The sequence below is a fragment of the Roseovarius sp. B-10 genome (assembly GCF_056859295.1).
In genome coordinates this window covers 1-57,671 of record NZ_JBSXOE010000027.1, presented here as the reverse complement: position 1 = coordinate 57,671, position 57,671 = coordinate 1, and the positions used below count along the sequence as shown (strand labels likewise).

General features: G+C 63.1%; 52 protein-coding genes, 1 tRNA gene and 4 pseudogenes (1 of these 57 running past the window's edge). 27 read left to right on the top strand and 30 right to left on the bottom strand.

Annotated elements, in window-relative coordinates; translation table 11 throughout:
- Both AC13D8_RS06725 and AC13D8_RS06720 read left to right on the top strand, forming a co-directional pair.
- Positions 1-22, top strand: the final stretch of a protein-coding gene (locus AC13D8_RS06725; protein ID WP_446248998.1) for an ABC transporter permease. It extends 1,163 nt beyond the left edge of the window; 22 of the gene's 1,185 nt are visible here — the last part of the coding sequence; its start codon lies off the left edge, out of view; it ends in the stop codon at positions 20-22.
- A gap of 29 nt (positions 23-51) precedes the next feature.
- A complete protein-coding gene (locus tag AC13D8_RS06720; protein ID WP_482968210.1) occupies positions 52-2,133 on the top strand; it encodes a dipeptide ABC transporter ATP-binding protein in 2,082 nt (693 codons plus the stop codon).
- Between the two features lie 31 nt (positions 2,134-2,164).
- On the opposite strand, the gene aroA is transcribed toward AC13D8_RS06720, so the two are convergent.
- From aroA to AC13D8_RS06705, 3 genes are all read right to left on the bottom strand, one after another.
- Positions 2,165-3,511, bottom strand: a complete 1,347-nt coding sequence (gene aroA, locus AC13D8_RS06715; protein WP_482968209.1) for a 3-phosphoshikimate 1-carboxyvinyltransferase — start codon at positions 3,509-3,511, stop codon at positions 2,165-2,167.
- A 78-nt stretch (positions 3,512-3,589) separates the two neighbouring features.
- Positions 3,590-5,185 carry a phosphoglycerate dehydrogenase gene (serA, locus tag AC13D8_RS06710; protein ID WP_482968208.1) on the bottom strand — a complete coding sequence of 532 codons (1,596 nt, stop codon included), beginning with the start codon at positions 5,183-5,185 and terminating at the stop codon, positions 3,590-3,592.
- A gap of 86 nt (positions 5,186-5,271) precedes the next feature.
- On the bottom strand, positions 5,272-6,426 hold the full coding sequence (locus AC13D8_RS06705; RefSeq protein ID WP_482968207.1) for a phosphoserine transaminase: 1,155 nt from the start codon (positions 6,424-6,426) through the stop codon (positions 5,272-5,274).
- A 159-nt stretch (positions 6,427-6,585) separates the two neighbouring features.
- On the opposite strand from AC13D8_RS06705, the gene serB reads away from it, so the two are divergent.
- Positions 6,586-7,473 carry a phosphoserine phosphatase SerB gene (gene serB / locus AC13D8_RS06700; protein ID WP_482968206.1) on the top strand — a complete coding sequence of 296 codons (888 nt, stop codon included), beginning with the start codon at positions 6,586-6,588 and terminating at the stop codon, positions 7,471-7,473.
- Positions 7,474-7,504: 31 nt separating this feature from the next.
- Here the strand turns inward: serB and AC13D8_RS06695 are convergent, their stop codons facing one another.
- Both AC13D8_RS06695 and AC13D8_RS06690 read right to left on the bottom strand, forming a co-directional pair.
- Positions 7,505-7,756 carry an EF-hand domain-containing protein gene (locus AC13D8_RS06695; RefSeq protein WP_482968205.1) on the bottom strand — a complete coding sequence of 84 codons (252 nt, stop codon included), beginning with the start codon at positions 7,754-7,756 and terminating at the stop codon, positions 7,505-7,507.
- Between the two features lie 421 nt (positions 7,757-8,177).
- Positions 8,178-8,254, bottom strand: a tRNA-Met gene (locus tag AC13D8_RS06690).
- 100 nt (positions 8,255-8,354) lie between these two features.
- On the opposite strand from AC13D8_RS06690, the gene AC13D8_RS06685 reads away from it, so the two are divergent.
- Positions 8,355-9,782 (top strand): FAD-binding oxidoreductase, encoded by a 1,428-nt coding sequence (locus AC13D8_RS06685; protein WP_482968204.1) that lies wholly within the window; start codon positions 8,355-8,357, stop codon positions 9,780-9,782.
- Between the two features lie 6 nt (positions 9,783-9,788).
- Here AC13D8_RS06685 and hemC read toward each other — a convergent pair whose 3' ends face one another.
- Positions 9,789-10,736, bottom strand: a complete 948-nt coding sequence (hemC, locus tag AC13D8_RS06680; protein WP_482968203.1) for a hydroxymethylbilane synthase — start codon at positions 10,734-10,736, stop codon at positions 9,789-9,791.
- 96 nt (positions 10,737-10,832) lie between these two features.
- Here hemC and hemE point away from each other — a divergent pair, with 96 nt between their 5' ends.
- Positions 10,833-11,879 (top strand): uroporphyrinogen decarboxylase, encoded by a 1,047-nt coding sequence (gene hemE / locus AC13D8_RS06675; protein ID WP_482968202.1) that lies wholly within the window; start codon positions 10,833-10,835, stop codon positions 11,877-11,879.
- Between the two features lie 136 nt (positions 11,880-12,015).
- Here the strand turns inward: hemE and AC13D8_RS06670 are convergent.
- The 11 genes and pseudogenes from AC13D8_RS06670 to AC13D8_RS06620 form a co-directional block, all read right to left on the bottom strand.
- Positions 12,016-12,189, bottom strand: a pseudogene (locus tag AC13D8_RS06670) (ATP-binding protein); the annotation flags it as partial.
- 77 nt (positions 12,190-12,266) lie between these two features.
- Entirely contained in the window at positions 12,267-12,542 is a 276-nt protein-coding gene (locus AC13D8_RS06665; RefSeq protein WP_482968201.1) for a hypothetical protein, read from the bottom strand.
- Between the two features lie 840 nt (positions 12,543-13,382).
- A complete protein-coding gene (locus tag AC13D8_RS06660; protein WP_482968200.1) occupies positions 13,383-14,318 on the bottom strand; it encodes an IS1595 family transposase in 936 nt (311 codons plus the stop codon).
- Between the two features lie 401 nt (positions 14,319-14,719).
- Entirely contained in the window at positions 14,720-14,977 is a 258-nt protein-coding gene (locus tag AC13D8_RS06655) for a hypothetical protein (protein WP_482968199.1), read from the bottom strand.
- Between the two features lie 199 nt (positions 14,978-15,176).
- Positions 15,177-16,565, bottom strand: a complete 1,389-nt coding sequence (locus tag AC13D8_RS06650) for a M20 family metallopeptidase (RefSeq protein WP_482968198.1) — start codon at positions 16,563-16,565, stop codon at positions 15,177-15,179.
- Complete coding sequence (locus tag AC13D8_RS06645; protein ID WP_482968197.1) at positions 16,562-18,145, bottom strand: gamma-glutamyltransferase; 1,584 nt, start codon at positions 18,143-18,145, stop codon at positions 16,562-16,564. Before AC13D8_RS06645 ends, AC13D8_RS06650 begins: the two co-directional genes overlap by 4 nt.
- Before the next feature lies 1 nt (position 18,146).
- Complete coding sequence (locus AC13D8_RS06640) at positions 18,147-19,142, bottom strand: ABC transporter ATP-binding protein (protein WP_482968196.1); 996 nt, start codon at positions 19,140-19,142, stop codon at positions 18,147-18,149.
- Positions 19,139-20,137: an ABC transporter ATP-binding protein gene (locus AC13D8_RS06635; RefSeq protein WP_482968195.1), complete on the bottom strand. Its 999-nt coding sequence runs from the start codon at positions 20,135-20,137 to the stop codon at positions 19,139-19,141. Before AC13D8_RS06635 ends, AC13D8_RS06640 begins: the two co-directional genes overlap by 4 nt.
- Positions 20,138-20,141: 4 nt before the next feature.
- Positions 20,142-21,044, bottom strand: coding sequence for an ABC transporter permease (locus tag AC13D8_RS06630; protein WP_482968194.1), 903 nt, complete (start codon positions 21,042-21,044; stop codon positions 20,142-20,144).
- Position 21,045: 1 nt separating this feature from the next.
- The gene (locus AC13D8_RS06625; protein WP_482968193.1) at positions 21,046-21,963 is read right to left on the bottom strand and encodes an ABC transporter permease; all 918 of its coding nucleotides are present in this window, start codon (positions 21,961-21,963) and stop codon (positions 21,046-21,048) included.
- Between the two features lie 87 nt (positions 21,964-22,050).
- Positions 22,051-23,568, bottom strand: a complete 1,518-nt coding sequence (locus tag AC13D8_RS06620; RefSeq protein ID WP_482968192.1) for an ABC transporter substrate-binding protein — start codon at positions 23,566-23,568, stop codon at positions 22,051-22,053.
- Positions 23,569-23,739: 171 nt separating this feature from the next.
- Between AC13D8_RS06620 and AC13D8_RS06615 the strand changes: the two genes are divergently transcribed.
- Positions 23,740-24,531: an IclR family transcriptional regulator gene (locus tag AC13D8_RS06615; protein ID WP_482968191.1), complete on the top strand. Its 792-nt coding sequence runs from the start codon at positions 23,740-23,742 to the stop codon at positions 24,529-24,531.
- Between the two features lie 198 nt (positions 24,532-24,729).
- Here the strand turns inward: AC13D8_RS06615 and AC13D8_RS06610 are convergent, their stop codons facing one another.
- The 5 genes from AC13D8_RS06610 to AC13D8_RS06590 all read right to left on the bottom strand — a co-directional run bounded on the left by AC13D8_RS06610 (position 24,730) and on the right by AC13D8_RS06590 (position 29,048).
- A complete protein-coding gene (locus tag AC13D8_RS06610) occupies positions 24,730-26,529 on the bottom strand; it encodes a CHASE2 domain-containing protein (RefSeq protein WP_482968190.1) in 1,800 nt (599 codons plus the stop codon).
- Positions 26,530-26,555: 26 nt separating this feature from the next.
- Positions 26,556-27,209: a FecR family protein gene (locus tag AC13D8_RS06605; RefSeq protein ID WP_482968189.1), complete on the bottom strand. Its 654-nt coding sequence runs from the start codon at positions 27,207-27,209 to the stop codon at positions 26,556-26,558.
- Between the two features lie 317 nt (positions 27,210-27,526).
- Entirely contained in the window at positions 27,527-27,664 is a 138-nt protein-coding gene (locus AC13D8_RS06600) for a hypothetical protein (protein ID WP_482968188.1), read from the bottom strand.
- 95 nt (positions 27,665-27,759) lie between these two features.
- The gene (locus AC13D8_RS06595; RefSeq protein WP_482968187.1) at positions 27,760-28,392 is read right to left on the bottom strand and encodes a cyclic nucleotide-binding domain-containing protein; all 633 of its coding nucleotides are present in this window, start codon (positions 28,390-28,392) and stop codon (positions 27,760-27,762) included.
- Positions 28,393-28,658: 266 nt separating this feature from the next.
- Positions 28,659-29,048: a TRAP transporter large permease subunit gene (locus tag AC13D8_RS06590; protein ID WP_482968186.1), complete on the bottom strand. Its 390-nt coding sequence runs from the start codon at positions 29,046-29,048 to the stop codon at positions 28,659-28,661.
- Positions 29,049-29,195: 147 nt separating this feature from the next.
- On the opposite strand from AC13D8_RS06590, the gene AC13D8_RS06585 reads away from it, so the two are divergent.
- Positions 29,196-29,741, top strand: a complete 546-nt coding sequence (locus AC13D8_RS06585; protein WP_482968185.1) for a transposase — start codon at positions 29,196-29,198, stop codon at positions 29,739-29,741.
- Between the two features lie 180 nt (positions 29,742-29,921).
- A complete protein-coding gene (locus AC13D8_RS06580; RefSeq protein WP_482968184.1) occupies positions 29,922-31,340 on the top strand; it encodes an MATE family efflux transporter in 1,419 nt (472 codons plus the stop codon).
- Positions 31,341-31,639: 299 nt separating this feature from the next.
- Here AC13D8_RS06580 and AC13D8_RS06575 read toward each other — a convergent pair.
- Positions 31,640-32,744 (bottom strand): annotated as a pseudogene (locus tag AC13D8_RS06575) (IS3 family transposase).
- A 196-nt stretch (positions 32,745-32,940) separates the two neighbouring features.
- Here AC13D8_RS06575 and AC13D8_RS06570 point away from each other — a divergent pair.
- The 12 genes from AC13D8_RS06570 to AC13D8_RS06515 all read left to right on the top strand — a co-directional run bounded on the left by AC13D8_RS06570 (position 32,941) and on the right by AC13D8_RS06515 (position 41,984).
- The gene (locus AC13D8_RS06570) at positions 32,941-33,594 is read left to right on the top strand and encodes a helix-turn-helix domain-containing protein (RefSeq protein ID WP_482968183.1); all 654 of its coding nucleotides are present in this window, start codon (positions 32,941-32,943) and stop codon (positions 33,592-33,594) included.
- 104 nt (positions 33,595-33,698) lie between these two features.
- On the top strand, positions 33,699-34,595 hold the full coding sequence (locus AC13D8_RS06565; protein WP_482968263.1) for a class II glutamine amidotransferase: 897 nt from the start codon (positions 33,699-33,701) through the stop codon (positions 34,593-34,595).
- 3 nt (positions 34,596-34,598) lie between these two features.
- A complete protein-coding gene (locus AC13D8_RS06560) occupies positions 34,599-35,282 on the top strand; it encodes a protein GlxC (RefSeq protein WP_482968182.1) in 684 nt (227 codons plus the stop codon).
- Positions 35,283-35,294: 12 nt separating this feature from the next.
- A complete protein-coding gene (locus tag AC13D8_RS06555; RefSeq protein WP_482968181.1) occupies positions 35,295-36,632 on the top strand; it encodes an FMN-binding glutamate synthase family protein in 1,338 nt (445 codons plus the stop codon).
- 41 nt (positions 36,633-36,673) lie between these two features.
- Positions 36,674-37,981 (top strand): type III glutamate--ammonia ligase, encoded by a 1,308-nt coding sequence (glnT, locus tag AC13D8_RS06550; protein WP_482968180.1) that lies wholly within the window; start codon positions 36,674-36,676, stop codon positions 37,979-37,981.
- Between the two features lie 240 nt (positions 37,982-38,221).
- Positions 38,222-38,563 carry a hypothetical protein gene (locus AC13D8_RS06545; protein ID WP_482968179.1) on the top strand — a complete coding sequence of 114 codons (342 nt, stop codon included), beginning with the start codon at positions 38,222-38,224 and terminating at the stop codon, positions 38,561-38,563.
- A gap of 3 nt (positions 38,564-38,566) precedes the next feature.
- On the top strand, positions 38,567-38,944 hold the full coding sequence (locus AC13D8_RS06540) for a hypothetical protein (RefSeq protein WP_482968178.1): 378 nt from the start codon (positions 38,567-38,569) through the stop codon (positions 38,942-38,944).
- 18 nt (positions 38,945-38,962) lie between these two features.
- Positions 38,963-39,145: a hypothetical protein gene (locus AC13D8_RS06535; RefSeq protein ID WP_482968177.1), complete on the top strand. Its 183-nt coding sequence runs from the start codon at positions 38,963-38,965 to the stop codon at positions 39,143-39,145.
- Positions 39,142-40,548 (top strand): APC family permease, encoded by a 1,407-nt coding sequence (locus tag AC13D8_RS06530; protein WP_104018368.1) that lies wholly within the window; start codon positions 39,142-39,144, stop codon positions 40,546-40,548. The genes AC13D8_RS06535 and AC13D8_RS06530 overlap by 4 nt, the downstream gene beginning before the upstream one ends.
- Positions 40,549-40,564: 16 nt before the next feature.
- Positions 40,565-40,993 (top strand): universal stress protein, encoded by a 429-nt coding sequence (locus AC13D8_RS06525; RefSeq protein ID WP_482968176.1) that lies wholly within the window; start codon positions 40,565-40,567, stop codon positions 40,991-40,993.
- Positions 40,990-41,661, top strand: coding sequence for a hypothetical protein (locus tag AC13D8_RS06520; RefSeq protein WP_482968175.1), 672 nt, complete (start codon positions 40,990-40,992; stop codon positions 41,659-41,661). Before AC13D8_RS06525 ends, AC13D8_RS06520 begins: the two co-directional genes overlap by 4 nt.
- Positions 41,658-41,984 carry a hypothetical protein gene (locus tag AC13D8_RS06515; RefSeq protein WP_482968174.1) on the top strand — a complete coding sequence of 109 codons (327 nt, stop codon included), beginning with the start codon at positions 41,658-41,660 and terminating at the stop codon, positions 41,982-41,984. Before AC13D8_RS06520 ends, AC13D8_RS06515 begins: the two co-directional genes overlap by 4 nt.
- Positions 41,985-42,101: 117 nt before the next feature.
- Here the strand turns inward: AC13D8_RS06515 and AC13D8_RS06510 are convergent, their stop codons facing one another.
- Positions 42,102-43,061, bottom strand: coding sequence for a GlxA family transcriptional regulator (locus tag AC13D8_RS06510; protein WP_482968173.1), 960 nt, complete (start codon positions 43,059-43,061; stop codon positions 42,102-42,104).
- Between the two features lie 87 nt (positions 43,062-43,148).
- Here AC13D8_RS06510 and AC13D8_RS06505 point away from each other — a divergent pair, with 87 nt between their 5' ends.
- The 6 genes and pseudogenes from AC13D8_RS06505 (at position 43,149) to AC13D8_RS06480 (ending at position 50,555) form a co-directional block, all read left to right on the top strand.
- The gene (locus AC13D8_RS06505) at positions 43,149-44,399 is read left to right on the top strand and encodes a sarcosine oxidase subunit beta family protein (protein ID WP_482968172.1); all 1,251 of its coding nucleotides are present in this window, start codon (positions 43,149-43,151) and stop codon (positions 44,397-44,399) included.
- Positions 44,400-44,466: 67 nt separating this feature from the next.
- Positions 44,467-44,754, top strand: coding sequence for a sarcosine oxidase subunit delta (locus tag AC13D8_RS06500; protein ID WP_104018374.1), 288 nt, complete (start codon positions 44,467-44,469; stop codon positions 44,752-44,754).
- The gene (locus AC13D8_RS06495; RefSeq protein WP_482968171.1) at positions 44,751-47,684 is read left to right on the top strand and encodes a sarcosine oxidase subunit alpha family protein; all 2,934 of its coding nucleotides are present in this window, start codon (positions 44,751-44,753) and stop codon (positions 47,682-47,684) included. Before AC13D8_RS06500 ends, AC13D8_RS06495 begins: the two co-directional genes overlap by 4 nt.
- Complete coding sequence (locus AC13D8_RS06490; RefSeq protein WP_482968170.1) at positions 47,677-48,249, top strand: sarcosine oxidase subunit gamma; 573 nt, start codon at positions 47,677-47,679, stop codon at positions 48,247-48,249. The genes AC13D8_RS06495 and AC13D8_RS06490 overlap by 8 nt, the downstream gene beginning before the upstream one ends.
- A gap of 53 nt (positions 48,250-48,302) precedes the next feature.
- Positions 48,303-49,298, top strand: a complete 996-nt coding sequence (locus tag AC13D8_RS06485) for a helix-turn-helix domain-containing protein (protein ID WP_482968169.1) — start codon at positions 48,303-48,305, stop codon at positions 49,296-49,298.
- 66 nt (positions 49,299-49,364) lie between these two features.
- Positions 49,365-50,555 (top strand): annotated as a pseudogene (locus AC13D8_RS06480) (IS5 family transposase).
- On the opposite strand, the pseudogene AC13D8_RS06475 reads toward AC13D8_RS06480, so the two are convergent.
- The 5 genes and pseudogenes from AC13D8_RS06475 to AC13D8_RS06455 all read right to left on the bottom strand — a co-directional run.
- Positions 50,551-50,658 (bottom strand): annotated as a pseudogene (locus tag AC13D8_RS06475) (IS481 family transposase); the annotation flags it as partial. The pseudogenes AC13D8_RS06480 and AC13D8_RS06475 sit on opposite strands and share 5 nt — an antisense overlap.
- Positions 50,659-50,887: 229 nt before the next feature.
- Positions 50,888-51,613 (bottom strand): aspartate/glutamate racemase family protein, encoded by a 726-nt coding sequence (locus AC13D8_RS06470; RefSeq protein WP_482968168.1) that lies wholly within the window; start codon positions 51,611-51,613, stop codon positions 50,888-50,890.
- Between the two features lie 13 nt (positions 51,614-51,626).
- On the bottom strand, positions 51,627-52,865 hold the full coding sequence (locus tag AC13D8_RS06465) for an NAD(P)/FAD-dependent oxidoreductase (RefSeq protein WP_482968167.1): 1,239 nt from the start codon (positions 52,863-52,865) through the stop codon (positions 51,627-51,629).
- Between the two features lie 3 nt (positions 52,866-52,868).
- Entirely contained in the window at positions 52,869-55,082 is a 2,214-nt protein-coding gene (locus tag AC13D8_RS06460; RefSeq protein WP_482968166.1) for a TRAP transporter permease, read from the bottom strand.
- Positions 55,083-55,178: 96 nt separating this feature from the next.
- Positions 55,179-56,189, bottom strand: a complete 1,011-nt coding sequence (locus AC13D8_RS06455; protein ID WP_104017573.1) for a TAXI family TRAP transporter solute-binding subunit — start codon at positions 56,187-56,189, stop codon at positions 55,179-55,181.
- Positions 56,190-56,336: 147 nt separating this feature from the next.
- On the opposite strand from AC13D8_RS06455, the gene AC13D8_RS06450 reads away from it, so the two are divergent.
- Positions 56,337-57,284, top strand: a complete 948-nt coding sequence (locus AC13D8_RS06450) for a LysR family transcriptional regulator (protein ID WP_482968165.1) — start codon at positions 56,337-56,339, stop codon at positions 57,282-57,284.
- Between the two features lie 131 nt (positions 57,285-57,415).
- On the opposite strand, the gene AC13D8_RS06445 is transcribed toward AC13D8_RS06450, so the two are convergent.
- On the bottom strand, positions 57,416-57,671 hold a 256-nt coding region (locus AC13D8_RS06445; RefSeq protein ID WP_482968164.1), incomplete at its 5' end, for a phage tail tube protein.

Genomic DNA, 57,671 nt, shown 5'->3' with positions numbered 1-57,671 from the left:
CGAGGAAAGCCTGCGAGATTGAGTATTTGAGGAAAGATGAAGGAGACGGACATGGCCGAGCATGACGGACCGATCCTCGAGATCGACAACCTGTCGATTTCCTTCTTCACCCGCCTGCGCGAGATCCCCGCGGTGATGGACTTCTCCGTCTCGGTGCAGCCGGGCGAGGCGGTGGGCCTCGTGGGCGAGTCGGGCTGCGGCAAGTCCACCGTGGCGCTGGGCGTGATGCAGGACCTGGGCGTCAACGGACGCGTCGTCGGCGGCACGATCCGCTTCAAGGGCCGCGATCTGGGACAGATGAGCGCCGCCGAGCTGCGCGACATCCGCGGCAACGAGATCGCGATGATCTACCAGGAACCGATGGCCTCGCTCAACCCGGCCATGAAGGTGGGTCGTCAACTGATCGAAGTGCCGATGATCCACGAGGGCATATCGGAAAAAGACGCCTGGGCGCGCGCGCTGGAGGTGGTGAACGATGTCAAGCTGCCCGACCCCGAGCGAATCCTCAAGAGCTACCCGCACCAACTCTCGGGCGGCCAGCAACAGCGCATCGTGATCGCCATGGCGCTCATGTCCAAGCCCTCGCTCCTGATCCTCGACGAGCCCACCACCGCGCTCGACGTCACGGTCGAGGCGGCGGTGGTGGAGCTGGTCAAGGATTTGGGGCGCAAATACGGCACCTCGATGCTGTTCATCAGCCACAATCTCGGGCTGGTGCTGGAAACCTGCGACCGCATTTGCGTGATGTATTCCGGCGAGGCGGTCGAGACAGGCAGCATCAAGGACGTGTTCGACAAGATGCAGCACCCCTACACGCAGGCGCTGTTCCGCTCGATCCCGCTTCCGGGCGCAAACAAGAACGAACGGCCGTTGAAGGCAATTCCCGGCAACTTCCCGCTGCCGCACGAGCGCCCGCCGGGCTGCAATTTCGGGCCACGCTGCGATTACTTCAAGGCCGGGCTGTGTGACGCGGGCGATATCCCGATGGCGATGATCGAGGGCGACGACCGCCATTTCACCCGCTGCCTGCGTTTTGCTGACATCGACTGGCACGCCCCGGTCGAGGCGATGGCGCAACACGAGGCCAGAGAACCGGGCCGTGTCGTGCTCAAGATGGACAAGCTCAAGAAATACTACGAGGTCGCGGCCAACGCGCTCTTCGGTGGCGGCGGTGCGACAAAGGTGGTCAAGGCCAACGAGACGCTCAGCTTCGAGGCGCGCGAGAGCGAGACGCTGGCCATCGTGGGCGAATCGGGCTGCGGCAAATCCACCTTTGCCAAGGTGCTCATGGGGCTGGAGACGGCGACCGACGGCGAGATCCTGCTCGACAACCGCAATATCGAGTCCACCCCCATCCAGAAGCGCGACACCCAGACCGTCGCCGATATCCAGATGGTGTTCCAGAACCCGTTCGACACGCTCAACCCGTCGATGACCGTTGGCCGCCAGATCATCCGCGCGCTCGAGGTGTTCGGCCACGGTGCCACCGATGCCGAGCGCCGCAACGAGATGCTGCACCTTCTGGACCTCGTCAAGCTGCCGCGTGAATTCGCCGACCGGATGCCGCGCCAGCTCTCGGGCGGGCAGAAACAGCGTGTCGGCATCGCCCGCGCCTTTGCCGGCGGCGCGCGCATCGTGGTGGCCGACGAGCCGGTATCGGCACTCGACGTCAGCGTGCAGGCGGCGGTCACCGACCTGCTCATGGAAATCCAGCGCGAGCACAAGACGACGCTGCTGTTCATCTCGCACGACCTTTCGATCGTGCGCTATCTCAGCGACCGCGTGATGGTGATGTATCTCGGCCATGTGGTCGAGCTCGGCACCACGGACCAGGTCTTCTCACCGCCCTATCACCCCTATACCGAGGCTCTGCTGTCGGCGGTGCCCATCGCGGATACCAGCGTGGAAAAGACCCACATCGTGCTAGAGGGCGACGTGCCCTCGGCGATGAACCCGCCGCCCGGCTGCCCGTTCCAGACGCGCTGCCGCTGGAAAGCGGAGGTTCCCGGCGACCTGTGCGAGCGCGAGGTGCCCCCGGTGCGCGAGCTCGCCCCCGGCCATCAGGTGAAGTGCCACCTCTCGGAGGAGGCGCTCGCGCGGATGGAGCCGGTGATCCGCATCGCCGCGGAATAGCGCGCCGCCCGTACCCCTGGCGGAACCGCGCTCAGCCTCGCCGGATATCCGCGCCAAGCGCCGCCATCAGCGGCTCGAAGACGGGGAAGGACGTGGCAATCGGGCTGGCGTCATCGACGCTGACGGGGCTTTGGGTGGCCATCCCCATCACCATGAACGACATGGCAATGCGGTGGTCGAGATGGCTGGCGCAGGTCTGTCCGCCCGGCACATTGCCATGCCCGCGCCCCTCGACGATCCACCAGTCGGGGCCATCCTCGACCGCGATGCCACCTGCGCGCAACCCTGCCGCCATCGCCGCGATCCGGTCGCTTTCCTTGACGCGGAGTTCCTTGACCCCGCGCATCACCGTCCTGCCAGTGGCAAAGGCCGCGACGACCGACAGCACGGGGTATTCGTCGATCATGCTGGCGGCGCGCGCCGGCGGCACCTCGACACCCGACAGGTCGGGCGAGAAGCGCGCGCGCAAATCGGCCACCGGCTCGCCGCCTTCTTCGCGCTCGTTCTCATACTCCAGATCGGCCCCCATCTCGCGCAGCGTGGTGAAAAGCCCCGCGCGCGTCGGGTTGAGCCCGATATTGGGCACCAGAACGTCCGAACCCGGCGTGATAATCGCCGCACAGACCGGGAACGCCGCCGATGAGGGGTCGCGCGGCACCACGATGCTCTGCGGACGCAGCTCCGGCTGCCCCGTCAGGGTGATGACGCGGCCCTCCTCCGTCTCCTCCGTCACGATCTGCGCGCCGAACCCCGCCAGCATCCGCTCGGTATGGTCGCGCGTGGCCTCGCGCTCGATTACCACCGTCTCGCCCGGCGCGTTGAGCCCCGCAAGCAGCACGGCCGATTTCACCTGCGCCGACGGTACCGGCACCTCGTAGCGCACCGGCACCGGGTCGGCTGCACCCACCACCGTCATCGGCAGCCGACCGCCCGCGCGCCCCACCGCCCGCGCGCCGAACTGCGCCAACGGATCGGTCACCCGCGCCATCGGGCGCTTGTTGAGGCTCGCGTCGCCGGTAAAGGTGGCGGCAATGGGCGATGTGGCCATCGCCCCCATGATGAGCCGCACGCCGGTGCCCGAATTGCCGCAGTCGATCACCTGATCCGGCTCGGCAAAACCGCCCACGCCCACGCCGTTCACGCGCCATGTGCCGTCCGCGTCGCGCGTCACCTCGGCCCCGAAGGCACGCATCGCCTTGGCCGTGTCGAGCACGTCGTCGCCTTCCAGAAGCCCGGTGATGACCGTTTCGCCCACCGACAGCGCCCCCAGGATGAGCGCGCGGTGCGAGATCGACTTGTCGCCCGGCACATCCGCCGTGCCGGAGAGCGGCCCACAGGGATGCGAGGTCATCGGGATAGGGATGCCGTGGCCGGACATGGGCGCGCTCCGCGAAAGGAAAATCGCCTGCCTGATAGCGCAGGCAGGCGACCGAAGTCCATCGCTCTCGGGCCGAGATCAGCCCACGTCGAATTGCAGCGGGCGGATCTGCTGGAACTTGCCGGTTTCGTGCAGTGCCGCGATCGCCGCATCGGGCACCGGCACGTCCACGTATAGCAGCGCGATCGCCTCGCCGCCCGCGTCCGACCGGCCAAGGGTGAAGTTGGCGATGTTGACGCCGTGCTCGCCCATCGTCTGGCCCAGCGTGCCGATGATGCCCGGCACGTCCTCGTTGGTGGTATAGACCATGTGCCGCCCGATCTCTGCGTCAATATTGATGCCCTTGATCTGGATAAAGCGCGGCTTGCCGTCGCTGAACACGGTCCCCCCGATCGAGCGCTCGCGCTTGTCGGTGACCACGGTGATCTTGACATAGCCCTCGAACGCGCCGGACTTGTCCTGCTTGGTGGTGCTGATCTTGACGCCCCGCTCCTTGGCCACCACGGGGGCCGAGACCATGTTCACCTCGGGGTTCACCGATTTCATGATGCCCGCCACGGCGGCACAGGTCAGCGCCTCGAGGTTCATCTCGGACGCGACGCCGTCATAGAGGATGTTTATCGCCTTGATCGGCTCGTCGGTCATCTGCCCGATGAAGTTGCCCAGGTGATCCGAGAGCTTGATCCACGGCCCCATGATCTTGGCCTCCTCGGCCGTGACCGAAGGCATGTTGAGCGCGTTGGTCACGGCCCCTGTCAGCAGGTAATCAGACATCTGCTCGGCCACCTGAAGCGCGACGTTCTCCTGCGCCTCGGTGGTGGCCGCGCCGAGATGCGGTGTGCAGACCACGTTAGGCAGCCCGAAGAGCGGGTTATCTACGGCGGGTTCCTCGGCGAAGACATCGAACCCCGCGCCCGCCACATGGCCCGATTTCAACAGGTCGGCGACCGCCTGCTCATCCACCAGCCCGCCGCGCGCGCAGTTGATGATGCGCACGCCCTTCTTGGTCTTCTCCAGGTTCTCGCGGCTCAGGATGTTGCGGGTCTGATCGGTCAGCGGCACATGCAGCGTGATGAAGTCGGCGCGCTTGAGCAACTCCTCAAGCTCGACCTTCTCCACCCCCATCTTGTCGGCCTTCTCCTGGCCCAGGAACGGGTCATAGGCCACCACTTTCATCTTCAATCCGCGCGCACGGTCGCAGACGATGCCGCCGATATTGCCCGCGCCGATCACGCCCAGCGTCTTGCCGGTCAGTTCCACCCCCATGAAGCGGGATTTCTCCCATTTGCCTGCATGGGTCGAGGCCGACGCCTCGGGGATTTGCCGCGCCACGGCGAACATCATCGCGATGGCGTGCTCGGCGGTGGTGATCATGTTGCCAAAGGGCGTGTTCATCACGATCACGCCCTTCTTCGAGGCCGCGACCTTGTCAATATTGTCGGTACCGATCCCGGCGCGTGCAATCACCTTGAGATTGGTCGCGTTGGCGAGGATCTTCTCGGTGACCTTGGTGGCCGAGCGGATGGCGAGGCCGTCATAGTCGGCGATCACCTCGGCCAACCTCTCCTTGTCCTTGCCCAGGTCGGGCTGGAAATCCACGTCGATGCCGCGGTCGCGAAAGATCTGCACGGCGGTTTCAGAAAGCTTGTCGGATACGAGAACCTTGGGAGCCATGTGTCTGGTCCTTTGATGAAACATTTGGGGGAAAGGCCCGAATTCCTCAAAGGAATTCGGACCGATTTCTTTTCAAGAAATCGGCGTCACGCCGTCTCGGACAACGCCGCGATCTCGGCCTCATAGGCCCATTCGATCCACGGCATCAGCGCGGCCACGTCCGTGGTCTCGACCGTGCCGCCGCACCAGATGCGCAGTCCCGGCGGCGCGTCGCGGTAGGCGCCGATGTCATGGGCCACGCCCTCGGCGTCCAGCCGCTTGACCACCGCCTTGGCGAAGGCGGCGCCGTCGGTGATGCGCTCATCGGTGAACTTGAGGCACACGGATGTATTGGACCGCACCGCCGGATCGGCGGCGAGAAAGGCCAGCCAGTCGTGGTTGGTGACAAAGGCCTGCACGGCGGCGAGATTGGCGTTGGCCCGGGCGCGCAGACCCTCGAGCCCCCCCACGGACCGTGCCCAGTCGAGCGCGGCGAGGTAGTCCTCCACCGCCAGCATCGAGGGTGTGTTGATCGTCTCGCCTTTGAAAATTCCCTCGTTGAGCTTGCCACCCTTCGTGAGCCGGAAAATCTTGGGCAGCGGCCAGGGCGGGGTGTAGCTTTCCAGCCGCTCCACCGCGCGGGGGCTGAGGATCAGCATGCCGTGCGCCGCCTCGCCACCCAGCACCTTCTGCCAAGAGAAGGTCGTCACATCCAGCTTGTCCCACGGCAGGCGCTGCGCAAAGGCGGCGGAGGTGGCATCGCAGATCGTCAGGCCCTGCCGGTCGCCCTTAATCCAGTCGCCATTGGGCACGCGCACCCCCGAGGTGGTGCCGTTCCATGTAAACACCACGTCGTTGTCGGTATCGACCGACGCAAGGTCCACGATCTCGCCATACTCGGCGGTTTTCACCTGCGCGTCGAGCTTGAGCTGCTTGACCGCATCGGTCACCCAGCCCGCACCAAAGCTCTCCCAGGCGAGCATTTCCACCGGCCGCGCGCCCAGCAGCGACCACATCGCCATCTCCACCGCGCCGGTATCCGACGCGGGCACGATGCCAATCCGATAGTCGTCCGGGACGCCGAGAATCTCGCGCGTGCCGTCGATGGCCGCCTTGAGCCGCGCCTTGCCCACGGCGGCGCGATGCGAGCGCCCGAGCGGCGCGTCGGCCAGCATATTTACATTGTATTCGGGGAACTTGGCGCAGGGGCCAGAGGAAAAACGCGGATTTTCCGGCCGCGCGACCGGTTGTTCAATAGCCATTTCTGCTATCCTTCCAGATAAGCGCCCCTCGTTGGGGAGGGGTGTCCCACCGACGGGATTACGGCCAAGCGAGGCCTTTCGCAAGTGCAGAAATGACGCTAGAACGCCGCTTGAGTGAAAAAATGCGACACTGCGCGTCTACGACCGGAAACTGCCCCCATGTTCACAGCCACCCTGATCGCCGCCGCCGGGGCGCTCGACCCCGCACTTGTCCATGCGCTCCGCGATGCCTGGGGCGGCGGCGACGCAATCTGGCTCGCCCCCGACGAAGCCGCGGAATTCGCGCTTCAGCACCTGCCCGGCAACCGCGCCGAGGTCTGGCTGAACCTGCAGGTTCAGGGCGTGGACCTTGTGGTTCAGCCCGCCGAGGGGCGACGCAAGAAGATGCTCCTCGCGGACATGGACAGCACCATGATCCGGCAGGAGTGCATCGACGAGCTGGCCGAGGTGGCGGGCGTCGGCGCGCAGGTCCGCGACATCACCGCCCGCGCGATGAATGGCGAACTGGATTTCGAAGGCGCGCTGCTGGAGCGGGTCGCGCTGCTCAAGGGTCTGCCGGAGACGGTTATCGCCGAGGTGCTGGAACAGCGGATCACGCTCATGCCTGGCGGCGCCGAACTGGTCGCGACGATGCGCGCACATGGCGGCCACGCAGCGCTCGTCTCGGGCGGGTTCACGGCCTTCACGGAGGCGATCGCCAAGCGCCTCCGCTTCGACGAGCACCGCGCCAACACGCTGCTGTCGGAGGACGGGCGGCTCCTCGGTGATGTCGCCCGGCCCATCCTCGGGCGCGAGGCCAAGGTCGCGGCGCTGGCCGAGATCACCAGGCGGCTCGGCATATCGGAGGCGGACGTGATCGCCGTGGGCGACGGAGCCAACGACCTCGGCATGCTGGGCCGCGCGGGGACGGGCGTGGCGCTCCATGCCAAGCCCTCGGTGGCCGCGCAATGCGATATCCGCATCCATCACGGAGACCTGACAGCACTGCTCTATCTGCAAGGGTATGCGCGGGAAGATTTCGTCGCACCTGACCGGGACGGGCAATAGCCCGCCCCGGCGGGGGGAGAAAACGGAAAGATCAGCCTTCGCTTGACGGCAGGACGCCCGCGTCCTGCGCGGCGGCAAACTCTTCCTCGCTGAGCGTGCCATCGGCATTGGCGTCGGCCTCCATGAAGGCGTCTGCCGTGGCTTCAGGCATGGCCTTCTGGAATTCGGACATGGTGACGTAGCCATCCCCATCGGCATCCGCGCTCGTGAACTCGGCCGCCTGCGCGATGGAAGGCAGGGCAAGCGTCAGGGCGAAGCCTGTGGCAAGCGTTGTCTTGGTCATCTCGATCATCCTTTCGTTTCAGGTTTCCAGGCGGCGCCGTTGCGCCACCGTGAGCGGACCATGAAACGCGCCTCGGCGATTGTCGCGATGCACTGAGAAGATTTTGAAAAACATGCGGAAATCAGCCAAAATCCACAAGTGGCATCGGCGGGCCTTCGCTGCCCCGCCGCGTCGCGCGGAAAGCCGCGCGCGTGCCTGACCGTGTCAAGCGGACCACCGCCTGAACCGCCGGGAGGCGCCGGTAGGTGGAACATCGCCGAGGATCGATTCGCGCGACTCAGGCCAACGCAGTAGCAGGCTTGATCGCCCGTCCCGATCCCGCAGACGGATGGATCGTGTGGTGATCCACGATGGCCGGATCGAGGCGGAGGTCCTTGGCCGGATCCGCTCCCTCACGGGTCGTAAATATGGGGGGGGTCGATGGTAGCGGAGGAGGGACTTGAACCCCCGACACGCGGATTATGATTCCGCTGCTCTAACCACCTGAGCTACTCCGCCGGACCGCGGGCTAGGTATGCCAGCGGTGCCGAAGCGTCAAGGCGGAAAATGCGCGGCGTTGAACTTGTGGGCGCAGCGGGCATGACGCACACTCGCACAGATGAATGATGCCGCCCCGCCCCCGCTCGACGAGATCGCCCACCTCATCGGCCCGGCACATGTGCTGTGCGGCGACGAGGCCGCGCGCTGGTCGGGCGACTGGGCAGGACACATGCGCTGGCAGCCGCTGGCGGTGGCGCGGCCCGCCGATACGGGCGAGGTGGCGGCGCTGGTGCGGCTGGCGAACCGGCACCGGCTGCCGCTGGTGCCGGTGTCAGGCAACACCAACCTCGTCAAGGGCACGGCGGCCGAGGGCGCACTGATGGTGTCGCTCGACCGGTTGTCAGAGATACGCGAAATCCGCCCGGCGGCGCGGGTGGCCACGGTGGGGGCAGGAGTGGTGATCGAGGCGCTGAACAACGCACTCGTAGCGCAGGATCTGATGTTTCCCCTCAGCTTCGGCGCACGCGGCTCGGCGATGGTAGGCGGGGTGCTGTCGACCAACGCGGGCGGGGCCAACGTGCTGCGCCACGGCAACACCCGCGACCTGTGCCTCGGGATCGAGGCGGTGACGCCCACGGGGGAGGTGATGAACCTGATGGGCGCGCTACACAAGAATAACTCCGGATATGACCTGCGCCATCTGCTGATCGGGGCCGAGGGCACGCTGGGGATCATCACCGCCGCGGTGCTGCGGCTTGTCCCGCGCCCGCGCGCGCAAGCCACGGCAATGGTTGCGCTGCCCTCGCTCGACGCGGCGCTTGGCCTGCTCAACCGGCTTCAGGACGAGACCGGCGGCGCGGTTGAGGCGTTCGAATACATGCCCGCGAGCTTTCTGCGCGCGCTCCTGAATCGCTTTCCCGATATGCGTCCGCCGTTTGACACCATGCACGAGGTCAACGTGCTGGTGGAACTGGGCGCGCGGGCGCCACGCGACGTGACCCCGGATGAGACCGGGCAGATACCGCTCGCCGCGCACCTGGAGGCGGTGCTGGCCGTGCAGTGGGAGGCGGGGCATGTCGTCGATGCCGTGGTGGCGCAGAGCGAGGCGCAGCGCGCCGAGATGTGGGCGCGGCGCGAGGCGTCGGCGTATGTCCTGCGCGCGCGCAGCCCGGTGGTGGAGGGCGATATCGCGGTGGCCACCGACCGTGTGGCCACGCTGGTTGCGCGCGCCGAGGCGGCCTGCCGCGCGCTCGATCCCGGCATCGAGATCACCGGCGTCGCCCACCTGGGCGATGGCAACCTGCATTTCGTGGGCTGGCCGTCGCGCGCTGATCCTGCACTCTGCGCCGAACTGTCACGCGCCGTCGAGACCGAGGCCACGGCGCTTGGCGGCAGTTTCTCTGCCGAGCACGGGATCGGCCTGTCCAAGCTGGGGGCGATGGCGGCGCACAAGGACCCGGTGGCGCTTGAGACGATGCGCGCCATCAAGGCGGCACTCGACCCCAACGGGATCCTCAATCCCGGCAAGCTGCTGCCCGGCGGCTGACCGGCCTCAGCCGCGCCAGTCGAAGAAGCCAGGCCCCGCCCGCGCCAGCAGCCCCGCGGCCATCTCGGCCCCCAGCGCCGCGCCGTCCTCGACCGGGGCGCTGGCGTCGTCGGCGTGGGATTCGCTACCATCGGGGCGCAGGATCTCGCCGCGCAGGCGCAGCGTGCCGCCGTCGATCTCGGCCAGCCCCGCGATCGGCGTCTCGCACGATCCGTCGAGCGCGGCGAGAAAGGCGCGCTCGGCGGCGAGGCGCTGGCCGGTGAACGGATCGTGGATCGCCTCGAGCATCGCCGCCATCCGGCTGTCGTCCTCGCGCCGCTCGATGCCGATGGCGCCCTGCGCCACCGCCGGAAGCATCACCTCGGGCGCGATCGCGGCCGTGGCCACGTCGGCGCGGTCCAGCCGGTTGAGCCCGGCCATGGCCAGGAAGGTGCAGGCCGCCACGCCCTCGTCGAGCTTGCGCAGCCGCGTCTGCACGTTGCCGCGAAACTCCACCACCTTGAGATGCGGGTACGCCACCAGAACTTGCGCCCGCCGCCGCAGCGACGAGGTGCCGACGCGTGCGCCCTCTGGCAGGTCGCCAAGGCCGCTTGCACGGGGTGAGACAAACGCGTCGCGTACATCCTCTCGCGGGAGGTAGGTGTCGAGCGTGAGCCCGGCCGGTTGCAGCACCGGCATGTCCTTCATCGAGTGCACCGCGATGTCGATACCACCCGTCAGGAGCGCATCCTCGATCTCGCGGGTGAACAACCCCTTGCCGCCGATCTCCTTGAGCGGTCTGTCCTGCACCCGGTCGCCGGTGGTCTTGATCACCGATATCTCGAACGCCTCCTCGGGCAGGTCGAACGCAGCCTGCAGCCTGCAGCGCGTCTCGTGCGCCTGCGCCAGCGCCAGCGGCGAGCCGCGCGTGCCAATCTTGAGAGGGCGGGTCGGGAAGGGCAGATCCTGTGTCATGCCAGCGGGTTTAGTCGCGACAAACCGGCGTGGCAAGCGCACCGCAGCTTGACAACGCACGCTGTCAGGGAGACCACACCCGAAACGGAGGACACCATGCCCGACACGACCCCGCCCAAGGCCAAACCGATCCTGCGCGCGCTCGCAGGCGAGACGCTGCCCACCCCGCCCATCTGGATGATGCGGCAGGCAGGCCGCTACCTGCCAGAGTATCGCGCGACCCGGGCCGAGGCAGGGGATTTCCTGTCGCTGTGCTACAACAGCGACTTGGCGACCGAGGTGACGCTGCAGCCGATCCGGCGCTACGGCTTCGACGCGGCGATCCTGTTTGCCGACATCCTGCTGGTGCCGCAGGCGCTGGGGGCTGACCTGTGGTTCGTCACCGGCGAAGGGCCGAGGCTCTCGACCATCACCGACCGGGCGGGGCTTGACCGGCTGAAGCCTGCGGCCGACATCCATGAGACGCTCGCACCGATCTACCAGACGGTGCGCAACCTGTCGGGCGTGCTGTCGCCGGAGGTGGCCCTGATTGGCTTTGCCGGGGCGCCGTGGACCGTGGCCACCTACATGATCGCCGGGCGCGGCACGCCTGACCAGGGGCCCGCCCATGCGCTGAAAGACAGCGACCGCGCGGTGTTCGACGCGCTGATGGAGCGGCTCACCGAGGCGACGATCGAATACCTCTCGGCGCAGATCGAGGCCGGCGCCGAGGTGGTCAAGATATTCGACAGCTGGGCCGGATCGCTCAAGGGCGCAGATTTCGACCGCTACGCTACGGACCCCGCCCGCCGCATCACCGCCGCGCTCAAGGCGCGGCACCCCGGCATTCCAGTCATCGCCTTCCCGCGCGAGGCGGGAGAGAAATATATCGGCTTCCACGGGAAAACCGGGGCCGATTGCGTCGCGGTAGACGATTCAGTGAGCGCCGAATGGGTTGCCGAGCATGTTCAGGTGGATGGCTGCGTGCAGGGCAACCTAAAGTCGTCGCATATGGTCACGGGCGGCGAGGAGATGATCCGCGACACCCGCCGCATCGTCGCAGCGCTGTCGGGCGGCCCGCACATCTTCAACCTCGGCCACGGCATCACCCCCGATGCCGATCCCGATAACGTGCAGCGGATGATCGACGCGGTGCGCGGCTAAGTCTCTGGATTCAGTGGTGAGCCGTGCAGGATTCGAACCTGCGACCCACTGATTTGTCAACGGCTGCGTAAAACCAGGCCATTTGGCGGGCGCTGGGACCGGCATGGCGCTGTCAGGGGCCATTCAATTGGAGGGATCAACCGTCGCCGATGGCCTTTCGGGCGCGACTTTGCCCGAGCCGGTAGCTTTCGCCGTTCATCTCGAGGATGTGGACATGATGGGTCAGTCGATCCAGGAGAGCGCCGGTGAGGCGCTCGGACCCGAAGGTTTCTCGAAGGCGATTATATACGTGAGAAAGCAGAATGACGGATGGTCAGGGCGAGCGAAAAACAGAGGTTACGCCAGAGATGGCAGACTTAGGGGCGCGTGTTCTTCAAGAGAGCGAAGCTATGACTTATCAGCAGCTTGCTGCCGAAGTTTTTCGTGCAATGCTGCAAATGTATCGTGATAGGCCCACTGATGAAAATCGCAAATAAGAAGTGAGGAAAATCTACCAATATCTCGTGCAGTTTGAGCGAGCTTGTCGTGGGAGTATGTGATTTTTTGCTTCTTGTAGTGGACGGTGACTTGTTCAGGTGTTCCGTTATCGTCCAGCCAATACGTGCCGTGAACCAAGCTGTCCCTGGTTTTCTTTAGTTCAAAAACAGGCTCCAATTTCTGCACGAAAACATCGCTTGCGTCCGGTCTGGCATCTTGGAGGCAGTGCGGAGCTAGCTCGCGGAGTCGCCTTAATTGATACTTCATTTCGCGTCGGGCGGTCTGAGTTCTTACTGTGTCTGGGACGGCTGGGTTGCGATCCCATTGATCAACTTGGCTGTAAACTGCTTCACATAGGTGACCCCATTGAACTACGATAGCTCCAATCAGAGCGATACTTTCCGAGCTCACGGAAAGTGTTAAGTTGCGGGCGGGCGGCTCGGCACCGCCGTAGGCTTGGAGGGACTTCGTGGCTGGCGAAACATCGTTTGAGGACACAGTAAGAAACCTTCTCAAGATGAAGCCCAAACCCCACAAGGGGAAGGGCGAGAAGAACGAGGGTGAGCCTAAGCCCACCCCCGAACGGTCAGAGAAGCCCGAAAGCGACTCTGACCAGCGTTAGGACTATACCGATCCATGTGGCTGTCGATTTCAGCCGGATCGTCACGTCCAACCGGAAGTGAATACGCATTAGATCGTGTCCTTTGCGCGCTCACCCGGGTGAGCAGTTAGATACTGCTCAGTATTTATAGACCGCCCCTAAGTCGGCGGTTCGAGCGCCCCTGATGGCCACTTGGCGCGCTCTTGCGAGTGAGGAATGCAATCATCTTGGTTCCCTTCACCCTTAGCCCCCTGACGCTAACAGGGGACATAGGGCCGCTAAGCCCTAAGCGGGGTTCCGGGTATCCATGCCCTGCCATACAGGGGTGGGTCCATAGCGCCGCCTGAGTCGGAGCCTAGCTGCCCAACTGCTCTTTGAGGAGTCTTTTCAGTAGTCGCTGAAACCCCTTACGGGACCATCGCTGATTAGGCACTCGCCCGTGCGTTAGTCCGCCGATAGGTGAGGCGTTTGCCTTCTGCGCCCTTGAGGATCGCAGCGGCTCGGGCCGTGTCGTCAATATCCTTGCTGGCGCGGGCGTTATAGCGGAACTCGAACTCAGCCGCGTAACGGTGCAGGTGTTGGCGTCCACAGTGTTGATAGACGCCCTTCATGCCGCGCTTGAAGATGGAGAAATAGCCTTCAATCGTGTTTGTGTGGACGTCTCCGCGCACATACTCGCCAGCGCCGTGACGGGTAAAATCATGCGAGGCAAAGTCGCGCTTGAGGTTCACATATTGCCCCGCCTCATCGGTGTAAATCACGGCTTCCTTGTCGATGTTCTCTTGAAGGATGGGCAGCAGGGTGGATTGCTTGAGATCGTCCACGACGATTGAGCGGGCCATCCCGGTGTTGCGGTCAACAAGGGACAGGATTTTGTATTTGTGGGCGTAGCCGCGCCCCTTCTTCTCGCCCTTCGGCTTCTTGGACTTGTCGCGACCGATGAAGGTTTCATCAACCTCAACGGTGCCACCGCCGGAACCGAAGGAAACGGGATCATCGTTGCGCATGGCCTCGCGGATGCGATGGAACATGAACCAAGCGGTTTTGTAGGTCACGCCAATGGTGCGATGCAGTTGATGGGCGGAAATGCCCTTCTTTGACGAAGCCATCAGGAACGTGGCGAGAAGCCACTTGTTGAGCGGAACCTTGGAGCGCTCAAACACAGTGCCCACGGTGACAGAGAATTGCTTGCGGCAATCGCCGCACTGGTAAAGGCCGGGACGGTGCTTTGTGCCTTCCATCTTCCTGCACTTCTCTGTGCCGCCGCAATGAGGGCAAAACACACCATCGGCCCAGCGTGAGGCTTCCAGATACTCTCTGGCGGCGTCAGGGTCGGTAAAGATTGGATCGGTGAGGTTCATGGCGTCAACTCCTTGAACCTTATATACGAATCGGCGGTTGCTTTTTCAAGTATATAATCGCCTTCTCGAAGGGCAGGTTGCTGGTGATCAGGGTGGCGCCGCGCTCATGGCGTTGCGATACTCGCCTTCCTGCTCCCGGTCTTCGTGGACCTGATGATGGACAACCCGAATGAGGACTGGGGGCGGCCATTTTATCCAGTGGTCGAGTAGCAACATCGGCCGGTCAACGTCATGCCTCCGACCGTTCGCGCACTCGCGCCTGTTCCCGCATTACAGCGTAATCCGCCAGCATCTCCGCGATCACCGAGCCGTCCGGTGACAGCGCCAGCTCCTCAGCCGCCCGCGCCCAGAATTCCCGGCTGTACTCGACGATAGGCGGACAGGCTCCAAGCTAGTCCTCCTCATAAGCGCCCGTCGCGCCGCCGCTCAGCCAGATCGTTGCGAGAACGAGGACGACGCGCCGCTGCCGCGAGCATCGGTCGTTGGGCCTCATGGGTTCTCTCCATAGTCTCGAGCTGCTCGGTAAGCGGGTCGGCGCGCTCGCAGGCGCGGCGCAGGGCCAGCAGGGACAGAAGGATCGCGCGGGCGATGAGGCCGTAGCGAAGCGCCCCGCGCGCCCATGCTGATCCGGCGAACGTGGCGATGAGCCCGCTGATCACCGCCGCCCTCGGTGCCAGTCGTCGAGGGCGGCTTAGATCGTGACCACGATGCCCGCGAGCGCAATGAGGCGCCAACGCATGGTGTCGAGATACGGACCAGCAGCAGGATGGCATTTTGCGTCTCGGCCAGCACCTGCTGCGCCACCTCGACGCCAACCGCGCCGCGCGTCGCGACGCCCGCCGCGGGCTCATCCCGCCGCTAGCCTAGCTCGCGGTTCCTTTCGCCGATATCCCAGAACAGCCCCGCCATCAGCCGCAGCGCGTCACGGCAGACGGGTTTCAGGACATGCTCGTCAGGCGCGTGCTGTGAACAGCCGCGATAGGAATGCGGCACCCAGACCGTCGGCAGCCCGAGTATCTCGGCAAAGGCGTCATTGGGCAGCGATCCCGCGAGGTTGGGCAGCACATGCGGCGCCTGCCCCGATGTCCGCTCCAGTGAGGCGGCGGTAAACCTGACCCAAGGATGATCCGGGTCGAGCCGCGTCGCCCGGAAAAACCCGCGATCATGCGGCACGATCTCAACCGCCTCGAACCCCTGCGCATCCAGATGCCGCCGCAGCGCGGGCAGAATGTCCTCGGGTGTCGTGCCCACCACGTAACGCAACTGACAGGTCGCGCGCGCATGGGCCGAAATGGCGTTGACCGGGGCCTCGGGCACGCCGCTCTTCATCGCGAGGATGGCAAAGCTGTTCCAGCCATAGGCGCGCTCGGCGGGGGTCAGGCTTTCCTCGCCCCAATCCGGGTCGATCGCCGGGCCGTCGCCGCCCTCGATGGGCAGGCCCCCAAGCGCCGCACGCACGCTGTTGCTCAGACTGTCGGGCCGCCATTCGGGAATGCGGATCTGCCCGCGCGCATCGGTGATGGATGAGAGCGCCTGCGCCAGGATCATCGCTGGATCGGCCAAGAGCCCCCCCCAATTGCCCGAATGATGCGCCCCCTCGCGCAGGTCCACCACCAGATCGAATGTGACCCCCCCGCGCGAGCCCATGAACATGGTGGGCGTCTCGGGCTGCAGACGCGGCCCGTCCGAGGCGATCAGCACATCGGCCTTCAGCGCGTCCTTGTGGGCCGCAAAGAAATCGTGCAGCCCCGGCGATCCGGTTTCCTCGCCGGTCTCGATCACGATCCGGCAATTGAACCCCAACTGCTCGCGCGCCGCGATCACCGCCTCCATCGCCGCGATGTTGATCAGATGCTGCCCCTTGTTGTCGGCGGTGCCCCGCCCATAGAGCCGGTCGCCCTCCTCCACCAGCCGGAAGGGATGCAGCCCCTCGCGCCACTGATCGGTCTGGGCGCGGATCACATCGCCATGCCCATAGCTCAGGATCGTGGGCAGATCATCGCCCTCGTGCCGTTCGCCAACCAAGAGCGGCCCCGCCCCCGATGCGGGATTGTCGTGGATGGCGCAGGTGAACCCCATCGCCGTAAGGCGCGGCAGCATCGCCTCTTGCAGGTAGCGCCGCAGTTCCGAGGCCTGATCGGGGTTCTGGCTCTCGGTCTCGTAGGCCACCAGATCGGCCAGGTCGGTCTGGAACCGGCCCTCGTCGAAATAGGCGGAAATCGTGTCGATCGCGGCATCTCTGGTCATGGCTGTCCTGTCTTCTCTTCTGCTACGGCATCGCCCCAGGGCGACATGATCTCGGTGCAGCCCGTGTTCACTGTCCCCCGCCGCATCACGCCGGCAGGGCAGGCAAAGGCATAGGGGAACGGGCTGCGCCGGGTGGTGTGCACGACATGCTCGGCGCGTAGACGCGCCAGCACCTCGGGCGGCAGGGTCTCGTCGGCGACCACCGCAGCGCCGCCAGAGACGTCGATGCGCGGATGATGAAAGGCCGCGCCGATCTCCATCCCGTAATCCGCGACGAAGGACGCCAGCTGCACCATCGCCGAAACGATCTTGCGCCCGCCCGACGCGCCGAAGGCAAGGCGCGCCCCGCCTGCGTCGCCCAGGATGGGGCAGACATTCATCAGGCAGCGCTTGTCGGGGGCCAGCGAATTGGGCCGCCCCGGCACCGGGTCGAACCACATGATCCCGTTGTTCATGGTGAACCCGGTCGAGGGCGACACCACCCGCGACCCGAAGATCGACAACAGCGTCTGCGTCTGCGCCACCATGTTGCCGTCCCGGTCCACCACCGAGAAATGCGTGGTGCAGCCCTCATGCGCCTCGCTCTCTCCGCTGTCGCCCATCGTCTCCAGCCGCTCGGCATAGGCCGCGTTCAACCCGTCGGCATAGGCGGCAAAGGCTTCGGCGCCGGGCACAGCACCCATCTCCCGGCCCTCCATCACCCGCAGGGCATGGGCAAAGGTCGGCCCGGCGGTCAAACCCGGCAGCACGTCGAACCGCGCCCCGCGATAGGCGACACTCAGCGGATCGCGGAACACCGCCTCATAGCCGCGCAGATCGTCATGGCTCAGGCTGCCGCCCTTGGCCTGCATGTCGGCGACCATTGCCACACCCAGATCGCCGTCGTAAAGCGCCCGCGCCCCGTGCCGCGCGATCTGATCGAGACTGTCGGCCATGCGCGCCTGATCCAGCCGCTTTTCCGCCAGGGCCGTCCAGCCCGAGATCGTGGGCCACAACCCATCCTCGAGAAACAGCGCCGCTGCATCCCGGTCCTTGGCCAGTTCCCGCGTGGTCGAGGCGATGATCAGCGCGGCATACCAATCCACCAGCATTCCCTCGCGCGCATGGGCGATGGCAGGGGCCAGCAGATCGGCCCAAGGCATCCGGCCATAGCGCGCGTGCATCCGCCCCATGCCATCAACCAGCCCCGGCACCGCCACGGCAGTCGCGCCTTGCACGTTGCGGTCGCCCTCGACCTGCTCCCACGGGAAAAGATCGCCCGCCACCCCCTTGCCCGTCAGCGGATAGTCGGCGGGATCAAGCGCCGCCGGTGCGCGCATCCCGTAATCCAGCGCCTGTGCCCGGCCCTCCTCGGCGCGCCACAGCATCAGCGCGCCGCCCCCCGCCGGGCCGCTCATCCACGGCTCCAGCACGCCGATGGCAAAGGAGGTGGCAATCGCGGCATCCACCGCATCGCCCCCCGCCGCCAGCACCTCGGCCCCCGCCTGCGCGGCCAGCCGATGCTGGGCTGCGACGATGCCGTGTTCGGTCTCGATGACGGACTTGGTCGTGGTCGCCGTGCGCGACAGGTTCACCGACATGTCACGCCGCCTTTGGATTGTGCATCGGGCTTTGCGGGTCGTGCAGGTGGCATTCCACTCGCCCCGCCGAGGTCTCTACGGCGCGCGGTGCGGTGGTCTTGCACAGATCGGTCGCCATCGGGCAGCGCGGATGAAAATGACAGCCCGAGGGCGGGTCGATGGGGTTGGGATAGGCCATGCCAAGCTGCGTGTCGGGCACGCCCAGCCCCGGCTCCGGCGTCAGCACCGACTTGAGCAGGGCCTGCGTGTAGGGGTGGCGCGCCTCGTCGAACAAGCCAGCCACATCTGCCTCTTCGACGATCCGGCCCAGATACATCACCGCGACCCGCGTCGCCAGGTGCTCCACCACCGCCAGGTCATGGCTGATGAACAGATAGGTCAGCCCGAATTCGCGGCGCAGATCGCCCAGCAAGTTCAGGATCTGGCTCTGCACCGACACGTCCAGCGCCGAGGTCGGCTCGTCGCAGATCACGATCTCTGGCTTCATGATCAGCGCGCGGGCAATCGCCACGCGCTGCCGCTGCCCGCCGGACATCTGGTTGGGAAAGGTGTTCATGACTCGCGCAGGCAGGCCCACGATATCGAGGATCGAGCGCACTTCCTTCTCCCAATGCGCCCGGTCGCCGATCCCGTGCACCCGCAACGGCAGCGACACGATATCAAAGATGCTCTTTCTCGGGTTGAGCGAGGAATAGGGATCCTGAAAGATCGGCTGAATCCGCCGCGCCAGCGTCATGCGGTCCTGCGCGCCGATCTCTTCGCCATCGACCAGGACCTGCCCAGCCGTGGGCGCCTCCAGCCCCAGCAGGATCTTGGCCAGCGTGGACTTGCCACAGCCCGACTCGCCCACCAGCCCCAGCACCTCGCCACGCGGCAGCGAGAGCGACACGTCATTAACCGCCGTCAGAGGCCGCGCGGTGCCAAAGAGGCCCTGCTTGACGCGGTAGGTCTTGGTCACGCCGCGCAGTTCCAGAATGGCCGGGGATTGCGTGCTCATGCGGAAACCTCCTCTTCGGCGTGGCGTGCGCCGTCGGGGTGAATGCAGCGAAAGGCGTGTTCGCCCTCCTTACGATGGGGGATTTCGGCGCGGCACTCGGGCCGCGCATGCGAGCAGCGCGTTCGAAAGGCGCAGCCCTCCACCTCGCCGATGAGCGACGGCACGATGCCCGGAATGGTGCCAAGCGTGCTGCCCCGCTCGGTCTTGCCCGGCTGCGGAATGCAGCGCAGCAGCCCGCGCGTATAGGGGTGCGACGGGGTGTTGAACACGTCGGCTGCGGGGCCGGTTTCGACCAACTCGCCCGCATACATCACCGCCACCTTGTCGGCGACGCGCGCGACCACGCCCAGATCATGGGTGATGAGGATCATCGCCATGTTCATCTCTCGACCCAGATCGTAGAGCAGCCGCAGGATCTGCGCCTGAATCGTCACGTCGAGCGCGGTGGTGGGCTCGTCCGCGATAATCAGTTCCGGCTCGCACATCAGCGCCATTGCGATCATCACCCGCTGCCGCAAACCACCCGACAATTGATGCGGATATTGGCCCAGGCGGCTGCGGGCGGCAGTGATCCCGACCTTTTCCAGCAATTCCACGGCCCGCTCCCGCGCCGCCTCTCGCCCCACGGATTTGTGCAAGAGCAGCGCCTCAGTCAGCTGATCGCCAATCGTGTAGGCCGGGTTGAGCGAGGTCATCGGCTCCTGAAAGATCATCGCCATGCGGTCACCGCGCAGGGCCCGCATGGCGCGCGGCTTGGCGGTCAGGATGTCCGTGCCGTCGAAATCCATCCGGTCGGCACTGCGCCGGATGGTCTTGCCCAATAGGCCCATCAGCGCCAGCGAGGTCAGCGATTTGCCTGATCCGCTCTCACCAACGATGCACAGCGTCTCGCCGCGCATCAGGTCGAAATCGATGCCGCGCACCGCGTGCAGGGTGCCGCCGCCCACGGGAATATCCAGCGTCAGGTTGCGCACGCTCAGCAGGGGATTCTCCATGGTCTCAGCTCCGGTTTTCGGGGGCGGTGACGTCGCGCAGACCGTCGCCCATCAGGTTGATCGCCAGCACGAGGATGAACAGTACGGCCCCGGGGATGAGCACCATCCACGGCTCGAACAGCATCATGTTCTTGCCCTCCGACACCATCAGACCCCAGCTTGGGGTGGGCGGCTGAACGCCCAGCCCGAGGAACGACAGCGCCGCCTCCAAGAGGATGGCATGCGCCATTTCCAGCGTCACCACCACGATCAGGTTATTGGCGATATTGGGCATGATTTCGGACAGGATCACGCGCGGAGTCGAGGCGCCGATGGCGCGCGCGGCGGCCACGTATTCCCGCCCCCGCACCTGCAGCGTCGAGGCGCGCATCACCACCGCGAACCGGTCCCACAAAAGCAGCCCCAGCACCACGATCACCACTTGGAGCGATCCGCCAAGGATCGCCACCACCGCGAGCGCCACCAGAACCACCGGCATCGCCAGCCGCACGTTGATGAGAAACGTCACCACCATGTCCACGCGCCCGCCAAAATAGCCGGCGGCCACCCCCATCGCGGTGCCGATCACACCCGAGATCAGCGCCGCGATCACCCCGATCATCAGCGACACGCGCGCGCCGTAGATCAGCCGCGACAGGTAATCGCGCCCCAGATGATCCGTGCCCAGCGGATGCTCCCAATCGCCACCCAGAAACACCGGCGGCTCCATCCGGGTCATCAGGCTTTGCGCATAAGGGTCATGCGGGGCCAAGAGCGGCGCAAAGATCGCGATCACCGAGAGGATCACCAGCACGCCCGCGCCGATCATCAGCCCCTGATGGCCGAACACGCGCTTGCGCAGCATCTGACCGGGCGTCGGGCCGGTGATCTCTGCCAGGATCGGATCATGAGTTTCAACTTTGGTCATCTCAGCTGCTCCGCATGCGGGGGTCGAGCCAGGCATTCAGCACATCGGCCAGGAAGGTGAAGACGATGTAGAACATCGAGAATACGAGGATCAGCGCCTGCACCGTCGGCAGGTCGTTGCGCGCGATGCTCTCCCACGCGAGGAACCCCGCGCCATGCAGCGCAAAGATAGACTCGACCACGATTGAGCCGCCCAGCATGAAGCCCATCTGCACGGCAGCCAGCGACACCACCGGAATGATCGCGTTGCGCAGCGCGTGGCGGAACAGCACCCGCCCCTCCGGCGCGCCCTTGGCCCGCGCGGTGCGGATATAATCCGAGGACAGCACGTCGAGCATCCCCGCCCGCGTCAGCCGCATGATCGCGGGCATCGCGTAATAACCCAGCACGATGGTCGGCATGATGAAATGCGCAGGGCTCGATGCGCCCGAGGGCGGCAGCCATCCCAGCTGAATGGCGAAAATCACGATCAGGATCAGGCCGAACCAGAAGCTTGGCATCGCCTGCCCCGCCACCGACAGGAACAGCGCCACCCGGTCGATGATCGAGTTGGGCCGGATCGCCGCGGCCACGCCCAGCGGCACGGCTGTCAGCAGCGCGAAGGTGATCCCGCAAACCCCCAGCGTCATGGTCACGCCCAGCCGCTCGACGATCAGCGACGACACCGGCAGGCGGAAATAGTAGCTTTTGCCGAAGTCGAATTGCAGCGCCGAGACCAGCCAGTCGCCATATTGCACCAACATCGGGCGGTCAAAGCCATAGAGCTTTCGGATCGCCTCGATATCCTCGCCGCTCGCGGTCTCGCCCGCCAGCGCGGCGGCCGGATCGCCCGCCATGAACAGCAGGCTGAAGCTGATCAAGGACACGGTAAAGGCCACCAGAACGGCAAGGCCAAGTCGTTTCAGGATGAATAAGAGCACGGGAAGGCCCCTCGATTTCTGGCAGGTCGCTGGATGCGCTGAGGGCGGGGGGCCGCGGACGCGGCCCCCCGGTTCAGTCGGCGTGGATCAGTTCCACCCCATCGTGGTGAAGCGCAGCACCTCGTCGGCGGTCGGCGTATACTCGACCTCCTTGGTGAACACGTAGTTGGTGTTGTACGAGAACATCGGTGCCCAGTAGGCTTGCTCGGTGATCCGCTCGATGGCCTTGGTGTAATGCTCCTTGCGCGTCTCGGGATCGGTCGCACTGTCGGCCACCTCCAGATCGGCCAGCACCTGGTCATCGCGCGCATCGTCAAGCGATCCGTGTTTGAAGAACTGGCTGACCATCGCCGAGGCATCGTTGACCGAGAAGCTGCCCCAGGTCAGGAAGGCGAGCGGCACATCACCGGTCATGTTGAGTTCGCGCAGCGCGGAATACTGCAGGAACTTGAAGTCGGTCTCGATGCCCACGGCGTTGAGATAGCTCAGGATCGCCTCTGCATACTGGCGGTCCCGATAGGCATAGAGCTCGGTCTTGAACCCGTCCGGATAGCCCGCTTCGGCCAGAAGCGCGCGTGCCTTTTCGGGGTCGTAGTCATACTGCTCCGCCGCCTCTTCAATGCAGCCGAACTGGCTGGGGAAACAGGGCGTCCAGATAACCTTCGACTTACCCTTGAGCAGGGCATTGACCAGCTCCTCGCGATTGATCGCGTGGTTGACCGCGCGGCGCACCCGCAGATCCGTGAACGGCGTCTCTCCCGAACGCCCGGCGGCATCCATCGAGAGATACCCCACCCGCATGGTGGATTCGTTGGCAACGGTGAATTGACCCATCTCCGCCAGCTTCTCGGACTGGTCCGCGGGCACCTGCCAGATCAGATCGAGAGAGCCGCTGAACAGTTCCGCCATCTGCGTGTTGACGTCCGGGATGGTGCGAATGTCGATATTGGTGATCTCGGGCTGGCCCTTGGGGCTGTCATGGTAATTCTCGTTCTTCTCCAGAACGAAATGCTGCCCCGGCGTGACCGAAACCACCTTGTAGGGGCCAGTGCCCACCGGCTCCAGACCCATGCCTGACGGGCCCACTTCTGCGTAATACTCGTTGGGATACATCGAGACCGGTCCGGACAGGAATTCGATGGCCGCAGGGAACTTGTCCTTGAGGTGGATGCGCACGGTGTAATCGTCGATCTTCTCGGCCGATTTCATCCAGTTCACGTTGCGCTGCGTCTTTACGCCGTTCTCTTCCCTGGCGACGAAATTGACCGTGTAGACCACGTCATCGGCGTTGAACGGCTCGCCATTGTGAAAGGTCACGCCCTCGCGCAGTTTCAGCTCCAGCGTCAGGTCGTCGATCCATTCCCACGACGTGGCGAGGTTTCCGGAATACTCGTTGGTGATCGGATCGCGATAGATCAAACCATCCCACACCGCGCGTTGCAGCACGACGCCCTCACGGGATGAATTGAAGTAGCTGTCGACGTTCTCGAGCTCCTTGGTGAACGCCACGCGCAGGGTGTCGTTGGCCTTTTCCGCATATGCCGCACCCGAGGCCGCGACGATTGCCAGACCGGCGAGGGTATGTCTCAAAGAGGACTGTTTCATGTCTCTCTCCCTATTTTGGTCGCGCGCCGATATGGCGAGGCGCGTGATATCGGTATTTTGTTGACGTATCATATTATGATACTTATAATCGCCATGTGATCCATTAACGCGAACATCACGTATGGCGTCAAGCCCCACGTCGGGGACCCGGGAACATTTTGTGAGAGGCTTATGAAAACAAAGCAGAATACCCTCTATGTCGGCTCTCTCGCCAAGGGGCTGCGCCTGTTGCGCGCCTTCGACGAGGGCCATACCGAGTTGTCGCTCGCAGAACTGGCGCAGCGTACCGGCCTCGACAAGAGCGCCACGCAGCGCCTCGCCAACACGCTCCACGTCGAGGGAATGCTCGACAAGAATTCGGTCACGCGCCGCTTTCGTCCTTCCCATGCGTGGCTGCAAATGGCCTATGCATATTACTGGTCCGATCCGCTCATCGGGCAGGCCATGCCCAAGCTCATCAGCTTGAGCCAGGACCTGGGCGAGACAGTGAATCTCGCCGAAATCTCGGGCGACCATATCATCTATGTCAGCCGACTGCCCTGCAAACGCACCTATTTCGCGGCCACCATCATCGGCCGCCGCCTACCGGCGCTCTCGACATCCGCCGGACGCTCAATGCTCGCGACATTCCCCGAAGAGGAAAGGCAAAAGGCGATCGAGACATGGCCCATCACCCCCTTCACGCCCAGCACGACGCTCGACCGCGCACAGATCGCCAGCAGTATCAAAGAGTCCGCCAGAGATGGCTATGCGATTTCGACCGGTCAGATGATCCTTAACGAAATCGGCGTCGCCAGCCCGATAATCGGTCATGACGGACGCGCATTCGCGGCCGTGCAATGCTCGGTTTCCGCCCATACATGGACGCGCGAGCGCATAGTGGCCGACATCCTGCCCAAGCTGCAGGACACCGCCAACGCTATCTCCCCTGCATTCCACGCGAATCATGCGGGTTGGGACTGAAAATCTATTCATCAAGCGCGAAGAGGCGCTCGATTATGGTGGATACATGGGGGCAGGCGGTGTCCAGTGGCGTGGTGTGGGAACTGGGGTTCACCTGCCTCCGGAGTGCGCCCCTCGGGCTGGACCAGTCAGGCGGCTCTTTTTGACCAGGGCGCGGCGCCGTCGATAAGGTCGACCGATCCCCACCGGGCCGCCGGTTTAGCTTACCCAAACGTGAAGAAGCATCTTGCGTCCTCGGAGTTCCACTGGGCCAAGGTCGCGCAGGGCGAGTTCGTCGATCCAGCGAGCGGGCGTGCCGCTTTGCTGTAGCAGCGTGTCCGATATGGCAATCCGCGCACCTGCGCCCTTGGCCACCTCCTGTAATCGGCTGGCGGCGTTCATCGCATCCCCTACCATCGTGACATGGCTGTGGTCCGCGCCGCCAAGCGCGCGCACTTCGACCGGCCCGTAATGCGCGCCAAGACGCAGTGAATGCGCCGGATCGTCCTGTGTTTGCGTAACGTCCGCCGCAAAGGAAAGCGCCGCCGCGGCGTCGCCCGGCGCGGGCTCAGGCAGGCCGAAGGTCACCAGCGCGGCATCCCCTACGATTTGATCTACCACGCCGCCATGCTCGGCGGCCAGCCGGGCAATCCGTTGGTGGAACTGGTCCAGCAGATCGCCCGTGCCTTTCGGTCCGATCTTTTCACTCCGGCCGGTGAAGCCCGAGAGGTCAACGAACAGGGCCGCGGCGTTCATCTGGCGGCCCGTGAGGGCGGAGAGATCACTTTCGGCGAGCGAGCTGCGCAGACTTGGGGCGTGGTACTGCGCGAGGTTGCGCGCGTGGCGGGCGTGCTTCACGGCCTGCACCGTGATACCGAGGCCCGCCGCAAGCGTAAAACAGATCAGCACGGTCGTCGCATCGAGCCACCAGCCCGCCAGGAATGCCACTTGCAGGGCCACGCAGGTGGCGAGGGCGAGGGCGGTCAGGGCGGGCAGAACGAAGCGGGCGCGCTGGCGGGCCGCGGGATAGGCGATGCCCGCCACGATGAGGGCGAGCATCCCACCGAGGGCCCAGGCCACATGGTCGCGCCGGAGTGTGCGGCCTTCGATCAGGTTGGCGGCGAGTGTTGCGTGGGCCTCGACCCCCGGCATGGCAGGATCAAAGGGCGTGGGGTAGCGGTCCCGTGCGCCCTGTGCCGAGACGCCGAGAAAGACGATCCGCCCCTCAAGGTTTGCCTGGTCTAGATCGCGCAGAGGCCATGTCGGTACGGTTCCGGTGTCGCCATAGAACACGAGCGGGATTGCGCCGAACTGGTCGAGCGGTACGGTGGTTCGCCCGAGGCTGATCGTCCCGCCCGCACGCGCGCCGCGCAGCACAATTGGCGTGAACCGCTCGGGGTCGGCGGCGCGAAGGGAGGCCAGTGCCAATCCAGGGATCCATGCGCCCCCGTCGACCGCGACGAAGGGTAGAGCGGCGGGCAATCGGCGTAGTTTTCCATCCGGCTCAAGCGCAAGGTTGACATGGCCGAGCGTGGAGGATGCCGCAAAGTCTGGCAGCGGCCCGATCGGCATTTCCAGGGCCCCAGATGTTGCGGAGACGGCGGCCTCCACAGCGCTGCGGTCGATGGCGTCGGCCAGCGTGTCGTCCACGAAGGGTGGCCCGCCGCGTGCGGTCGCAAGCACGACCGGACCCGGGCGCGCCAGCGCCGCATTTAGCGCGTCATCCCGAGGGGTAGGGTCGGCCAGCAGCAGGTCCAGTACGATGGCCGACGCGCCTTGCGCGCGCGCGGCGCCGATGGCCGAAGCAAGCACCGATCTTGGCGGCGGGAACTGCCCAATCTGGGCGATGTCAGTATCGTCGATCAATATAACCGCCACGCCTTTGGGCGGTGGCAACGGGCCGCGCAGCGTGACCCGTGCGTCAAGAAGTTGCCCTTCGAGCGCCCCCACTATGCCCGCCCGCTCGCCCGGATGCCAGAGAACTGTGGCGATCACCAGAAGCGCCACAAGGGCCGGCACGACCCGCCGACGCCACCGGCCTACGCCTACCAATCGGGCCCCAAGCGTTCGGACTGCCCGTCAATCCGGCCTTGGCCCCATTGCTTGACCGGGCCGCCGCTGCCATCCGCAGCCACGTCTATCCCGTCGCCGGGCGTGAGGCGAACAGTGTCCTCGGCGAAGCCTACAAGAACGACGCCGTCGCGCACGAAGGCGGCTGTTGCGTTGTCGTCAACTTCGATCGTCCATTCCGTAGAACGCACGGCGGCCACGGCGGAGGGCGTTCGCACGACGAAGCCATCGCGCCGCCCACCCGGACGAAGAAAGCCCACGATCCCGCGGAAAACATCAATGCCCGACGTAGACGTTGCATCACCCTCGGGGCGCAGCAGCCGGTCTAGTCCGATCCGGGTTTGTGCGCCCACGACGATGGCGACTTCGCCGGTGCACCGGATCGTCACTTGCGCCCTGCGGCGCGTAATGATCCTGTCGCCCGATAGAACCATCTCACCGGCGGTGAGACGATCCCGATCTTCACCGCGTTCAACGAGCACGCGGCCGCTAGTCCGCGTGACCTGACATTGGTCGGCTGATTGTGCAGAAGACGCGCCGGGCGTCGCCAAAATCGCGCATGAAAGCGCCAGAGCGCTGGCGCAACGCGTCCCGCATCTTTTCAGAATCAAAAGAACGTTATGCATCATGCCGGATACTAACTCTGGCATACCCCGTGTTGTCTACTGTTCTGACATTTGCTGTCAGTCTTGGAGGGCGTTGATGCCTGTGCGTTAAGTGTTCAGTCCTGCCATCTCGTGGATCGGGTCGAGGATGAAGCGATCCGGCTCTGAGAACCAGATTTTGCAGATGTGTGCGCAGCTGATCGTGGCTGTCGTCGCGCTACACGAGAGCAGAGTATCGCTCGGAGAACAACGGTCAATCAGGTGCTGTAGCTGAAATCGTAGGCCTCGTCGCAAGGCCCGCTTTTTTCCGCAAGAGCATCAGCCTTTCCCGCCTGCTCAGGTCACAGGCTTTGCACATTTTCGAAAGCGTCCAGTGGCATTGGCATGGCCAGGGTGAAGGTCTTCATCGTCTTCCCGGCATGGTGCCCGCCAACCAGCTTGAGCAATCCCGCATCTTCGAGCGCCCACCGCTCGGCCAAGAATCGCCTCTTTGACAGGGATGTCAGCCCTGCCTCTCTCATGGCGCGGCGACAAAGCGGAAACGTCTTGCCGGGGCCATGGGCTCCACCCGACATCACGCGGGTTGAGCCTCCTGCGTTTGCGCGGCGTTCGCGACGAGCCGCTTGGTGACCGTGCGCATCACGGCCATGGCGAACTTGGGGTCTTCATACTGCAATCGCGTAAAGCGTTTCTCGTCGAGTTCATAGACAACCGTATCCTCCAGGCACCGAACCGTCGCCGATCGCTCGGCACTGGCATTGAAGAAAGCCATCTCGCCGAAAATCTTGCCTGCGGCCACAGTTACATTCTGGTCCTCAATTTCAACGCGACCCTCGGCCAAATAATAGAGGCAGTCGACCGGATCACCCTTTGTGAAAATGACATTGCCCGCTTGGATGACACGTTTTTTTCCATACGCCATGGCGGCGGAGAAGTCAGGTTCCGACTCGTCCGTCATATGCGTCACCAACCTGCGCAGTGCGATGATTTCATAGAGGCGATAGGCGTTGATGGGTAGCAAGGTGAGTTCGATCACCAGAAGCGGCCAGACCTGAAACACGCCGCTATAGATGATGAAGCAGATGGACGACGCCATCGCCAGGAGCCGCAGCGGGATCATCGAGCTCGTTGCGAAGGTGGCCACCTTCAATACGACAGCGAGCCAGCCAACGGCCTGAATGATATGGTGTGCAGTGATTGATTCCATTGGCTTTTCTCCTAATGAGCCCGTCGAGATTGAGTCCAATCATGAATTGGGTCAGGCAATGCCGCGGCGTTACCGCTTCCTCGCGGTAATATATAGGTCAAGGGGCGCGACTCATAGTCAATAGATGATGGTCGCGGCACCGGCGCGGGAGGAAACGCAGACCTTCGGGCCGCTATCATATCGGACCACGACGCGGACCAGAAGCCGGAGAACTCTCGCCAACGGCGGTAGAAGGTTCGGGGGCAGACCATCTTTATGCCACGCGCTCAATATATGGTCAGCGCCGGAATGAACGAGATCGCCATCAGAACGCCGAGCGCCACGAGGTAGAATGGCAACAGCGACTTCTCCCCTCGCCGATCCCGACTTTTGCGATGGCGGCCGATATGAACAGCATCGTTTCCAAGGGCGGCGTATAGAGCCCGATGGGGAGGTTCACCGCCATCCTCAGGCAAAGGCTGTACCGGGTCCAGACCGATTGCCTGACCGATGGTCACGAAGAGCGGACCGAGCAGCAGCACCGCCGCTGGCAGGTCGAGAAACGCCCCCACCACCAGCATTACGAGGTTGAGCGCCAGGATGATCATCCATGGCTCGCTGATCGTATTAGCGACCCAGACGGCCAGATCCTGCGGCACCCGCTCTGCCGCCAGCACCCACTGGATCGTTGACTAAGCCATGATGATGAACTTTACCGCACCGGTCATCATCGCGGTATCCACCACGGCGTTCGGCGAGAACTGCCAGATGAGAATCTCCGTATTCTCAGAACCTTGACGACGCGGAGAGGGCAGCTTGTCGATATGCGCAAGCGACTCAAGGCTCAGATCAGCGCTCGCAAGAAGCAGGGTGTTTCTGCCGACGTCGAGACCATGGACGATGATCTACAAAACGTGCTCGGCGCCCAGATCTCTGTCATCGAACAAAGGATCGAAAACGTTATTGCTCAGACGGAGCCACTTGCCGCAAAGGCGAACCTCCTGCGGTCAATCCCCGGAATTGGGCCCGTATCCGCGGCGATGCTGATCGCTGAATTGCCTGAACTCGACCGAATGACATCAGGCGAAGCCGCTGCCATCACCAGCCTGGCGCCAGTCCCACACGACAGCGGGGCGATGCGAGGCAGGAGAGCGATCGCGGGCGGACGACGGTCTCTGCGACATGTGCTGTTCCAAGCTGCGCTCGCTGCCGCCTGCCACAATCCAGTTCTCAAGCCAGTCGCAAAGCGTCTCAAAGAGCGCGGAAAGCCGCACAAGCTCGTCATTATCGCAATCGCGCGAAGGCTGATCACAATCGCCAACGCGATCATCAAAACCGGCATACCTTGGCAGATTCAGCCCGGCGAATAGACACAGTTGCTCGACGGCAGACAGGTTTCGTAGCGAGCGGTCTGGTTGGGTGGTCCCAACGTAAACTGAGGCTATCCGCCTACGATTTTGGCCTGTACACTAATCGAGTGCAAAGGGGAAATTATGCGGCCCCGGAATGCTTGCATGGTTGATGGCCGGCCCAACTAAGAGAGATTTGAGATGACGACCGAGAACAATGCGGTGTTTACCACTGGCAGCATTATGCGTCACGTGTCGGTTTCATCTTTTACGGCGAGCATCGGCCTGATGGCGATTTATGCGGTCGATCTGATAGACCTGATATTCATTTCGATGCTCGGGTATGAGGTGTTGGCCGCCGCAGCGGGCTATGCCAGCGCCCTCATGTTCTTTACCAGCGCTATCAATATCGGGGTGTCGGTCGCTGCGGGAGTATTGGCATCGCGGTCAATCGGCTCGGGTGACAAGCTGGAGGCCCGGGAATACGCCACCAGCACAGCGATGTTTTCTGTGTTAACCTCTATCATTATACCACTGATTCTATTGTCAAATATAAAGTTTTTCCTAGGGCTTCTGGGTGCCGAGGGCAAGGTGGCCGAACTGGCTGCAACCTATCTTTGGATAATCATCCCGTTTACGTGGGTATCCGGGCTGTCCATGGTCACCGTAACGGTCCTGCGAGGCTACGGTGAGAACCGGTTGGCGATGTTCCCATCGCTTTTCGGGGCGGTGACCAACGCCGTACTGGATCCAATCTTGATCTTTGGTCTGAATATGGGAATGGAGGGCGCGGCCTGGGCGACGGTGGCGGCACGGTTTGTGACGCTCGGCTTCGCGCTTTATCCGGCGATGCGCCGCCACAACGCCTTTGTCGCACCTAAACTCAGGTTGCTCTGGCGTGATTACCAGCCGGTTTCATACTTCGCCTTTCGGGCTGTACTGACAAACGTGGCCACGCCAATTGGCACCGCGATCGTTACCCGCGAAATGTCGAAATTTGGCCCTGAGGCGGTCGCCGGCATGGCGGTGATCGGGAGGCTGACGCCGGTTGCATTTTCGGTGATCTGGGCGCTTGCGGGCGCAATCGGGCCGATAATCGGCCAGAATTTCGGCGCCGGCGACATGGAGAGGGTCAAGAGGGCTTATGTCGACGCTCTCAAGTTCGTTGCGATCTACGTGTTGTTCATCACCCTGGTCCTGCTCGTGTTCCGTGGCCCGATCGCCGCGCTGTTCGGTGCCGAGAACCTGACGAAGTCGCTGATATTCCTCTTCTGCTTCCCCTTGGCGCTTGCCTCCTTCTTCAATGGCGCGATTTTCGTCGCCAGTGCCTCGTTCAATACGCTGGGCCGCCCGTCTTATTCGACATGGCTGAGTTGGGGGCAGAACACCCTGGGCACTTGGCCCTTCGTCGTCGTTGGCGGTATACTCCTCGGCGCGCAGGGAGTGTTGATCGGGCAGGCTATCGGGAGCGTCGTATTCGCTTCAGTCGCGATATGGCTGGGCTGGCGGCTGATCAACAACCCGCCGGATAATCGCGGTGTGCTCCGCCACCATCACCCCCTATTTGGTCATGGCAGCCTCATCGCGCATACCCTACACAAGCACACGGGACACCGGTGATCCTAACCGAGGCACGCGAGCGGGGCATGCAGGATTAGAGCATGCTGCTCAAAAGTGGGAACCGGTCTTGAGTCCCTTGAACATGCGAAATCAACGAGTTGGAGCGTGTCGCGTGAATGAGAATGAACGCGACACGCTCTAGTCCAATACTTCCTTGCGGCGGCCCATGGTCCCGACACGTGCAGACTGTCGCGCCCCTGACCTGCCACCCAACTTTCCGCCACGCGCGACCGGATCACAAGGCTTCTGGTCCGCCCCCGAACCTTCTACCGCCGTTGGCGAGAGTTTTCCGGCTTCGATCAGGGTGACAGGCTGGTGATGTCCCCCGATTTCGTCAGCGTGATCGGGACCTTGTCGCCGATCGCGCTGTGTGGCCGTTCCTCATTGTAGTATCGACGCCAACTCTCCAACTTTTCGGCCGCATCTGCAAGCGTCAGGAACCAGTGGGCGTTCAGGCACTCGGCACGGAACCGGCCATTGAACGCTTCGATGAAAGCATTGTCTGTCGGCTTTCCCGGCCGTGAGAAGTCGAGCGTGACACCGCGCTGATAGGCCCACAGGTCCATGTCGCGGGAGATGAACTCGCTGCCCTGATCGACCCGGATCGTCTTGGGGTAGCCCGATCTGCGGCACACCCGGTCCAGCGTCGCCACGACATCCTCCCCGCGATAGCTGAACCGCGCGTCGAGCACCGGAACGTATCGCGAGAACGTGTCCACGACCGTCAGAATCCGAAGCTTCTTGCCCGTCGCCAGCTGGTCATGGACAAAATCCATCGCCCAGACATCGTTCGGCCCGACGGCTTCGGCACGGTCATCGCGCAGCTTGGCCTTCACCCGCCGTTTCGGCGTCTTGTTCCTCAGCTGCATGCCCAACTCCCTGTAAATGCGATAGACTTTCTTGATGTTTATGCCCCAGCCCTCGCGCTCCAGGAGCACATGAACCCGGCGATAGCCGTAGCGCACGCGTGTCTCGCAGATATCTTTGATCCGCTTTTCCACGGCAGCCTGATCGGCGCGGCGGGATTTGTAGTGGAACGTCGAACGATCAAATCCGATGGCCCCACACGCCGCCCGGATCGAGACCGCCCAATCGCTGCACATCCCGCGAACCAGTTCGCGCATCCGACCGGGCTTCAGATCTTTCGCCGGATGACGTCTTGCAACATCTCGCGGTCCAGCGCCAGATCGGCCACGATCTTCTTCAACCGGCCATTCTCATCCTCGAGCTGCTTCAGCCGCTTCATCTCGGTCGGCAAAAGGCCGGCATACTTCTTCTTCCAGTTGAAGTAAGTCGCCTGGCTGATGCCTGCCTTGCGGCAGATCTCAGCTACCGGCGTGCCTTCTTCGCCCAACTTGATGATGAACGCCTGTCTCGCGCGTCCGAAAACTTCGATGCCTTCATGTGAGTCCGCTCCTCTCCCAGCCGGGAAATCATAGCGGAAAACTCCACCTTCAAACGGTCCTGTTTGCGGGGATCACTTCCTTCCATTCCTGCGAGAGGACCACACCATCAAACCGTGGGATTGAACACCTAACCATAGACTGGAATGAAGTTCATGGCAGGCATATACTAAACAGGAAAAAGAGAAAGATTATATATGACCAAACAAAAGCGTGCTGCCACAAAGCGCCCCACGCTCGCGCAGGATCCGCATCGCGTTCGTGACCTCAAGGAGCGCAACCTTGAAACCGCGATTGGCCGCGAAGTGCGCGCGTTGCGCCAGCAAAAGGGCATGACAGTGGCTGATCTCGCGCAGGTGACCGGCGTATCACTGGGGATGCTGTCTAAGATCGAGAATGGTGTCACCTCGCCGTCATTGACCACGCTGCAAATTCTTGCGCATTCGCTTTCTACGCCGCTGACCTCCTTTTTCCGCCGGTTCGAGGAACGTCGCGAGGCGATGCGCGTCAAGGCCGGCGAAGCCGTCGAGATTACCCGGGCTGGGACACGCGCGGGCCACCAATACAACCTTTTGGGCCATATCGGCGCAAATGCATCCGGCGTCACCGTCGAGCCCTATCTGATCACACTCAGCGAGCGGTCAGACGTCTTTCCCACCTTTCAGCATGACGGGCTGGAGTTTCTCTATTTCCTCGAGGGGGTCGTTGATTACCGACATGGCGACAAGCTCTACCGGCTGGAACCCGGTGACAGCCTGTTTTTCGATGCGGACACGCCGCATGGCCCGGAGATCCTGGTCGAGCTTCCGGCACGCTATCTGTCGATCATCTGCTACCCGCAAGGAAGTTAGAGAGAGAGACTCTCATACACTATAGGGAAAAATTGTTTCCTGATAGTTGAACGTGATTGGTTCTATGCTATGGTCTTTCAGATCATGACAGAGGAGACCGATTCATGTGTGGCATTGTGGGCTTGTTTTTAAAGGACAAGGGGCTTGAGCCGCAGCTCGGCGCGCTCCTGACCGACATGCTTGTTACCATGACCGATCGTGGCCCGGACAGCGCCGGAATAGCGATCTATCGTGGGGCACAGGCGGGCGAATGGCTGTATTGCGTGCAATCCGCGACGCCGGTGCGTGATTTCGCTACGCTCGGCGCGGATCTCTCTAAAGAGATCGGCGCCAAGGTCCAAATCGAGATCAAGGATACCCATGCGGTGCTGGTCCTACCGTCTGAGAAGGCGAAAGAGGCTCGCGCGGCACTGGAGCGGATCAATGCTGATTTGCGTATCATGAGCTCGGGAGAAAGCATCGAGATATTCAAGGAGGTAGGCCTGCCCGCCGATGTGGCCGAGCGCTTCAACGTCGCGTCGATGTCTGGCAGCCATGGGATCGGACACACACGCATGGCCACAGAATCGGCGATCACCACGCTGGGCGCGCATCCGTTTTCCACCGGGGCCGATCAATGCCTCGTGCATAACGGGTCGCTGTCCAACCACAACAGTCTGCGACGACGCCTGATCCGCGAAGGGTTGAGCTTCGAGACGCAGAACGATACCGAGGTGGCCGCGGCCTATCTGTCGTGGAAGATGGCGCAGGGCAGCGATCTGGGTGCCGCGCTCAAGGCATCTCTAGATGATCTCGACGGGTTCTATACCTTTGTTGTCGGCACCAAGGACGGCTTTGGCGTGATCCGTGATCCGATCGCATGCAAGCCTGCGGTTATGGCCGAAACCGACCAATATGTCGCCTTCGGCTCGGAATACCGCGCCATGGTTAACCTGCCCGGCATCGAAACCGCCCGCGTGTGGGAGCCGGAACCCTCAACCGCCTATTTCTGGAAACATTGACACATGCAAAGCCTTGATCTGCAGACCGAGGGCCTGCGCGCATTGAATGCGCGGCTGCACGCCCAGAGCGAAAAGACCAACGAACGCGATTGGGAAATCCTCAACCCCAAGGGAAGCCACGCGCTCGCCGTCGGGCTGGATGCGCCGATCGACGTGACCGTGCGCGGCTCGACCGGATATTACACCGCCGGGATGAACAAGCAATCCACGGTGCGTGTCGCGGGCAATGCCGGGCCAGGCGTGGCCGAGAACATGATGTCGGGCCTTGTCGTCATCGAGGGCGATGCCAGCCAGTATGCCGGGGCCACCGGGCGGGGCGGAACCCTTGTGATCAAGGGCAATGCCGCGTCACGCTGCGGAATTTCGATGAAGGGAATCGATATCATCGTGCACGGAAATATCGGACACATGTCGGCCTTCATGGGGCAATCCGGCAATCTGGTTGTCTGTGGCGATGCCGGCGACTCGCTGGGCGACAGCCTCTATGAGGCGCGACTCTTCGTGCGCGGCTCGGTCAAGAGCCTCGGGGCAGATTGCGTCGAGAAAGAGATGCGCCCCGAACATATCGAGTTGCTGCGCGATCTTCTGGTGCGGGGTGAATGCGATGCCGACCCGTCCGAATTCAAGCGCTACGGCTCTGCCAGAAAGCTCTATAACTTCAACGTCGACAACGCGTCGGCCTATTGAGGCATGTCAGATATGAACGACCAATCACCCAAGATACCACAAACCGTGCCGCGCCAGTCGGCCACCTTCACCAACGAGATCAACTCCGAAATCCGCCGCGCGGCAGCGACGGGAATTTACGACATTCGCGGCGGCGGGGCCAAGCGCCGGGTGCCGCATTTCGACGATCTGCTGTTTCTCGGGGCCTCGATCAGTCGCTATCCGCTCGAAGGCTATCGCGAGAAATGCACCACCACTGTCACGCTTGGCACCCGGTTCGCGAAAAAGCCAATTGAGCTGGATATTCCGGTGACCATTGCGGGCATGTCCTTTGGAGCGCTATCCGGCCCCGCGAAAGAAGCGCTGGGGCGGGGTGCCACGCTGGCCGGAACCTCGACCACCACCGGCGATGGCGGTATGACCGAGGAAGAGCGCGGACACTCGAAAACTCTTGTATATCAGGTGCTTCCGTCACGTTACGGGATGAACCCCGATGATTTGCGCCGGGCCGATGCGATCGAGGTCGTGGTCGGTCAGGGGGCAAAGCCGGGCGGCGGCGGCATGCTTTTGGGGCAGAAGATCACCGATCGCGTCGCGGAAATGCGCACCCTGCCCAAGGGAATCGATCAGCGCTCGGCCTGTCGGCATCCCGATTGGACCGGCCCCGACGATCTGGAAATCAAGATCCTCGAGTTGCGCGAGATCACCGGCTGGGAAAAGCCGATCTATGTCAAGATCGGCGGCACGCGCCCCTACTACGACACCACGCTTGCGGTCAAGGCCGGCGCGGATGTTGTCGTGCTCGACGGGATGCAGGGCGGCACGGCGGCGACGCAGGATGTGTTCATCGAACATGTCGGCCTGCCGACGCTGGCCTGTATCCGCCCGGCCGTTCAGGCGCTTCAGGACATGGGCCTGCACCGCGAGGTGCAACTGGTGATCTCGGGCGGCATCCGCACTGGGGCGGATGTGGCCAAGGCGATGGCGCTGGGGGCCGATGCCGTGGCCATCGGCACCGCGGCGATGGTCGCCATCGGCGACAACGACCCCCGATGGGAGGCCGAGTATCAGAAGCTGGGCACAACAGCCGGGGCCTATGACGATTGGCACGAGGGGCGCGACCCAGCCGGGATCACCACGCAGGACCCGGACCTGTCCGCGCGGCTTGATCCGGTGGCGGCGGGGCGGCGGCTGCGCAACTATCTCACCGTGCTCACGCTCGAGGCGCAGACCATCGCGCGGGCCTGTGGCCATAACAGCCTGCACAATCTGGAACCCGAGGATCTCTGTGCCCTGACGATGGAGGCCGCGGCCATGGCACGCGTGCCGCTGGCAGGCACCACCTGGTTCCCCGGGCAAGGGGGCCTGTGAGCCGGAAAAACAAAAGACTGACAACAGGGAAGTTCGAAAACATGACAAAAGATCTCGAAAAATATGCCGCCGATCAGGGAATCAAATATTTCATGGTCTCCTATACGGACCTCTTTGGCGCGCAGCGTGCCAAGATGGTTCCGGCGCAGGCGATCGCCGACATGCAACAGGACGGGGCGGGCTTTGCCGGGTTCGCGACATGGCTCGACGTGACCCCGGCGCATCCCGACATGCTGGCCCTGCCCGATCCCGAGGCGGTGATCCGTCTTCCGTGGAAGCCAGAGGTGGCATGGGTCCCGGCCAATTGCATGATGAACGACGCGCCCCTTGAACAGGCGCCGCGCAATGTGCTGTTGCGCCAGATCGAGGCGGCGGCCGAACAGGGGCTGTCGGTCAAGACCGGGGTCGAGGCGGAATTCTTCCTGCTCGATCCCAACGGGCTTGAGATTGCCGACAATCTGGATACGGCAGAGAAGCCCTGTTACGATCAACAGGCGATCATGCGGCGCTATGACGTGATCGCGGAAATCAGCGATTACATGATCGAACTGGGCTGGGGCCCCTATCAAAGCGATCATGAGGACGCGAATGGCCAGTTCGAGATGAACTGGGGCTTTGACGATGTGCTGGCCACGGCGGACAAGCATTCCTTCTTCAAGTTCATGGTGAAATCCGTCGCGGAAAAGCACGGGTTGCGCGCCACCTTCATGCCCAAGCCGATCAAGGGGCTGACCGGCAATGGCTGTCACGCCCATATCTCGGTCTGGGACAAGGACGGCAAGAAAAACCTCTTCACCGACGGCACCCATGATCTTGGCATGTCTGATATAGGCTGGCATTTCATCGGCGGTATGATGAAACACGCCTCGGCGCTGGCCGCGATCACGAATCCGACAGTCAACAGTTACAAGCGCATCAATGCACCGCGCACCACCTCGGGTGCCACATGGGCGCCAAACACGGTGACATGGTCCGGCAACAACCGGACCCACATGATCCGGGTGCCGGGGGCGGGGCGCTTTGAATTGCGTTTGCCCGACGGCGCGGCGAACCCTTATCTGATGCAGGCAGTGATCATCGCTGCGGGCCTGTCCGGCATCTCCTCCAAGGCCACGCCCGGCAAGCGGCTCGATATCGACATGTATCAGGATGGCCATACTGTCAAGAACGCGCCGCGGCTGCCGCTCAACATGTTGGACGCCTTGCGGTATTTCGACAAGGACAAGGTGCTGAAATCGGCCCTGGGCGATGAATTTTCCGCCGCCTTCGTAAAGCTCAAACGCCGGGAGTGGGACTCGTTCGTCTCGCATTTCTCACGGTGGGAGCGCGACAACACGCTCGACATTTAAGCTCTTTTCCCCGCGCCCCTTTTGGGGCGCGAAACTTTGCTTGCGGTCGCAAAAGTCGAACGCCTGTGCTGTTCCCAAACCGTTAAGAAAAAGCTCGCTCAGGGGCTGCGGAAGGCGCGAGCATTGCCAATCAAAATTTCATAAAAATAAAAAATATTGCCTGAAAAGAATTTATTGGTACCCTGCGAATCATGTTCCCAGAAGCGGAACAAAATCAGGGAGGAGAAAATGGCTCAGGATATGGAGAGCCGGATCGAGAAGACGTATCGGGGCGATGTGCTGTTCGCCTCGATGTTCGTCGCGGTCCTTTGGCTCGTGATCTTGTTCGTTTTGTGGAGTGTCGGCGGCCTGGTCGGGGGCGGGGCGATCCGCACCGTGCTGATCGGATCGGCGGGCATGGTCTTGTTGTTCAACACGGCCGCAATCGCCGCCATGGTGCGGCACTACGCGCATGACAAGGATGCGATCTATCGCATTGATCTGATGCATTACGACGAAATGCAGGCCGCGAAGCACGGGAAGGATCGCATTGATCTGATGCATTACGACAAAATGCAGGCCTCGAAGCACGGGAAGGGGTGAGAGATGAGCAAACGCTATGACCCCCCGAAACAGAGCGGCGTCGGACAGTTCTTCGATGCGGTTTTTCTTCTCGCGCTCGTTTACTTCGTTCTGTTCATCCCGCTGATCTTTGGCCTGACCGGTGCAAGCAGCACCAACGTGATGCCCGAGACCGTCAACTGGGAAACCCTCGGTCAGAACGAAACCATGCAGGCCCAATGGGAAAAGTTAGGGTACACCCCCGAAACAGCTGCGGAGATGATCACGCAACGGTTCGATTACTCCATCGACCCGCTGATGCTGATCATCACGGCGGTGATCATTCTGGGATATTTCGTGTTTCTCGTGAAAGTCTCCGACAAGGAGCTGCGCGAGGTGATCCGCGAGAGATTTGACACCTGAGGGCTGGAGAACGACACAATGTGGATATTACTGGAATACATCGCCTGGGGCCTCTCCGCCGCGATGCTTTTGTGGATTGTCGCCGACGCGGTCCGCGTCAATCGGGAATTCGATGAAGAGACGCTTCTGTCCTCCAAGGAGGGCGTGGACGAATTGCTGGAACATGGCGCGCTGAACGGAAATGCGGAGGATCGGTCATGAGCGATCAAACCGCAAGTCAAACCGGTGCAGGGAGCGGTCAGGAGCGGATCGGCCTCTTGCGCGTGCTTGGCCCGGCGCATGTCTGGGCGCTCGGCGTGGGGATCGTCCTTGTGGGCGAGTTCATGGGCTGGAACTTTTCCGTAGGCAAGGGCGGCGCCTATGGCGCGCTGATCGCCTGCTGGGTCATCGGCCTTCTCTATACCTGTGTCGCCATGATCGATTCGGAGGTGACATCGACGGTCGCGGCGGCGGGCGGGCAGTACGCCCAGGCCAAGCACATCATGGGTCCGCTCATGGCGTTCAATGTGGGCCTTTACCTCGTGATGGCCTATACCATGCTCGAGGCCGCCGACGCGCTGATCGTGGGCGACCTTCTGATGATCCTCGCCGAGCAGACGGGCTATGACGCGCTTGATCCGAAACCCTTCGTGGTGCTGGTGATCTCGTTTCTCGCCTTTCTGAATTATCGTGGCGTGTTCATGACCCTGTCGCTCAACTTCATCATCACGGCAGCGGCGTTCGTCTCGATCGTGATCCTGTTCGTCGGGGTGCAGCCGTGGAACCCGGGCGCGATCCTGAAACATTCCGAGCTGTTGACGGACCTGCCCTATGGCTGGATCGGCGTCATCGCATCGTTCCAGTTCGGGATCTGGTATTACCTCGGGATCGAAGGAACGTGTCAGGCCGCAGAAGAAGTGCGCTCGCCGTCACGCTCGCTGCCGCTTGGCACGATGACGGGGATCATTACCCTTCTGATCGCGGCAACGCTGACATGGTATGTCTGCACCGGTCTTATCCCGTGGGAATACCTTGGCCAGGCGACGGTGCCGCTTTATGATGCCGCGCGCATGACCGGGTCGACCGTATTGCAGGTCTTCCTCTTCGTCGGCACCCTCTTTGCCGCCACCGCCTCGGCGAATGGCTGCATCAACGATGCCAGCCGGGCCTGGTTCTCGATGGGGCGCGACCGGTATATGCCGCAATGGTTCGGGGCAGTGCATCCGCGCTACCGCACCCCCTTCCGGTCGATCATCTTCCTCATCCCGATCGCGGTGTCCTTCGCCTTTACCGGGCTTCTGGATCAGGTGATCACCTTCTCGATCCTGTCGGGGCTGTTGGGGTATACTTTCATGCCGATCAACATGATCCTGTTCCGACGCAAATGGCCGCTGGGGTCGATCAAGCGGGGCTATGTGCATCCGTTCCACCCGATGCCGGCGATCGTGCTGATGATCCTGTGTATCACCACGTTCTTCGCGACCTATCTCGGCTTTGGCCTCCAGCTTCTGGCGATGATGGCCTTCTACGTCGTGGTGTCGATATGGTTCGTAAAGCATCGTTACAAATATGTCCGCCGCGCGGATCAGTTCACCATGAACTGGCCCAAGCCGGTTGGCTATTGATCAGGAGGATCGGATCATGATGGACAGAATTCTCTGTGCCATAGACGGATCGAAGGCTGCGGCGCGCGCCGTGGACTTCGCGGTCGCCCTCGCGGCAAAGATCGGCTGTGACCTGCGATTTGTCACCGTGACAACGGTGACACCAACGACTGCGGCGGATAGCCCGTTTTGGGATACGCGGCTGTTCGATGCCGGTGAGGCCCTGATCGCCAAGGAGCTGTCAGATGCCATGACCGCAGCTCAGAAAGGCGGGATTGCAAATGTCTCCAGCGCCACCATCGCTGGCCGCGACATTGCCGAAGCGATTCTTGGCTATGCCACCGAGCAGGGCTTTGATCACATCGTGATGGGGTCGACCGGGCACACCGCCTTCGGGCGGTTGCTGACCGGGTCGGTGGTGGATGACGTGCTCAGACACCCGCATCCGCCGGTCACGATCATATGACAACGGGCGCGGCGGTGGCACTGGCGGTGGCCGGCACCGCCGCGCTTGGCTGGCTCTATCGCCGCGACCACAGCGAGGCCTGTGCGCGGCGAGACGGCTTTTTCGACGTGGCACGCAATGCCCTCGAAACTCCCGAAATCATTACCACACGCGGCGACTACCCGGTGTTGCGCGGCACCCGAGAGGGATATCGCACGGAATTGCGCGCCCTTGCCGACACGATCCAGCTACGCAAATTGCCGGTTCTGTGGCTTCTGGTAACAATCCACCGCCCGCTGCGGCTTCGCTCGCATTTCGACATGATGATGCGCCCCGACAATTCCGAATATTACTCCGCGCATGGCCGCATGCCTGAACGCGTTTCCACCCCACCGGACTGGCCGCAAGAGGCAGTACTGCGTTGCGACGACCCGGCCGAGGCCAGGGCACGGGTGATCCCGGCCCTCGCCCCCCACCTGGCGCAGTTCACCGGGGATAGCCGCGGCAAGGAGATATTTCTCAGCCCCAAGGGTCTTCGCCTTGTCTATCGGATGGACGAAGGTCAGCGCGGTCATTATCTTCTCACCCGCCTGCCGTTTTTCAACTGCACGGAACTCCCGCGCGTGATGGCTGAGGATCTGCTTGATCTGGGGCACCGCATCGCCCGGAGCCTTGAGGACACAGAATGACAGACCACACCAGCCAATCCGATCGCCCGCCATACGATCCCCGTCTGGTTCTGGCCGTTTCCAGCATCCTGACAGGCATGGGGCAGGTCTTGAACGGCGAGGCGCATCGCGGGCTCATGTTCGCGTTCACCGCCTTGTCCCTCGCTTGGGTGAGCTACAATCTGACGACACCCGAGCACAGTTTTCTCGGGCGTTATGCCGGCGGCTTCATGATCCACGCCATCGCGCTTATGGACGCCTACAAGGGGGCACGCATCCGCCGCGCTCGGTGGGACCACGCACGCAAGCAAGATCACCAGCGAGACATGACGGATCAGAAATAGAAAATCTTGTTTGGGACGTCATCAAGGCGGTGGTGCTGAACGGGTTTGCTACGACGTTCCTTGCGGCGGTCTAGGTACTCTTGCACACGACTGGCAACACCTATCGCGCTGCGCGGCTTAGCGATACTTCGACGGCGGCTGGCCGTATTCCGCGCGGTAGGCGCGCGAGAAATGCGAGGAACTGGCAAAGCCGGTGGCGAGCGCGACCTCGGTCAGCGAGAGCGCCGAATTGCGCAACAGGTTGCGCGCCTTGTCGAGCCGCAGGCGGCGGTAATAGCCATGGGTGGTCTGGCCCAGATGCTGCCGGAACAACCGGTTGAGTTGTCGCGGGGAGAGCCGGGCGATCTGCGCCAGATACGGCAGGGACAGGGGGTCGGCGATATTGCCTTCCATCGCCTCGACTGCGTCGAGGATCGCCGCGCTTTGCGTGCCGACACGCTCCACCAAGCCGGAGCGTTGCGGGCCGGTGGGCGGGCGGATCTCGGTATGCATGAACCAGTCGCTGACCTCGCGGGCGAAGGCGCGGCCGTGATGCGTGGCGATGAGCGCGTGCATCATGTCCATCGGCGCGGTGCCGCCCGCGCAGGTCATCCGGTCGCGGTCGATGACATAGAGCGTGCGTTCGATGCGCAGGTCGGGCGCGACCTCGGCCAGGGCTGCGGCATATTCCCAATGCACGGTCATCCGCCTGTCACCCATCAGCCCGGCGCGCGCGAGAATGATCGGCCCGCCCGAGACACCGCCCAGCACCACTCCCTCCCGCGCCTGACGCGACAGCCACGGGGTCAGGGCGCGCGCCGGATAGGTCGCCGGATCGCCCCCCGCTACGATGAAGAGGTTATCGAGGTGCAGATCGTCAGCGAGCCCCGCCTCGGGCCTGACCTGCGCCGCGCCGGAACTGCACACCGGATCAGGCGTCGGCGCGATATGGATCACCTCATACAGAAGGCGCCCGGCCAGCAGGTTGGCGGCGCGCAGCGGCTCGACCGTGGCGGCGTGCGACATCAGCGCGAATCCGGGGATTGGCAGGATGCCGATTCGATGCGGGTCCGGGGCTTGCCTGGATGGTTTGTCCATATTTGTCATTTAAATGACTGTTAAAGGCAAGTATAGCCCCCGAAGATCGGCGATGATCGCACCAGAGCGAGCCACAGGACAGAGCCGATGCGCTATTCCGCCTTCAAGATCCTCCGCGAGGGACTGACCGGCAACAAGGGTTGGACACCGGTCTGGCGCGACCCCGACCCGAAACCCGAGTATGATATAGTCATCATCGGTGGCGGCGGGCATGGTCTTGCCACGGCCTATTATCTCGCCAAGGAATTCGGCCTGCGCAATATCGCGGTGCTGGAAAAGGGCTGGATCGGGTCGGGCAATGTTGGACGCAACACCACGATCATCCGCTCCAACTACATGCTGCCGGGGAACGAGCCGTTCTACGAGATGTCGCTCAAGCTGTGGGAGGGGCTGGAGCAGGATTTAAATTACAACGCGATGGTCAGCCAACGCTCGATCCTGAACCTGTTTCATTCGGACGCGCAGCGCGATGCCTTCGTGCGCCGCGCCAACGCGATGTTTCTGGCAGGCGCCGATGCGGAACTGGCCGATGCCGATCAGCTGCGCGCCGAACTGCCGTTTCTCGATTTCGACAATGCCCGCTTTCCGATCAAGGGCGGGCTTTTCCAGCGGCGCGGCGGCACGGTGCGGCATGACGCGGTGGCTTGGGGCTATGCGCGCGGTGCCGATGCGCGCGGCGTCGACATCATCCAGAATTGCGAGGTCACCGGGTTCGACATCGAAAACGGCAAATGTCGGGGCGTCGAGACGACACGCGGGGCCATCCGCGCGCGCAAGGTGGCGGTCTGCGTCGCGGGCTCCTCCGGCCGGGTGATGGCCTTGGCGGGGATGCGCCTGCCCATTGAATCCCATGTTCTGCAGGCCTTCGTCACCGAGGGGTTGAAGCCGGTGCTGCCGGGCGTCATCACCTTCGGGGCCGGGCACTTCTATGTCAGCCAGTCGGACAAGGGCGGGCTGGTCTTTGGCGGCGATATCGACGGCTACAATTCCTACGCGCAGCGCGGCAACCTGCCGGTGGTCGAGGACGTGGCCGAGGGTGGCATGGCGATCATGCCGATGATCGGGCGCGCGCGGCTGTTGCGCAGCTGGGGCGGGATCATGGACATGTCGATGGACGGCTCTCCTTTCATCGACCGCACCCATATTGACGGCCTCTATTTCAACGGCGGCTGGTGCTACGGCGGCTTCAAGGCGACCCCGGCGAGCGGCCTGTGCTACGCGCATCTGCTGGCCAGGGACGCACCGCACCCGGTGGCCACGGAAATGCGCCTCGACCGCTTCGCGCGCGGGCATCTGATCGACGAAAAGGGCATGGGCAACCAGCCCAACCTGCATTGAGGGCGCGCGCCATGCTTCATCTTGCCAAAAATATCCAAATGACCCCGCACGCCACGGAGGCGACTCCATGATCATCAATCACCCGCTTCTGGGCCCGCGCGACGCCGCCGAGTTCGTCTATCTGGGCGATGCCGCCCTGATCGACCGGCCCGACTGGCAGGCGGCGGAGGCCGCCGAGGCATTCCACGCCTATGGCTATCTGCGCGACAACCCGGCGGGCGCGCATCAGGAGCTATGGTATCACGAGCAGGGCGACCGGTCTTGGCTGGTGGTGACGCGTGACACGGTGAGCCACGAGATCACACAGGTCGAACTGGCCCGCGACGTGGCGCGTGCCCGGGGGCGCAGCCGATGAGCCAGGTCAACCGTATCAAGGGCGGTCTGATCGACCGCTCAAGAGACATCAGCTTCACCTTCAACGGCAGGCCGATGCGCGGCCATCCGGGCGACACGCTGGCCTCGGCGCTTCTGGCCAACGGGCAGCCGCTGGTGGGGCGGTCGTTTAAGTATCACCGCCCGCGCGGTATTTTCACCGCCGGGTCGGAAGAGCCCAACGCGCTGGTGGAATTGCGCAAGGGTGCCGCGCAAGAGCCCAACACCCGCGCCACGGTGACCGAATTGTTCGACGGGCTGGAGGCGCGCAGCCAGAACCATCGCGGCTCGCTCGAGTTCGACCTGATGGCGGTGACGGACCTGCTGTCGCCGTTCCTGTCGGCGGGGTTCTACTACAAGACCTTCATGTGGCCGCGCGCCTTTTGGGAAAAGCTCTATGAGCCTGCGATCCGCGCCTCTGCCGGTCTGGGGCGGTTGTCGATGGAGGAGGACCCGGACCGCTACGACAAGGGCTACCTGCATTGCGATCTGCTGGTGATCGGCGCCGGGCCTGCGGGGCTGATAGCGGCGCGCACGGCGGCGCGCGCGGGTGCCCGGGTGATCCTGGCGGATGAGGATTTCGTCATGGGCGGGCGGCTCAACGCCGAGACGCTGGAGGTGGATGGGATGCCCGGGGCCGATTGGGCTACCGGTGTCGTCTCCGAACTGGCGGCGATGGCAAACGTGCGCCTGATGCCCCGCAGCACGGTCTACGGGGCCTACGATCACGGTGTTTACGGCGTGCTGGAACGCTTCACCGATCATCTGGCGACAAGCGGCGGCAAGCCCCGGCAGGTGCTGTGGCGCGTCTATTCCCGGCACGCGGTGCTGGCGGCGGGCGCGACCGAACGCCCCGTGGCCTTTGGCAACAACGACCGGCCCGGCGTGATGCTGGCAGGCGCGGTGCGCGCCTATGCCAATCGCTGGGGCGTGGCCCCGGGGCGGCGCGTGGCGGTCTTTACCAACAACGACGACGGCTGGCGCACCGCCGCTGACCTCGTGGCCAAGGGGGTCGAGGTGTCCGCCGTGATCGACACGCGCGACGCGCCCGCCGTCTGCGATGTGCCCGGCGCGCGGCATGTCCGGGGGGCCGCGGTGATGGACACGCGCGGGCGCAAGGGGCTGCGGCAGATCACGCTCACCGACGGGCAGATGATCGACGTCGATTGCCTCGCGGTGTCGGGCGGCTGGAACCCGAATGTGCATCTGACCTGCCATCAGCGCGGGCGGCCCGAATGGCGCGATGATCTGTCGGCCTTCGTGCCCGGGCGCGAACTGCCGCCCGGCATGGTAGTGGCGGGCGCGGCCAACGGGGCGATGACGCTGGCAGCGGCATTGCGCGAGGGGTGCGCGGTGGCCGAGACTCTGGGCTATGCTGACAAGAGCGATCTGCCCCGCGCCGAGGACGAGCCGCGCGACTGTGCGCCGGTGTGGCATGTGCCGCAAAGCCGGGCGCGCGCCTGGCTCGATTTGCAGAACGACGTGACCGTCAAGGACGTGAAGCAGGCACATCAGGAGGGCTTTCGCGCGGTCGAGCATCTCAAGCGCTACACCACGCTAGGCATGGCCACCGATCAGGGTAAGACGGCAAATATCCCCGCGCTTGCGATCATGGCCGAATGCACCGGCCGGACCATCCCCGAGACCGGAACAACGATTTTTCGCCCGCCCTATACGCCGGTGCCCATCGGCGCGCTGGCGGGCCGTGCGCGGGGCCGCGAGTTCCGGCCCTATCGCCTGACGCCGTCGCATAGGTGGGCCGAGGCCAATGGCGCGACCTTCGTCGAGGTGGGCAACTGGCTGCGCGCGCAATGGTTCGCGCGCGACGGTGAGCAGGGGTGGCGCGATTCGGTGGATCGCGAGGTGCTGATGACGCGTGGGTCGGTGGGGATCTGCGACGTGACCACGCTGGGCAAGATCGACATTCAGGGGCGCGACGCGGGGGAGTTCCTGAACCGGGTCTATTGCAACGGGTTCGCCACGCTGGCGGTGGGCAAGGTTCGCTATGGTTTGATGCTGCGCGAAGACGGGATCGCCTATGACGATGGCACCACCGCGCGGATGGGTGAGAATCACTACGTGATGACCACCACCACCGCCAATGCCGTCACGGTGTTCCGGCGGCTGGAATTCGCGCGGCAATGCCTGTGGCCCGATCTGGATGTGCATCTGATTTCCACCACCGATGGCTGGGCGCAATTTGCCGTCGCCGGGCCGAATGCGCGCAAGCTGTTGCGCAAGGTGGTGGATGAGGCGCATGACCTCTCGAACGAGGCGTTTCCCTTCATGGGGTGCGGTGCGGTCACGGTCTGCGGCGGGACGCGCGCGCGGCTGTTCCGTATCTCCTTTTCCGGGGAATTGGCTTATGAGGTCGCGGTCCCCGCCCGCTATGGCAATGCCATGATGGGCGTGCTGATGGACGCGGGGCGCGAATTCGACGCCGTGCCCTATGGCACCGAGGCGCTGGGCGTGATGCGCATCGAGAAGGGGCATGCGGCGGGCAACGAGCTCAATGGTCAGACCACGGCCCATAACCTCGGGATGGGGCGGATGGTCAGCCAGAAGAAGGACTGCATCGGCAATGTGCTCTCGCAGCGCCCCGAACTGCTGCGCGACGATGCGGTGAAGCTGGTGGGGTTCCGGCCCGTGGACCGCGACACGGGGCTCATCGCCGGGTCGCATTTCATCACGTGCGGTGAGGCCGCGACGATGGAGAACGATCAGGGCTGGATGTCCTCGGTCGCCTATTCGCCGAGCCTCGGGCATTCCATCGGGCTGGGCTTTCTCAATCGGGGCGATGCGCTGATGGGGGAAATCCTGCGCGCTGTCAGCCCGGTGCATGGCAGGGAGATGGAGGTCGAGGTGGTCTCGGCGCATTTCATCGACCCGGACGGGGAGCGGTTGCGTGGCTGAGTATACCTTGCAGGCAGAACCGCCTTTGGCGGGCACGGAGATGGAGATTGCGGGCGTGCGGCTCTGGGCGCCCGCCGATCTGGCGCTGGTGTCGCTGGCGTTGCCGCTGGGCGGAGAGGAAGACGCGCTCACGGCAATCAGGGCCGCCTATGGCGTGGACCTGCCCGACATTGGCCGGTCCGTTGTCGCCGATGACGGCACGCGCCTCATCCGGCTGGCCCCGGATCTGGCCTTCGCGCTGTTCACCCACGCGACACCCGATGCCGAGCGCGTGGTGGCGGACCGGCTGAACGGCGCGGTCTACACCACCGATCAGACCGATGTCTGGGTCGCGCTCGCGCTGTCTGGCCCTGACACACGGCGCGCGCTGGAACGGATTTGCCCGCTCGACCTGCACAGGCAGGTGTTTGGCGTGGATCACGCCGCGCGCACGGTGATGGAACATCTGGGCGTGTTGATCCTGCGCACAGGAGAGGATGACTACCTGCTCTTGTCGGCAAGTTCCTCGGCCAAATCCTTCCTGCACGCGGTTGAGGTGTCGCTGACAAATGTTAACCAAACATAAGCAGCAAATGGAATTCAGGGCTATTTGCGTTAAAGAGCAAAGGAAGAAAGCGGATGTTTCTTGAAAACCTTGACGCTGACCGTCCCGCCGCGCCCGGACCTTTTCAGATGAAACGCAGCCTGTCAGGAGATTTCGTTTTTCTCAGCCAGGATCCCAGTATGGCTTTCGCCGCCGAGGCCTGCATCGACGTTCTGCGCTCGGCCAACCGCCTGTTGGGGCAGGACAGCTATCGGTGGACCCGCCTGCACGGGGCCAATGCCCTTGCCGGCGGGTTCACCTGCACCCCCGATCAAACACTCGTGCTGGTCGGGGGCATTGAAACCGCCTGGCGGCCCGATGACGCGCATCTGCGCGATCTGCGTAGCAGCATCCGCAACGCCGCGCGGCTCTGTCTTGTGGGTTCCGCCGTGTTTGTGCCCCTGGCCGCTGGTGTGACGGGGGCCAAGCAACTGTCGGTCCACCCTAATTTTAGCGCCGGAATCGAGGAAACCTGCCCCTCCGTGGATTTGGCCGAAACCGCTACCTGCCACCACAAGGCGGTCAGCAGCGCGATCAGTCCCGTCGCCGCGATCCGCATGATGGTAGAACTCGTCGGGGCCCGCGATGGCGAGTTTACCCGCACCACTCTATTACGCTATCTCGGCCTAAGTGACCCAGAGACGGAAACCATCACCGGTGAGTATTGGCGCTACAAGCGCATGGCGCAGGGCGACAGCGTGATCAGCGACGTATTGCAGATCATGCTCGATCATCTGGAGGATACGCTGACCGTTAGCCAGATCGCTGAGATCCTCGATGTCAGCCCGCGCAAACTGGAACGCGGCTTTCGCGACCTATTGCGTCAGACCCCGCTCAGGGTCTACCGCGACCTGCGGCTGGACCGGGCCCGCTGCTTGATGCAGCAAACTGCCTTAGCGATGAATGAAATCGCGGTCGCCTGCGGGTTTTCCAACGTGACGCTGATGAAAAAATGGTTCGTCGAGAAATACGGAGAATTGCCCGATCAGGTACGCCTGCAAGCCTTTTGCGGGACTCAGGTTGTTGATTGACACGCCTCTGTTGCACAAGTTCCGTGAGGGATTCATCTTATGAATCCAGCATGGTAGCTTGGCTGCGTGAGCAAACCCAGACCCCCGACTTACAAGACCAGGAACTGGCCGGCCTACAATGAAGCGCTTAAGCGCCGTGGCTCGCTGACGATCTGGTTCGATCCGACGATGATCTGGGATGCCGCGCCAACACGCAGGCGTGGCCGCCAGCAGACTTACAGCGATACCGCCATCCAGACGTGCCTGACGATGAAGGGTGAAGGGCGTCCCGGAAACGCGCCGGTGGCGCGTTTCAGCCCTGAACGGGCGAAGCCCCTGGCAGGTTCGGCATGGCGCTGCGGCAGACGACCGGGTTCGTCGAAAGCTTGTTGCGCCTGGTCGGGCTTGGCTGGTCGGTGCCCGACTTCAGCACGCTGTCTCGCCGCCAGAAGACGCTCGCCGTGAACATCCCGTATCGCGGCTCCAGGGGGCCGTTGCACCTGCTGATCGACAGCACCGGCATCAAGGTCGAGGGCGAAGGCGAATGGCATGCACGCAAGCACGCAAGCACGCAAGCACGCAAGCACGCAAGCACGCAAGCACGCAAGCACGCAAGCACGCAAGCACGCAAGCACGCAAGCACGGTAGCCGGAAACGGCGCGTCTGGCGCAAGATCCATCTCGGGATCGACGAGCAAACGCTGGAGGTTCGAGCCGTCGAGATCACCGGGAGCCATATCGGCGATGCGCCGATGCTGCCCGACTTTCTCAGCCAGATACCGGAGGGCCAGGAGATCGGCAGCGTCACGGCAGACGGCGCCTACGACACCCGCAAGCGCCATGATGCGATCGCAGAGCGCGGCGCTCATGCCGTCATCCCGCCCCGCAAGAACGCGAAGCCGTGGAAGACCGTCACCGCCGGAGCGCTCGCCATCGTCCTCGGACCGATGGCGGACAATGGCTCGCCCCGTAACGAGGCCCTGCGCGCTTCGAAATACCTTGGCCGCGCGCTCTGGCGAGGATGGAGCGGATACCACCGCCGAAGTCGCGTCGAGACCAAGATGCATTGCGTGAACCGAAGGTCCGCGAAGCGAAACTGATGGGCCAGCGGCTCATGGCACGGGACTTCGACCGTCAGGTCGCGGAGCTCCAGGTTCGGATCGCCGTCCTGAACGGCTACACCGCGCTCGGCATACCTGTCACAGAGGCCGTGGGACAAGTCTGCCCGGGGAAAGGGGAACCTCGGCCATCAGCCGATTTGTGCAACAGAGCCGGTTGATCCCCAACTCCCGGCTCAACTCGGCGAGCGAAGCCTGCGATCGCTGTATTGCAGCTCTGACCGCGTGCGTGGTCGTGGCGCTCCCGTGACGCACTTGTCCCATAGTGCTTCCTTCCATTCCTGCGAGAGGATCACACCATCAACACGTGGGATTGAACACATAGTCGACATACAAGCACTCCCTACTCGCTGAGCTTCTTCCTAAAACTCGCGAAGACCTTGACGGCCTTGTCCTGCGTTGACGCATCCCGCCGCGGATCATCCGGAAAACCGATTCCCGGCCGCTCCGAGATTGTTCTGCCATCAAGGCCGGGAGAACCCCGCCGGCGTTTTCAGATAAAGCCGGAGTAGGGCTCTCGCTTTACGCAGGTTGCAACCATGCCGGAGAGCGTCGTCAGGTCGAAGACGGGCCGGGACAACGCCTCCTGAATTAGATGGGCATAGGGCGGCAGATCGGTGCATTCCAACACGATCGCGCCGATCTCGGGGGCCCGGCGGATAAGTGCCTGTCCGGCGTCGATCACATCGGTTGCCACTCTATCGAGGTCCATCTCCGTCCGCTCATTTCGCAGGATCACGGCTGCAAACTCCGTGGTATCTTCAAGCCCCTGGATCTCGACCGGGACATCGCCCGCACCGACATTTCTCATGTGGTCCGTGGTCAGGGCCGTCGATGACGCGGTCACGATGCCGACCGGTGCGGCCGTCATGTGATGAACCATCGGCACCTGGATCAGCGAGGATACGAAAACAGGGACCGAAACCGCTGCGGCGATTTCGTTCTGAAACAGTGCGAGAAAGCCGCAGGAGCCCGTGATCGCCCGAACGCCCTGAGCCTCCAGGCTACGGGCCGCCTCGATGATCCGATTCTTCATCCCGCCGTCCGGGTTGTTGAGCAGCGCCGGCACCGTAATGCCATCGAGGATCTCGTAGGTGACAGTGAAGTTGAGGCTGGAGGGATTCTTGATATGGCCCGGCGGTTTGGGGAAATAGCTTTCGAGGGCAAGTACGCCGATCGTGATGCCGCATATGTTCTGACCGCCCGGATAGATTGGCACTTTGGGATTCCTTTCAGAAACGGGTTGGTGAGAAGGATGACAGATCGACGTTCGGGGTCGCCCCGGTCGCGATATCGGCGACGGTCCGGCCAGTCTTGGCGGCCATCATCAAGCCGTAATGACTGTGCCCGAAAGCGGTGATCAGGTCGGGGAATCCGTCGATCTCGCCGATGCAGGGAAGGCTGTCGGGCAAGCTCGGACGTTGACCGGACCATGTCGAATACTCGGCTGTCCTGAGATGTGGCGACAGCCTGCCCGCAACCTGGATCAGCGCGGCGAGGCGTTTCTCGTTCACTGGCGAATCAAGCCCGGCGAACTCGGCCGTGCCAGCAACGCGCAGTCCTTGCTCCATCGTCGAGGCGACGAACTTGTTGTCCACGTCCATGACCGAATTGTTGAGCGTGATGCCAGGTGCGGAGAAATTGATGTGATAGCCGCGTTCGGATTGCAGCGGGATGCGGATGCCCAGTGGCTTGAGCAGTTCTGCGGACCATACACCCATCGCCAGGACAAGCTTGGGCACCTGGTAGCTGCCCTGGTCCGTGATGCAGGACCACCCGCCCTGTTCCAGCGGGTGTATGCTCTGAACCGTCGCCCGCAACAATTCGCCGCCCTGTCTGCGGAACTTGTCCGAAAGGACCTGACCCAGGCGCCCCGGCGAGATCGCGCGGGCCTGCCCCTTGATCACGATTGCCGCTTCGAAATCCTCCGAGAGGGCCGGCTCGAGCAGGCGCAATTCCTCGCCATCGACCCTGTCCAGTTCGGCCCCGGCCCCCCGGCGCAATTCGTTCTCGAGGGAATCGAGACGCGCCGCCCGTCCATCGCGAAAGGCGTGGATGTAGTGGCTGTCACGGATCAGGTCCTCGTGCCCGGTACCGGCAAGATGCTGGCGGTAGAGCGAGACGCAATCGCGGTTGAGCATTTCCATCGCCGCGGAAATATCGCGCACCTTGTCCTCGCGACCGTACGCGAGGAAGCGCAGAGCCCAAGGCAGCATGCGCGGCAGGTGGCCGGGCCTGACCATGACCGGACCCAGAGGGTCGATCAGCCAACCGGGGATTTTCTTCCACAGACCCGGCATGGATTGCGGCACGATAGACCAGGGCGAGATGACACCGGCATTGCCAAAGGATGTCGCCTGCCCCGGATCGTCCCGGTCGATTAGGCGGACATTCAGCCCGCGTTCGAGCAGGGACAGCCCGGTGCAGATGCCGACGATCCCGGCACCGAGGACGGTGACGTCATTCACCATTGCTCAGGCCTCCGCGAGCGCACGGCGACGCTGCAGGAGTTGGCTGACAATGGCCGGACCGGCGATGATCAGCGCGACCAGATCGGCCTGGAGGGAAGGAGCGATGAAGACGAGCCCGGCCAGTGCCATCAGCCAGCGGAACATGGCGCCCATTGGCGCGAGCCAATACCCGACAACCGCCGCCGACAGGCATACCACCCCCAGGATGCAGCTCGTCGCGGTATAGGTGAATTCCCACAGATCGAACCCGGTGGACGAGACGATGAGCAGCACGGGCGCGTAAACGAAGGCCATCGGTGCCACCACCTTACCCAATCCGAGCGTGAAGGCGGAAATCCCGGTGCGGAACGGGTTCGACCCCGCGATTGCCGCAGCAGCATATGCCGATGTGCAAACCGGCGGCGTGATTTCCGCAACGACACCATAATAGAGGACGAACATGTGGCTGGCGATCGGCGGAATGCCCAGCTGTGAGAGGGCCGGCTGCGCCACCGATACGAGCATGATGTAGAGCGCCGTCGTCGGCACCCCGGCCCCCATCAGGATGCAGGCAAGGGCGATGAAGACCAGACTGATAAACAGTGTCAGGTCCTGCATCGAAAAGAGTTCCCAGGACCCGTAGGTGAAAAGCCCGTGCAGATCGGATCCGAGATTGGTGGCCGTCTGCGTGACCATGAAACCGATGCGAAACCCGATGCCGGTGGTGTTGATCACCCCGATGACGATCCCGACAGCCGCCGCTGCCGCGCCGACGGCCAAGGCGTATTTGACCCCCGTTTCGAAGGTGTCTGCCATCTCTGCCAGGGTCGTGCGCCGCTGCGGGTTGAGCGAGGTGATCACCGCCCCTGCCATAAGGATCGCGGACATGCCTAAATCGAAGCCGCCGCCGAGATACTTCCAGATGACGAATGTGATGAAGGCGGCAGGATAAACGAGGGTCAACGGCTTCTTCACGCGGCTCATACCCGCGATGATCGACAGGGAAATCCCGCAAAACGCCGACATGTATGGCGTGTAGCCCGAGAACAGCACGACCAGCAGGCCAATGAGAGGCACAACGTTTGCCCAGCCTTCGCGCCAGACCGCCCCAAGTTGCGGCAGCTTGTCCGCTTCCAGTCCCTTCAGGCCCAACCGACGGGCCATAAGGTGGACCACCGAGAAGACGCCGACATAATGCAGGAGCGCGGGAAAGATCGCAGCGATGACAATCGTGGTATAGGGAAGCTCCAGGAACTCGGCCATAATGAACGCGGCCGCGCCCATGATCGGCGGTGTGATCTGCCCGCCCGCACTCGCCGCAGCCTCGACACCCCCCGCGAAATGGCCCGGATAGCCCAGTCGCTTCATGTTCGGAATGGTCAGGGCCCCGGTCGACACCGTATTGGCCACCGAGGAGCCGGAGATCGTCCCGAAAAAGGCCGATGACACCACCGACACCTTCGCCGGCCCGCCGGTATACCTCCCCGCAAGGATCGTGGCGTTGTCGATGAACAACTGCCCCAGCCCCGTGCGCTGCGCGATGACGCCGAAGAGCACGAAATGGAACACAATGGTCGAGACGACCCAGAGTGTTACGCCAAAGATGCCTTCCTGCGGGAAATACATCGACGACACGAAGGTCCGGAAATTGACGCCCGGATGCTGGAGCAGCCCGGGAAAGACCGGCCCGAACAAGGCATAGGAGATGAACACGCAGATGATGAGCGGCAGGACCCAGCCAAGCGTCCGGCGCGCGATGTCCAGCACCAGGAGGATCAGGATGCCACCAAAGAGCATGTCGTAATTGTTGGGATTGCCCATCCGAAACGTCTGTTCCTCGATCCCGAGAGCCGGGATGCCCCGCCAGGCCAGCCCAAGATACAGCGCAGACGCAACGCCAAGCGCCATCAGGAGCATGTCGAGAAGTGGAACGCCTCCGAGGTGGAACGTTCCAACCTTGTAGTCGAAGGCCCTTTTTGTCGGGACCAGCGGAAACAGCGCATAGGTGAGAATGAACAGGCCCGACAGGTGCCAGCCCATGTGCCAGTAATCCGGCGGAAGCGCGAACCCTGCGGTCAGGTAATGATAGGTTGCGAAGGTCAGGGCGACATAGCGCAGCACCTTGGCAAAGCCCGGCCCGACGGTGCGCGTTGCAGCCCCCTCGTCGAATTTCTTCTCGATCCTGCTCAGATCTTTGCCAGATACGTCATGCGCCTTCTGGTCGGTTGCGTTGCCCATGTGTGATCTCTTTGCAGTTCAGGGTCGCAAGCGGCGTCGGGAGAGCGGGCACCCGGCCCGCCGCTCCCGTGTCGCGCAATACGAAAGTAGTGGTTGTTACTCGAGGGCGCCGACTTCCTTGTAGTATTTTTCGGCTCCTGGATGCAGCGGAACTCCAAGGTTCATGACCCCATCGAGCGCCGTATCGAGCGTGATCTGCTTGCCCTTCGCATGGCCATTGTCGAGCAGGTTGCGGGTATTGTCGTTCCACAGGGCCTTGGTGATTCCATAGACAAGCTCTTCGCTCAGGTCCGACGAGACAACCAGAAGTGCCGAAACCGCGGGCGTCTTCACTTCATAGTCGATGCCCTCGTACACACCTGCGGGAATGCTCGACGGAATGTATGCGGGGATGATCTCGTTGATCTTAGCGAGGTCCTCTTCGGAGAAGCTGTGCAGTTCCATGCCCTTGGTGGTGGCCAGCTGGACCATTGCAGAGACCGGCCAGCCCGCGGCATAGAAATAGGCATCAAGCTGCCCGTCGGCGAGGCGCTCAGCAGACTGACTGTTGTTCAGCTCGGCCTCTTCCATGTTTTCACGCGTCACGCCCCAGGCTTCGAGCATCTGGAGAACCGCAACCTGGGTTCCCGAACCGGCTTGCGCGATTCCGACACGCTTGCCTGCCAGATCGCCCAGATTGTCGATCGAGTCGCCCTTGGGCAGGACGAGGTGAAGATCCTCGGGAAAGAGATTCGCGACGATGCGCAGCTTCTCGTGCGGCTTGCCGTCGAACTTGCCTTCGCCCAGGTACATCGAGCGCGTCACGTCCGCCGCCGCCATGCCGGCTTCGAGCTGGCCATTCTGCACGGCCGTGTTGTTGAACACCGAGGCGGTCGTGGATTGAGCGATTGCGATCAGGCCGGGCACACCGCATTGCCCGCCTTCGTCGCATGGCCGCGATCCCGGCGGTGCGGAGATGCCATTGGCGATGGTGCCGCCTATGGGAAAGTATGTGCCGCCGGCGGACCCGGTACCGATTCGGAAGAACGACGAATCCTGAGCCGCTGCAGCGCCGGCTGTCAGAACCGCGGCCAACGAAGCGGCGGTCAATCTTGCATAGAGTCCCATGTCTTGTCTCCCTTTTTGAACGTGGCCGGAAAGAGGCAGGCCGCTCGCCCGGTGCTTTCGGCCTCGGGGAAGTCTGAAGCCAACAATGAAATAAAAGCAAATTTGAAATATGTTTGTTATACAAAATTTTTCTTATAAGAAGAGTGTATGAATCTTCAGCAGTTGGCCGTCTTCCGTGAGATCATGAATACCGGGTCGTTGAGTGCCGCCGCGCGAAACCTGCATCGCACGCAACCTGCGATCAGTGCTGCACTGAAGGCTCTTGAGGCATCTCTTGGCATGGAGCTGTTTCATCGTGAGGGCCGCCGACTCTCCCCGGTCCCCGAGGCGCGTTACCTGCTTTCCGAAGCCGAAGAGATCCTCGATCGGGTGTCTGCCACCAGATCCAACCTAGCCGGCATGCGTGACCGGGTCCGTGGAACGCTTCGCATTGTCGCCATGCCTGGCCCGTCCGCGTTTCTGATGCCGCAATTCGTAAGCCGGTTCATCGGCGATGCGCGCGATATCAGGGTCACGCTCTCGACCCGAAGCTCTCCACAAATCCTGAACCTGATTGCCGCGCAGAGCTTCGACATCGGGTTCTGCGACATGGGGACCCGTTCCGAGACGGAGGATCGCTGGCAAAGGGAACTTTTTTCAGAGCTGGTCACAACCTGCACCTGTTTGTGTGCTTTGCCAGCCGATCATCCGCTTGCCGATCGCGGCACGGTCACTGCTGAGAATCTTGACGGTGAGCCAATGGGCGCATTGCAACCTGGGCACGTCACGGTCCGGGATACGCAAAGAGCGTTCGACGCGTGCGGGGCGGAGTTCAACCTTTGTGTGGACGCCCAGTATTTTGTCCCGCTATTCCATTTCATCGAGGCGGGGCAAATCTGCGCAGTTGTCGATCCGTTGAGCGCAGAGAGCTATCTTCGGCTGAAAGGGGAGAACGCCAGTGTCAAGTTCAAGAGGTTCGAGCCGTCCGTACCGTTCGCATATTCGCTAATCACTCCGCAACAGCGCCGCCCGTCGTTGCTCGCGCAGGAGTTTGCCGCGCAGTGGCATAATTATGTGCGACAGATTTTGGAAACGCCCCTGATGACGAGTGATTGAAGGACGCCCGCGAAGTCGAGGGGGACACGCGAAGCAACATGAAGGACTTCGGCCCCTCTTGCTTCCACAGTGCTTCCACGGTGGGCGCAAACGCGAACGCCATCCCGAAAAACGGCGTCCAAGCATTTGTTTTATTTTGGAAATCTGGTTGCTGGAGGGCGATTTGGCCTGTGCCGAACAGTGGTTCGGCTGAACAGGGCGAAACCATAGACCTCGTGCGCGGTGAGCGTGAAGCTCTCGCCGCCGGGCAGCGCAAAGCCGAACTCGAGCGTCGAGGCGGTGCCGTTCGTCGCCTGGTCGATCAGCGTCTCATCGGCGAAGCGCAGCTCGATCTGGCCCGTGAGCGCGGCGATGGTCGGGTCGGCCCCGTCGATCCGGCCATCCGAG

Bases quoted from the DNA above. Each gene is read 5' to 3' on its own strand.
- serA (WP_482968208.1), bottom strand. From the start codon at position 5,185: ATGGCTCCCAAGGTTCTCGTATCCGACAAGCTTTCTGAAACCGCCGTG.
- AC13D8_RS06540 (WP_482968178.1), top strand. From the start codon at position 38,567: ATGAGCAAACGCTATGACCCCCCGAAACAGAGCGGCGTCGGACAGTTC.
- hemE (WP_482968202.1), top strand. From the start codon at position 10,833: ATGCCCGACACGACCCCGCCCAAGGCCAAACCGATCCTGCGCGCGCTC.
- AC13D8_RS06525 (WP_482968176.1), top strand. From the start codon at position 40,565: ATGATGGACAGAATTCTCTGTGCCATAGACGGATCGAAGGCTGCGGCG.
- AC13D8_RS06530 (WP_104018368.1), top strand. From the start codon at position 39,142: ATGAGCGATCAAACCGCAAGTCAAACCGGTGCAGGGAGCGGTCAGGAG.
- AC13D8_RS06520 (WP_482968175.1), top strand. From the start codon at position 40,990: ATGACAACGGGCGCGGCGGTGGCACTGGCGGTGGCCGGCACCGCCGCG.
- AC13D8_RS06635 (WP_482968195.1), bottom strand. From the start codon at position 20,137: ATGGAGAATCCCCTGCTGAGCGTGCGCAACCTGACGCTGGATATTCCC.
- AC13D8_RS06545 (WP_482968179.1), top strand. From the start codon at position 38,222: ATGGAGAGCCGGATCGAGAAGACGTATCGGGGCGATGTGCTGTTCGCC.
- AC13D8_RS06560 (WP_482968182.1), top strand. From the start codon at position 34,599: ATGCAAAGCCTTGATCTGCAGACCGAGGGCCTGCGCGCATTGAATGCG.
- AC13D8_RS06465 (WP_482968167.1), bottom strand. From the start codon at position 52,865: ATGGTGAATGACGTCACCGTCCTCGGTGCCGGGATCGTCGGCATCTGC.
- AC13D8_RS06535 (WP_482968177.1), top strand. From the start codon at position 38,963: ATGTGGATATTACTGGAATACATCGCCTGGGGCCTCTCCGCCGCGATG.
- AC13D8_RS06555 (WP_482968181.1), top strand. From the start codon at position 35,295: ATGAACGACCAATCACCCAAGATACCACAAACCGTGCCGCGCCAGTCG.
- AC13D8_RS06645 (WP_482968197.1), bottom strand. From the start codon at position 18,145: ATGTCGGTGAACCTGTCGCGCACGGCGACCACGACCAAGTCCGTCATC.
- AC13D8_RS06620 (WP_482968192.1), bottom strand. From the start codon at position 23,568: ATGAAACAGTCCTCTTTGAGACATACCCTCGCCGGTCTGGCAATCGTC.
- AC13D8_RS06585 (WP_482968185.1), top strand. From the start codon at position 29,196: ATGCGCAAGCGACTCAAGGCTCAGATCAGCGCTCGCAAGAAGCAGGGT.
- AC13D8_RS06695 (WP_482968205.1), bottom strand. From the start codon at position 7,756: ATGACCAAGACAACGCTTGCCACAGGCTTCGCCCTGACGCTTGCCCTG.
- AC13D8_RS06485 (WP_482968169.1), top strand. From the start codon at position 48,303: ATGTTTCTTGAAAACCTTGACGCTGACCGTCCCGCCGCGCCCGGACCT.
- AC13D8_RS06650 (WP_482968198.1), bottom strand. From the start codon at position 16,565: ATGACCAGAGATGCCGCGATCGACACGATTTCCGCCTATTTCGACGAG.
- AC13D8_RS06615 (WP_482968191.1), top strand. From the start codon at position 23,740: ATGAAAACAAAGCAGAATACCCTCTATGTCGGCTCTCTCGCCAAGGGG.
- AC13D8_RS06450 (WP_482968165.1), top strand. From the start codon at position 56,337: ATGAATCTTCAGCAGTTGGCCGTCTTCCGTGAGATCATGAATACCGGG.
- AC13D8_RS06460 (WP_482968166.1), bottom strand. From the start codon at position 55,082: ATGGGCAACGCAACCGACCAGAAGGCGCATGACGTATCTGGCAAAGAT.
- AC13D8_RS06605 (WP_482968189.1), bottom strand. From the start codon at position 27,209: ATGATGCATAACGTTCTTTTGATTCTGAAAAGATGCGGGACGCGTTGC.
- glnT (WP_482968180.1), top strand. From the start codon at position 36,674: ATGACAAAAGATCTCGAAAAATATGCCGCCGATCAGGGAATCAAATAT.
- serB (WP_482968206.1), top strand. From the start codon at position 6,586: ATGTTCACAGCCACCCTGATCGCCGCCGCCGGGGCGCTCGACCCCGCA.
- AC13D8_RS06580 (WP_482968184.1), top strand. From the start codon at position 29,922: ATGACGACCGAGAACAATGCGGTGTTTACCACTGGCAGCATTATGCGT.
- AC13D8_RS06570 (WP_482968183.1), top strand. From the start codon at position 32,941: ATGACCAAACAAAAGCGTGCTGCCACAAAGCGCCCCACGCTCGCGCAG.
- AC13D8_RS06595 (WP_482968187.1), bottom strand. From the start codon at position 28,392: ATGGAATCAATCACTGCACACCATATCATTCAGGCCGTTGGCTGGCTC.
- AC13D8_RS06705 (WP_482968207.1), bottom strand. From the start codon at position 6,426: ATGGCTATTGAACAACCGGTCGCGCGGCCGGAAAATCCGCGTTTTTCC.
- AC13D8_RS06720 (WP_482968210.1), top strand. From the start codon at position 52: ATGGCCGAGCATGACGGACCGATCCTCGAGATCGACAACCTGTCGATT.
- AC13D8_RS06515 (WP_482968174.1), top strand. From the start codon at position 41,658: ATGACAGACCACACCAGCCAATCCGATCGCCCGCCATACGATCCCCGT.
- AC13D8_RS06510 (WP_482968173.1), bottom strand. From the start codon at position 43,061: ATGGACAAACCATCCAGGCAAGCCCCGGACCCGCATCGAATCGGCATC.
- AC13D8_RS06495 (WP_482968171.1), top strand. From the start codon at position 44,751: ATGAGCCAGGTCAACCGTATCAAGGGCGGTCTGATCGACCGCTCAAGA.
- AC13D8_RS06505 (WP_482968172.1), top strand. From the start codon at position 43,149: ATGCGCTATTCCGCCTTCAAGATCCTCCGCGAGGGACTGACCGGCAAC.
- hemC (WP_482968203.1), bottom strand. From the start codon at position 10,736: ATGACACAGGATCTGCCCTTCCCGACCCGCCCTCTCAAGATTGGCACG.
- AC13D8_RS06640 (WP_482968196.1), bottom strand. From the start codon at position 19,142: ATGAGCACGCAATCCCCGGCCATTCTGGAACTGCGCGGCGTGACCAAG.
- AC13D8_RS06455 (WP_104017573.1), bottom strand. From the start codon at position 56,189: ATGGGACTCTATGCAAGATTGACCGCCGCTTCGTTGGCCGCGGTTCTG.
- AC13D8_RS06685 (WP_482968204.1), top strand. From the start codon at position 8,355: ATGAATGATGCCGCCCCGCCCCCGCTCGACGAGATCGCCCACCTCATC.
- AC13D8_RS06500 (WP_104018374.1), top strand. From the start codon at position 44,467: ATGATCATCAATCACCCGCTTCTGGGCCCGCGCGACGCCGCCGAGTTC.
- AC13D8_RS06565 (WP_482968263.1), top strand. From the start codon at position 33,699: ATGTGTGGCATTGTGGGCTTGTTTTTAAAGGACAAGGGGCTTGAGCCG.
- AC13D8_RS06660 (WP_482968200.1), bottom strand. From the start codon at position 14,318: ATGAACCTCACCGATCCAATCTTTACCGACCCTGACGCCGCCAGAGAG.
- aroA (WP_482968209.1), bottom strand. From the start codon at position 3,511: ATGTCCGGCCACGGCATCCCTATCCCGATGACCTCGCATCCCTGTGGG.
- AC13D8_RS06630 (WP_482968194.1), bottom strand. From the start codon at position 21,044: ATGACCAAAGTTGAAACTCATGATCCGATCCTGGCAGAGATCACCGGC.